At 37.0% G+C, this 57671-nt stretch carries 48 protein-coding genes (2 of these 48 running past the window's edge); 31 read left to right on the plus strand and 17 right to left on the minus strand.

Going from position 1 to position 57671, the window contains the following annotated elements:
• A protein-coding gene (locus tag EGI24_RS05165) for a vanadium-dependent haloperoxidase (protein WP_255047289.1) crosses the window boundary here: on the minus strand, positions 1–755 show its 5' portion. Its footprint begins 577 nt before the window's first position; only the first 755 of its 1332 coding nucleotides appear in the window; the start codon lies at positions 753–755; its stop codon lies off the left edge, out of view.
• 182 nt (positions 756–937) lie between these two features.
• Between EGI24_RS05165 and EGI24_RS05170 the strand changes: the two genes are divergently transcribed.
• A complete protein-coding gene (locus EGI24_RS05170; protein ID WP_255047290.1) occupies positions 938–1375 on the plus strand; it encodes a CBS domain-containing protein in 438 nt (145 codons plus the stop codon).
• Positions 1376–1450: 75 nt separating this feature from the next.
• Here EGI24_RS05170 and EGI24_RS05175 read toward each other — a convergent pair whose 3' ends face one another.
• Both EGI24_RS05175 and dnaG read right to left on the minus strand, forming a co-directional pair.
• A complete protein-coding gene (locus tag EGI24_RS05175; protein ID WP_255047291.1) occupies positions 1451–2515 on the minus strand; it encodes a TerC/Alx family metal homeostasis membrane protein in 1065 nt (354 codons plus the stop codon).
• A gap of 94 nt (positions 2516–2609) precedes the next feature.
• Positions 2610–4535, minus strand: coding sequence for a DNA primase (dnaG, locus tag EGI24_RS05180; protein ID WP_255047292.1), 1926 nt, complete (start codon positions 4533–4535; stop codon positions 2610–2612).
• Positions 4536–4769: 234 nt separating this feature from the next.
• On the opposite strand from dnaG, the gene EGI24_RS05185 reads away from it, so the two are divergent.
• The 6 genes from EGI24_RS05185 to yidD all read left to right on the plus strand — a co-directional run bounded on the left by EGI24_RS05185 (position 4770) and on the right by yidD (position 11436).
• Positions 4770–5186 (plus strand): hypothetical protein, encoded by a 417-nt coding sequence (locus tag EGI24_RS05185; RefSeq protein ID WP_255047293.1) that lies wholly within the window; start codon positions 4770–4772, stop codon positions 5184–5186.
• 144 nt (positions 5187–5330) lie between these two features.
• Positions 5331–6164 carry a ParA family protein gene (locus EGI24_RS05190; protein WP_255047294.1) on the plus strand — a complete coding sequence of 278 codons (834 nt, stop codon included), beginning with the start codon at positions 5331–5333 and terminating at the stop codon, positions 6162–6164.
• On the plus strand, positions 6151–7014 hold the full coding sequence (locus tag EGI24_RS05195; RefSeq protein ID WP_255047295.1) for a ParB/RepB/Spo0J family partition protein: 864 nt from the start codon (positions 6151–6153) through the stop codon (positions 7012–7014). The genes EGI24_RS05190 and EGI24_RS05195 overlap by 14 nt, the downstream gene beginning before the upstream one ends.
• A gap of 232 nt (positions 7015–7246) precedes the next feature.
• Complete coding sequence (gyrB, locus tag EGI24_RS05200) at positions 7247–9205, plus strand: DNA topoisomerase (ATP-hydrolyzing) subunit B (protein ID WP_255047296.1); 1959 nt, start codon at positions 7247–7249, stop codon at positions 9203–9205.
• Positions 9206–9444: 239 nt separating this feature from the next.
• A complete protein-coding gene (locus EGI24_RS05205) occupies positions 9445–11136 on the plus strand; it encodes an AMP-binding protein (RefSeq protein WP_255047297.1) in 1692 nt (563 codons plus the stop codon).
• A 54-nt stretch (positions 11137–11190) separates the two neighbouring features.
• Positions 11191–11436, plus strand: a complete 246-nt coding sequence (gene yidD, locus EGI24_RS05210; protein WP_255047298.1) for a membrane protein insertion efficiency factor YidD — start codon at positions 11191–11193, stop codon at positions 11434–11436.
• Here the strand turns inward: yidD and EGI24_RS05215 are convergent, their stop codons facing one another.
• Positions 11437–12399: a sulfite exporter TauE/SafE family protein gene (locus tag EGI24_RS05215; protein WP_255047299.1), complete on the minus strand. Its 963-nt coding sequence runs from the start codon at positions 12397–12399 to the stop codon at positions 11437–11439.
• Positions 12400–12540: 141 nt separating this feature from the next.
• Between EGI24_RS05215 and EGI24_RS05220 the strand changes: the two genes are divergently transcribed.
• Positions 12541–12948, plus strand: coding sequence for a hypothetical protein (locus EGI24_RS05220; protein ID WP_255047300.1), 408 nt, complete (start codon positions 12541–12543; stop codon positions 12946–12948).
• Between the two features lie 4 nt (positions 12949–12952).
• On the opposite strand, the gene EGI24_RS05225 is transcribed toward EGI24_RS05220, so the two are convergent.
• Positions 12953–13429: a helix-turn-helix transcriptional regulator gene (locus tag EGI24_RS05225; RefSeq protein WP_255047301.1), complete on the minus strand. Its 477-nt coding sequence runs from the start codon at positions 13427–13429 to the stop codon at positions 12953–12955.
• Positions 13430–13567: 138 nt separating this feature from the next.
• Between EGI24_RS05225 and EGI24_RS05230 the strand changes: the two genes are divergently transcribed.
• The 6 genes from EGI24_RS05230 to EGI24_RS05255 all read left to right on the plus strand — a co-directional run bounded on the left by EGI24_RS05230 (position 13568) and on the right by EGI24_RS05255 (position 21456).
• Positions 13568–14464 (plus strand): transporter, encoded by an 897-nt coding sequence (locus tag EGI24_RS05230; RefSeq protein ID WP_255047302.1) that lies wholly within the window; start codon positions 13568–13570, stop codon positions 14462–14464.
• A gap of 21 nt (positions 14465–14485) precedes the next feature.
• Positions 14486–16024: a phosphatase PAP2 family protein gene (locus tag EGI24_RS05235; RefSeq protein WP_255047303.1), complete on the plus strand. Its 1539-nt coding sequence runs from the start codon at positions 14486–14488 to the stop codon at positions 16022–16024.
• A 23-nt stretch (positions 16025–16047) separates the two neighbouring features.
• Positions 16048–17112: a hypothetical protein gene (locus EGI24_RS05240; RefSeq protein WP_255047304.1), complete on the plus strand. Its 1065-nt coding sequence runs from the start codon at positions 16048–16050 to the stop codon at positions 17110–17112.
• 124 nt (positions 17113–17236) lie between these two features.
• A complete protein-coding gene (locus EGI24_RS05245; RefSeq protein WP_255047306.1) occupies positions 17237–18592 on the plus strand; it encodes a vanadium-dependent haloperoxidase in 1356 nt (451 codons plus the stop codon).
• A gap of 128 nt (positions 18593–18720) precedes the next feature.
• Entirely contained in the window at positions 18721–19590 is an 870-nt protein-coding gene (locus EGI24_RS05250) for a DUF1080 domain-containing protein (RefSeq protein ID WP_255047307.1), read from the plus strand.
• A gap of 210 nt (positions 19591–19800) precedes the next feature.
• Positions 19801–21456, plus strand: coding sequence for a carboxylesterase/lipase family protein (locus EGI24_RS05255; RefSeq protein WP_255047308.1), 1656 nt, complete (start codon positions 19801–19803; stop codon positions 21454–21456).
• Positions 21457–21544: 88 nt separating this feature from the next.
• Here the strand turns inward: EGI24_RS05255 and EGI24_RS05260 are convergent, their stop codons facing one another.
• The 3 genes from EGI24_RS05260 to EGI24_RS05270 form a co-directional block, all read right to left on the minus strand.
• Entirely contained in the window at positions 21545–22831 is a 1287-nt protein-coding gene (locus EGI24_RS05260) for an ATP-binding protein (RefSeq protein WP_255047309.1), read from the minus strand.
• A gap of 187 nt (positions 22832–23018) precedes the next feature.
• Positions 23019–23618 carry a YigZ family protein gene (locus EGI24_RS05265; protein WP_255047310.1) on the minus strand — a complete coding sequence of 200 codons (600 nt, stop codon included), beginning with the start codon at positions 23616–23618 and terminating at the stop codon, positions 23019–23021.
• A 21-nt stretch (positions 23619–23639) separates the two neighbouring features.
• Complete coding sequence (locus EGI24_RS05270) at positions 23640–25076, minus strand: amidohydrolase family protein (protein WP_255047311.1); 1437 nt, start codon at positions 25074–25076, stop codon at positions 23640–23642.
• A gap of 48 nt (positions 25077–25124) precedes the next feature.
• Between EGI24_RS05270 and EGI24_RS05275 the strand changes: the two genes are divergently transcribed.
• Together EGI24_RS05275 and EGI24_RS05280 are read left to right on the plus strand one after the other, a co-directional pair.
• The gene (locus EGI24_RS05275) at positions 25125–25610 is read left to right on the plus strand and encodes a peptide deformylase (protein ID WP_255047312.1); all 486 of its coding nucleotides are present in this window, start codon (positions 25125–25127) and stop codon (positions 25608–25610) included.
• A 35-nt stretch (positions 25611–25645) separates the two neighbouring features.
• Complete coding sequence (locus tag EGI24_RS05280) at positions 25646–26101, plus strand: DUF1569 domain-containing protein (protein WP_255047313.1); 456 nt, start codon at positions 25646–25648, stop codon at positions 26099–26101.
• A gap of 217 nt (positions 26102–26318) precedes the next feature.
• Here the strand turns inward: EGI24_RS05280 and EGI24_RS05285 are convergent, their stop codons facing one another.
• Positions 26319–26543: a ferredoxin gene (locus EGI24_RS05285; RefSeq protein WP_255047314.1), complete on the minus strand. Its 225-nt coding sequence runs from the start codon at positions 26541–26543 to the stop codon at positions 26319–26321.
• Entirely contained in the window at positions 26536–27783 is a 1248-nt protein-coding gene (locus EGI24_RS05290) for a peptidase U32 family protein (protein ID WP_255047315.1), read from the minus strand. Before EGI24_RS05290 ends, EGI24_RS05285 begins: the two co-directional genes overlap by 8 nt.
• Before the next feature lie 132 nt (positions 27784–27915).
• Between EGI24_RS05290 and EGI24_RS05295 the strand changes: the two genes are divergently transcribed.
• The 3 genes from EGI24_RS05295 (at position 27916) to EGI24_RS05305 (ending at position 30116) form a co-directional block, all read left to right on the plus strand.
• On the plus strand, positions 27916–28371 hold the full coding sequence (locus tag EGI24_RS05295) for a GNAT family N-acetyltransferase (RefSeq protein WP_255047316.1): 456 nt from the start codon (positions 27916–27918) through the stop codon (positions 28369–28371).
• A gap of 71 nt (positions 28372–28442) precedes the next feature.
• Positions 28443–29009 (plus strand): DUF1572 family protein, encoded by a 567-nt coding sequence (locus tag EGI24_RS05300; RefSeq protein ID WP_255047317.1) that lies wholly within the window; start codon positions 28443–28445, stop codon positions 29007–29009.
• A 75-nt stretch (positions 29010–29084) separates the two neighbouring features.
• Entirely contained in the window at positions 29085–30116 is a 1032-nt protein-coding gene (locus EGI24_RS05305) for a serine hydrolase (RefSeq protein WP_255047318.1), read from the plus strand.
• Between the two features lie 53 nt (positions 30117–30169).
• Here EGI24_RS05305 and EGI24_RS05310 read toward each other — a convergent pair whose 3' ends face one another.
• Entirely contained in the window at positions 30170–31135 is a 966-nt protein-coding gene (locus tag EGI24_RS05310) for a GTP-binding protein (protein ID WP_255047319.1), read from the minus strand.
• Complete coding sequence (locus tag EGI24_RS05315) at positions 31132–32901, minus strand: ABC transporter ATP-binding protein (protein WP_255047320.1); 1770 nt, start codon at positions 32899–32901, stop codon at positions 31132–31134. The genes EGI24_RS05310 and EGI24_RS05315 overlap by 4 nt, the downstream gene beginning before the upstream one ends.
• Positions 32902–33095: 194 nt before the next feature.
• On the opposite strand from EGI24_RS05315, the gene EGI24_RS05320 reads away from it, so the two are divergent.
• The 9 genes from EGI24_RS05320 (at position 33096) to EGI24_RS05360 (ending at position 46388) form a co-directional block, all read left to right on the plus strand.
• Positions 33096–33524 carry an IS1 family transposase gene (locus tag EGI24_RS05320; protein ID WP_255047321.1) on the plus strand — a complete coding sequence of 143 codons (429 nt, stop codon included), beginning with the start codon at positions 33096–33098 and terminating at the stop codon, positions 33522–33524.
• Between the two features lie 267 nt (positions 33525–33791).
• Positions 33792–35180 carry a porin gene (locus EGI24_RS05325; protein WP_255047322.1) on the plus strand — a complete coding sequence of 463 codons (1389 nt, stop codon included), beginning with the start codon at positions 33792–33794 and terminating at the stop codon, positions 35178–35180.
• Between the two features lie 65 nt (positions 35181–35245).
• Positions 35246–36802, plus strand: a complete 1557-nt coding sequence (locus EGI24_RS05330) for an MFS transporter (RefSeq protein ID WP_255047323.1) — start codon at positions 35246–35248, stop codon at positions 36800–36802.
• Positions 36803–36832: 30 nt separating this feature from the next.
• A complete protein-coding gene (locus EGI24_RS05335) occupies positions 36833–37051 on the plus strand; it encodes a DUF6814 family protein (RefSeq protein WP_255047324.1) in 219 nt (72 codons plus the stop codon).
• 386 nt (positions 37052–37437) lie between these two features.
• Complete coding sequence (locus EGI24_RS05340) at positions 37438–40122, plus strand: sensor histidine kinase (RefSeq protein ID WP_255047325.1); 2685 nt, start codon at positions 37438–37440, stop codon at positions 40120–40122.
• 12 nt (positions 40123–40134) lie between these two features.
• The gene (locus EGI24_RS05345) at positions 40135–40521 is read left to right on the plus strand and encodes a response regulator transcription factor (protein WP_255047326.1); all 387 of its coding nucleotides are present in this window, start codon (positions 40135–40137) and stop codon (positions 40519–40521) included.
• Positions 40522–40533: 12 nt separating this feature from the next.
• Positions 40534–42441, plus strand: a complete 1908-nt coding sequence (locus tag EGI24_RS05350; protein WP_255047327.1) for a propionyl-CoA synthetase — start codon at positions 40534–40536, stop codon at positions 42439–42441.
• A gap of 14 nt (positions 42442–42455) precedes the next feature.
• The gene (gene acs, locus EGI24_RS05355; protein ID WP_255047328.1) at positions 42456–44348 is read left to right on the plus strand and encodes an acetate--CoA ligase; all 1893 of its coding nucleotides are present in this window, start codon (positions 42456–42458) and stop codon (positions 44346–44348) included.
• 555 nt (positions 44349–44903) lie between these two features.
• On the plus strand, positions 44904–46388 hold the full coding sequence (locus EGI24_RS05360; RefSeq protein WP_255047329.1) for a leucine-rich repeat domain-containing protein: 1485 nt from the start codon (positions 44904–44906) through the stop codon (positions 46386–46388).
• 191 nt (positions 46389–46579) lie between these two features.
• Here the strand turns inward: EGI24_RS05360 and EGI24_RS05365 are convergent, their stop codons facing one another.
• On the minus strand, positions 46580–48736 hold the full coding sequence (locus EGI24_RS05365) for a DPP IV N-terminal domain-containing protein (protein ID WP_255047330.1): 2157 nt from the start codon (positions 48734–48736) through the stop codon (positions 46580–46582).
• A 127-nt stretch (positions 48737–48863) separates the two neighbouring features.
• Here EGI24_RS05365 and EGI24_RS05370 point away from each other — a divergent pair, with 127 nt between their 5' ends.
• Positions 48864–49706, plus strand: a complete 843-nt coding sequence (locus tag EGI24_RS05370) for a TraB/GumN family protein (RefSeq protein WP_255047331.1) — start codon at positions 48864–48866, stop codon at positions 49704–49706.
• Between the two features lies 1 nt (position 49707).
• On the opposite strand, the gene EGI24_RS05375 is transcribed toward EGI24_RS05370, so the two are convergent.
• Together EGI24_RS05375 and EGI24_RS05380 are read right to left on the minus strand one after the other, a co-directional pair.
• Positions 49708–50649 carry an MlaD family protein gene (locus tag EGI24_RS05375; RefSeq protein WP_255047332.1) on the minus strand — a complete coding sequence of 314 codons (942 nt, stop codon included), beginning with the start codon at positions 50647–50649 and terminating at the stop codon, positions 49708–49710.
• A 51-nt stretch (positions 50650–50700) separates the two neighbouring features.
• Positions 50701–51483 (minus strand): N-acetylmuramoyl-L-alanine amidase, encoded by a 783-nt coding sequence (locus tag EGI24_RS05380; RefSeq protein ID WP_255047333.1) that lies wholly within the window; start codon positions 51481–51483, stop codon positions 50701–50703.
• Between the two features lie 202 nt (positions 51484–51685).
• On the opposite strand from EGI24_RS05380, the gene EGI24_RS05385 reads away from it, so the two are divergent.
• A complete protein-coding gene (locus EGI24_RS05385) occupies positions 51686–54736 on the plus strand; it encodes a putative LPS assembly protein LptD (protein WP_255047334.1) in 3051 nt (1016 codons plus the stop codon).
• Between the two features lie 222 nt (positions 54737–54958).
• On the opposite strand, the gene EGI24_RS05390 is transcribed toward EGI24_RS05385, so the two are convergent.
• A complete protein-coding gene (locus EGI24_RS05390) occupies positions 54959–55879 on the minus strand; it encodes a PfkB family carbohydrate kinase (RefSeq protein ID WP_255047335.1) in 921 nt (306 codons plus the stop codon).
• 196 nt (positions 55880–56075) lie between these two features.
• Here EGI24_RS05390 and EGI24_RS05395 point away from each other — a divergent pair, with 196 nt between their 5' ends.
• Positions 56076–57551, plus strand: a complete 1476-nt coding sequence (locus EGI24_RS05395) for a hypothetical protein (RefSeq protein WP_255047336.1) — start codon at positions 56076–56078, stop codon at positions 57549–57551.
• A gap of 70 nt (positions 57552–57621) precedes the next feature.
• Here EGI24_RS05395 and argH read toward each other — a convergent pair whose 3' ends face one another.
• Positions 57622–57671 carry the end of an argininosuccinate lyase gene (gene argH, locus EGI24_RS05400; protein WP_255047337.1) on the minus strand. 1303 nt of this gene lie beyond the right edge of the window, so only the last 50 of its 1353 coding nucleotides appear in the window; its start codon lies beyond the right edge, outside the window; its stop codon occupies positions 57622–57624.

Raw genomic sequence — 57671 nt, forward strand, 5'->3', positions numbered from 1 at the left:
TTGGCTTCTGAAAAAAATGATGTATTTTTTTCAAAAGAAAAAGGAATTGGACTTTTAAGTTTATCCACTTCATTTGCCTTTACCAGCGGACGGTTATTTCCCCATTCGGGCAAAAGGGGAATCAATTGAGTGCCCGTAGGTTTCCAATATCCAATCCCATTTGGGACAACATAGTTTTTAGGAAAATTAGTTAAATGTCCGCTTGATCCACCGTCTGATTTGGAGAACTCAAAAATTGATGTAGCCAACAAAGCACCATATCTTACTGACCTATCAATAACTTCGTCGGTTGAACCTGTCTTATGTTTGTTTTCGTAAACGACTCTTACGGAGTCTAATTTAAGTTTGTTTTTATCGCTTGTGGTGATGAACAGTTGCGTAAGCAAAGTATATTGGGCAACACTTGCTACCAATCCCCAGTTATAGATTTTTGTGGTGTCTATAAGCGGCAACATGGCCAAGCCATTGATTTGACCTTTAAGCGAATTGTGTCCCGGCATGCCTGCAACCACGCTTTCATAAAGTGCCAATGAGCTATATCCCAGTGATCTAGCTGCAACAGGAGGAGTAAATCCAGGAGTTGATTTTATTAAATCCAAATGGATTTTTAACCAATCCGAAGCCAACTCTCCATCAAAGGTGGAAGCCGCCGGCGAGGGGTTAGAAATTACTGGGTCTACTTTATCAGCACCTTTTTTGCAAGAAATAAATAAGGAAAATGCAAACAGTAAACTTATGATAATTTTTGTGTCCATTCAATAAGTTTTTAATACTGTTTTCTTCAAAAATCTTGCCAAATGTGTCTTTTTTGTTTTTAAATTTATTGTTAGTCGGGATAAATGCGAATAAGTAATTTGTATTATATTATTTTTTCAACATTATTGTTGATTTTTTCATTATTAAATTTTACCTTAGAAATCTAAAAAACCTAAACATCATGCCTACTTCAGTAAAAACTATTTTAAACAACAAAAAAATCAAGTCTATACTTTCGATTTTGCCGTCAGCTACTGTTTTTGAAGCTTTGGAGGTAATGAGTACCCATAATATAGGAGCCTTGTTGGTTATGGAAAATGATAAACTCGTAGGGATTTTTTCTGAAAGAGATTATGCTAGGAAGGGCATCGTTCAAGGAAGAAGTGCCAAAACTACTACCATTTCCGAGGTTATGACGCCTAACGTTTATACGGTGGAATCCAAAATGACTTCAAAAGACTGTATGGAGATTATGAATGCAAGGAAATTTAGGCACCTGCCAGTGGTTGACGATGGCCAAGTAAGTGGAGTTTTGAGTGTTGGAGATATCGTGGGAGCCATTCTTGATGAACAGAAAGAACACATCAAATACCTAGAGAGTTATATTGTTAATGGTTAACATTCGAAAAATAATTGCAATAAAAAAAAGCACTTGATTTATTTTCAAGTGCTTTTTTATGAATATTAGGCGTTCTTATTTTTCAGTTGTAATCTCTTTTGGAGGAAAAAGTAGAGATGCTCCAATACTTATACCCAAAATCATAACTATCACAATCAAAGAATGTAAGTTCGTGAAGCCCATGCCTTCTAACCAACTGTGGGCTAGCATTTTTAAACCAATGAAAGTTAAGAGTACGCCCAAACCATACTTCAAATAGGCAAACATATCTATGATATTTACCAAGAAAAAGAACATCGAACGTAAACCCATTATAGCGAATACATTGGAGAAAAACACGATGTAGGGATCCTTGGTGATACTAAAAATGGCTGGAATTGAGTCCACAGCAAAAATGACATCAGTGAATGCAATTACCACGATTACCACGAATAAAGGAGTAATAAACAGTTTGTTAGCTTTATACTTATGTCTGAAGAAGAATCTGTCTGAAACGAATTTTTCATAAACATTAAAAAACCTAGAAGTTACTTTTACTGCAGGGTGATTTTTGGTGTCTATGTTTTCTTCCTCATCTTTTGAGAACAAAATTTTAATTCCTGTGTAAACTAAAAACGCTCCAAAAATATAAAGAATCCATTCGAACTGTTGAATTAATGCCGCTCCAAGAAATATAAACACGAATCTAAGTACTATGGAACCTAAAATACCCCAAACCAATACATCTTTGTAGTTTTTCTTTCTTACTCCAAAAGAGTTGAAAATAAGTATGAAAACAAAGATATTATCCACTGATAATGAGTATTCTACTAAATATCCGGTAATGTATTCTAAAGCCATATTGTTTTGGAAAATCTTAAGATTTTCAGTATGGTCAGAACCCAATTTGAGGGTTTTGTAGTAAAGCTGCTGAACAGTCTCTAAGTGACTCGCATCGCTGATATCGTGAATAAAATAGCCGTAGTTGCGGAGGAAAAAGTAAAAACCCACTGATAGTCCCACCCAAATGGCACTCCAAAATGCTGCTTCTTTGAATTTTACGATGCCCGCTTTTTTTGGATTAAATGCTCCAAGGTCGAGGAGCATCACAAAAATGACGAACAAGGCAAATGCACTGAAAAATATAATTTCGTTAGACATATTTAAAAATTAGTAAAAACTGAATTAATTCGCAATTTGCACAAAAAAAACGTAAAAATGGCTTATTGTGGAGGATAAATACTGTTAACCCCTTCTATACAACAGAACCTAGCTCTTCTGCAATTAGTTTTATTATGCCTCTTTTTTTGCCAATGGTGTTCATTATTATTTCCAAATCCTCTTCAGAGGATTCGTCTATTTCATTAATTAAGCTTTCTATTTCTTTTTGTATTTTCTCTTTTCTTATTCTTAAAACCATTTTGTAAGAAAACTCATTTAACATCTCTTCATACTTCGGAATAAATATTTCGAATGTATTCCATTTATCACTCAGCTCATGTTTGGGACTCATCCAACTCACTGCTATGTCTTGAATCTGTGGATTGGGATTCGAAGAGAACATTTGGGTGGTAGGGTTGCTTCCATTCAGGTATTCAGTTTTGTAAAGTTGGTATATTTCATGAAAAATCGGCGTCTCTATTTTTAAATCATTGGTTTCGTGAAAAAGATAGTCGGCCAGCGTGTGATTTTGTCCAGTTTCCTCATCTTTTTCAATCACAAAATGCCCATAAAGCACCAAGTCTTTTACCAAAGATTCTTCCTGGACATTAAACTTTTTCAGAGAATCAATAATCTCCAATTCTTGATTTCTAACTGGTGGAGCTGGGCTTATTATGCCTCCATCGCTTTTTTCAAGTCTTTTGTTTTCCCCAATTTTGGTTTTTATGTACTTGTTTCCCTCATTTATCAAGATATTTTCATCAATCTGTAACATTTTGGCTACTTCCTGATAAAACACAGATCTTTTTATTGGATTCGGAATTTTGGTAATCGAAGTAACCAAATCCGCAATCAATTCAGCTTTTTTGATTGGGTCGTTGCCCACATCTGCCAAAGAGAGTTCTGTTTTGAAGTTGATAAAGTTTTTTTGGTGGTTTTTTACATATTCTGAAAACGCCGCACCACCCACTTTTCTGATATAACTGTCGGGGTCGTCTCCATCAGGAAATACCACAGACTTTACGTTCATATCTTCTTCCAAAATGATGTCGATACCTCGTAATGATGCTTTTATACCAGCCGCATCACCATCATATAGCACCGTAATATTTTCGCTAAATCTTCTGATTAGCCGCACTTGCTCAGGTGTTAGCGAAGTTCCCGACGAAGCCACCACGTTTTCTATTCCTGCTTGGTGAAGCGAAACTACATCCGTATAACCTTCCACCAAATAGCAATTGTCCGCTTGTCTTATAGCATTTTTAGCTTGATAAATGCCGTAAACAATCTGGCTTTTATGGTAAATTTCAGTTTCAGGTGAGTTAATATATTTAGGTGCTTTCGGATCAGTTTTGAGAATTCTAGCTCCAAAAGCAATTGGTTTACCAGCTACGTTGTGTATTGGAAATATTACTCGACCGCGAAACCTGTCTATTTTGACATCGCCTTCTTTTATACTTATTAATCCCGCTTTTTCAAGAATATCACTACTAAAACCGGCTTTTTCTGCCTTTTTGAAAAATTCATTACGAGAATCTAAAGCGTATCCCAGATTGAATTTTTCAATAGCATTCTTTGAAAAACCCCTTTCTATAAAATACGATTGCCCCACACTTTGGCCTTCCTCAGTTTTGGCCATGGTTTCGGCAAAATAGTTTTGGGCATACTCCAACACTATAAAAAGACTCTCTTTTTCGTTTTGATGGATGAGGTCTTGGTCAGTAAATTCCCGCTCTTTTACCTCAATATTGTATTTTTTTGCCAACCAACGTAAGGCATCAGGGTAGGAGAGGCCCTCCAAGTCCATTACAAATCTCAGAGCATCTCCGCCTTTGCCACAGCCAAAGCACTTGTAGATACCTTTGGAAGGTGAGACGTTAAAAGATGGGGTTTTTTCGTTGTGAAATGGACAACAAGCAATCATGCTAGCCCCTCTTTTTTTGAGGCTTACAAATTCGCCCACTACTTCCACAATGTCGGCGGCTTGGATGATTTGCTGAACAGTATCCTGAGGTATCATACTGTAAAATTATCTTTATTTTTCTTTCCAAAAAACTTTAAACCTAGATTAAACATATTATTTGGTAAGAAAAGACTGAACAAGTGAAACCCAATTTAAACCATAAACTGACCAAAGGCATTTTTTATATTTTGGTTTTTGTCAACTTTTGCAAAAAAAATAGCCCTTTTGGTTAAAATTAATTGTAATCAAATAGATCCTTAAATTCTTTATTATACTAAATATTTCAATCTTATGAATTTCAAAATGGTTTTGGTTGCGAATAGAGTAGCTCTTTTTGTCGTATATTTTTGGTTTGGTTTATTAAAAGTCATTGGTCTTTCTCCTGCCACTGGCTTGGTAACGGACTTGGCTCATGCGACTTTGCCATTTGTTGAGGCCGATAAATTTATTGTTCTATTTGGTATTTTTGAATGTTTGGTTGGGCTTATGTGGCTTTGGCCAAAATTAGCCAGAATGGCTTTTTGGTTTACGATCTTTCATTTAATTACCACTTTTTTGCCAACTATCTTTCTTCCAGATGCAGCGTGGAGTCAGTTTTTTACTCCAAGTTTGGTTGGGCAGTACATTATCAAAAATCTAGTAATATTAGCTTCAATATTTACATTGTATTTTGCTTCGGATCAATCGCATTTTAATTCAAGGATTTGATTTATAATTAATTGCATGATTTTGGTCTTGTATTGTGTTAAAAAACTTTTCCACAATACGCTTACTTATCTACATATTCAAATGCTGTCAGTGTAGTTTTTTTAAAATTAACTATCTTTGCACTTCTTTAACAGCAGACAAAATATGGGGAAAATAATCTCGATAGTAAATCAGAAGGGTGGCGTTGGTAAAACTACCACGGCCATCAATCTTTCGGCGAGTTTGGCGGTATTAGATTATAAAGTTTTGATTGTAGATACAGATCCGCAAGCCAACGCAGGCTCAGGAATAGGTATTGACAGTAAAGACCAAAAAAATAATATTTATTCAGCCTTGGTGGGTCATTCCAAAATCAAAGACTGTATAATCGAAACTCAGATTCCCAATTTACATTTAATTTCGAGCCATATAGATTTGGCAGGTTTTGAGTTAGAAATTGTCAATCAAGTGGCCCGAGAGTATATTTTGAAAGAAATAATTCAAGATATAAAAGAAGACTACGATTTTATCTTGATTGATTGCTCACCTTCGCTTGGTCTTATGGTAATCAATTCTATTGTGGCTTCTGACTCGGTGTTGATACCCGTTCAATGTGAATATTTTGCTCTGGAAGGTATTGCCAAACTTCAAAACACGATAGATATTATCAAAAAAAGGTTGAATCCAAGTTTGGTAATGGAAGGCTATGTGTTGACGATGTACGACGGCCGTACCAATTTGTCGAAGATGGTGGTGGACGATGTAAGGAAATATTTTGATAAGGTGTGTTTTGAAACCATCGTACCTCGAAATGTTAAACTTGCTGAAGCTCCAAGTTATGGTGTACCTGCTTTGTTAATGTTTTCGGGCGACAAAGACGGTGAGTTTGATATTAAGTTTTTGGAGAATAAGGGAGCTATTAGCTACATAGATTTGGCCAAGGAATTGTTGAAACGTAATAATTTACCAGAGATAAAAGTAGTTGATGGAACAAAATAGGAATAAAGGCTTAAACTCTCTGCTGTCAGATTCTGACTTAGTGGTTCAGCGAAAAGTGGCGGCATTTAGAGGAGTTAGCGAGGTAGAAATAGATAAATTAGAGGTTGGTTCACAGCAGCCAAGAAGCCATTTTGATTCAAAATCAATTGAAGAATTGGCCGATTCTATCCGTGTTCATGGACTTATTCAACCCATCACAGTTCGTGAAAAAGAAGGAGGTAAGTTTGAAATCATTTCTGGAGAAAGGAGGTTCAGGGCAGCTAAATTGGCTGGACTTGAAAAAATGCCTGCATTCATAAGAGACGTGGACGACCATCGATCCATTGAAATGGCTTTGATTGAGAATATTCAAAGAGAAAATCTAAATCCAATTGAAATAGCCTTGTCTTACCAAAGAATGGTTACCGAATGTCAGGTAAGTCAGGAAGAATTGGGTAAAAGGGTAGGAAAAAGCCGGTCTGCTGTTACCAACTATTTGAGATTGCTCAATCTCCCAACTGAGGTACAATCGGGACTTATATTAGGTGTAGTTTCTATGGGACAGGCTAGGCCATTGATTCCGATTCAAGACACCAATTTGCAAATAGATATTTATCAAAGAATATTAGAAAGCGACCTAAGTGCCAGAGAAATAGAGGCTTTAGTTAAAAAAGGCAATGCTTTTGAGGCAGGAGCAAATGAGCTCGATTTGCATAAAGAAGACATGCGAATTGAAGAAATAACACTTAAAGGAAAAACTTTGGTTCCTATAAAAATTCAAATTCAGGATATGAACAAAGGCAACATTGCAATCAAGTTTTCAAATGCTGAGGAATTGGCAGATATATTAGTAAAGTTGGAGGTGGGTTGATTTTGGTTTTCTGAATAGCTCGATTTTTTTCTTCGTAATTTTTTCAGTATTTCGCTTTCTCTGGGCTAAAGTTAACTAGCTCACTTGTTCGTTATTGAACAAACATTTACCTCCATTTTTTTGACAAATATTCCAACAATTTTCACTATATTTGTGGGTTAATATTCTACAATAAAAGCAATACAAAAACAGTTCTGAGTATTCGGAATTTATACTATTTGAAATAAAGTTTATGGCAGAAAAAGATTTAGAGAATAGGGCAGATTACTCCGCCAACAATATACAAGTTTTAGAAGGTTTAGAAGCAGTAAGAAAGAGGCCAGCCATGTACATTGGCGATATCGGTTTCAAAGGTCTCCACCATTTAATCTGGGAAGTAGTAGATAACTCTATCGACGAAGCAATGGCAGGTTACTGTAACACCATTGACACCATAATCAATATTGACAACTCAGTTACAGTAAAAGATAACGGAAGAGGTATTCCTACAGGATGGCATGATAAAGAGCAAAAATCTGCTCTTGAGGTTGTTATGACAGTGCTTCACGCTGGTGGAAAATTCGACAAAGACACTTACAAAGTTTCTGGAGGTTTGCACGGTGTGGGTGTGTCATGTGTTAATGCTCTTTCTACAGATCTTAGAGTAGAGGTACATAGAGAAGGTAAACTTTACGAGCAAGAATACAAGATAGGTAAGCCACAGTATCCTGTTAGAGAAATTGGAACTACAGATTTGAGAGGTACTGTAGTTACGTTCAAACCAGATGATACTATTTTTCAGGTTACTGAATACAAATATGAAACGGTCGCTAATCGACTCAGAGAGCTTTCTTTCTTGAATAAGGGAATTACACTTACTTTGACTGATATGCGTGATTTGGACGAAAATAACGCACCAAAACACGAAGTATTTCATTCAGAGGGTGGTCTTATAGAATTTGTAGAATACTTAGACCAAAGCCGTGAGCGTTTGATACCTGCTCCTATGTGGATGGAAGGTGAAAGAGACGGAGTCCCTGTGGAGGTTTCGATGATTTATAATTCGTCTTACACAGAAAATGTGTCGTCGTTTGTAAACAACATCAACACGCCCGAGGGTGGTACCCACGTTTCTGGTTTCAGAATGGCTCTTACACGTACTTTAAAAGCATACGCTGACAAATCGGGTATTTTGGTAAAAGAAAAAATCGAGATTTCGGGTGATGACTTTAGAGAAGGTCTTACCGCAGTAATTTCTGTGAAAGTTCAAGAGCCGCAGTTTGAAGGACAAACCAAGTCTAAATTAGGAAACTCAGAAGTGACAGCGGCAGTAAGTAACTGTGTTCAGTCCATGTTGGAGAACTATTTGGAGGAAAATCCGAAGGATGCTAGAACTATAGTTGATAAAGTAGTACTCGCTGCCAAAGCACGTATAGCTGCTAAAAAAGCCCGTGAAATGGTTCAGCGTAAAAATGTTTTGATAGGCTCAGGCTTACCAGGAAAGCTAGCTGACTGTGCTGAATCTGATCCAGCTCTTTGCGAAGTTTACTTGGTGGAGGGAGACTCAGCTGGTGGTTCTGCCAAACAAGGTAGAGATCGTAGTGTTCAGGCTATTTTGCCATTGAGAGGTAAAATATTGAACGTAGAAAAAGCCCAAGAATATAGAATTTACGAAAACGATGAGATTAAAAATATCTTTACGGCTTTGGGCGTACAGATGGGTAAAGATGGCGACGATAGGGCATTGAATTTAGATAAATTGCGTTATCACAAAATCATCATCATGACCGATGCTGATATTGACGGTAGCCATATTCGTACCCTTATTTTGACATTCTTTTATCGTTTTATGAAAGAAATCATCGAAAAAGGATACTTGTATATCGCTCAACCACCTTTGTATTTGATCAAAAAAGGAAAAGAAGAGGAATATTGTTGGACTGAAGAACAAAGGCAAGCTGCTGTGAAGCGTTTGGCTGGTTCAGGAAAAGAAGACAGTGTTGGTCAGCAAAGATATAAAGGTCTTGGAGAAATGAACCCAGAGCAATTGTGGACAACTACCATGAACCCTCAATTTAGAACACTTAAACAAGTTACGATTGAGTCAGCCACTGAAGCCGACTTGTTGTTCTCGATGCTGATGGGTGACGAAGTGCCACCTCGTAGAGATTTTATTGAGCGTAATGCAAAATATGCCAATGTAGATGCATAATTTAAAGTGTATAAATATAAGTGGCGAGCTGTTAGCAGTTCGCCATTTTTTTTGCCCGATTTCTGATTTGTTTATTTCAGTATACATGTAAATATTGCTAAGTGGATTAATTTACACAAAAACTATAATTGTATTTTTTAAATAATAAATAGGTGTTTTTTTTTATAAATAAGCCCTTTTATTATATTTGTAAAACACTTAATCATTCATTAATAACAACCTTAAAAACCAAATCAGATATGTCTGTTAAAGAAAATGATTTTACTTGGGTAAGTAAGTACCCTAGTGGTATATCAGCAGAACTTAATCCCGACGCCTACCCATCTCTTGTAGAGCTTATGGAGGAGGGCTTCAAAAAGTTTAGTGCTCATCCAGCCTATACTTTTATGGACAAAACCCTGACCTATGCTCAGGTAGATAAAATGTCAAGAGATTTTGCAGCTTATTTGCAGGGTTTAGGCCTCCAAAAAGGTGACAAGATAGCCATTCAAATGCCCAATTGTTCGCAATATCCAATTGCTCTTTATGGTTCTTTGAGGGCAGGTTTGGTGGTGGTAAATACCAATCCGCTTTATACGCCAAGAGAAATGAAACATCAATTTACCGACTCTGGAGCAAAGGCTATTGTGATGGTGGCCAATTTCGCATTTAATCTTGAAAAAGTCATAGAGGAGACACAAATTAAGCATGTGATAATTACAGAGTTAGGCGATTTGTTAGGTTTTCCAAAAAAACAAATCGTAAATTTTGTGGTGAAAAGCGTTAAAAAAATGGTGCCGGAATACTCGATTTCAGGTATTGTGAAGTTTGGAGCTGCTCTTTCAATGGGAGAATCTGCCAGCTACACTAGGCCAAGTTTAGCCGGAAGTGATACCGCATTTATTCAATACACAGGTGGAACCACAGGTGTTTCTAAAGGTGCAGTTTTGAGTCACCGCAATATGGTGGCCAATACCGAAGGAATTTCCGCTTGGTTTGGTCCTATGATGGATTTTACTGGCCCTCGAACCATACTTGGAGCTTTGCCATTTTATCATATTTTTGCATTAACTGTTAATGCTTTCTCTACTTTTAAGTTGGGCTTTCACAATTTGATGATTCCTAATCCAAGAGATCAAAAAGCATTGTTGAAAGACCTTAAAAAACATAAATTATTTGTTTTTCCAGGCTTAAATACGCTTTTTAATTCACTATTGAACAATCCTGAGTTTTTGGCCTTGGATTTTTCAAACTTAAAAATTACCATTTCTGGGGGCATGGCTCTGCAAAAAACAGTGGCTGAGGCTTGGGAAAAAGCAACTGGTTGCAGAGTAACAGAAGGTTATGGACTTTCAGAAACTGCTCCTGTACTTTCCTGTAATCCGGTGGATGGCACGCAACAAATTGGTACTATTGGTTTGCCATTTCCTTCTACAGAAATGAGAATCTTGAAAGAAGATGGTAGCTGGGGAGAAGTAGGCGAAGTAGGTGAGATTTGTGCATTTGGACCTCAAGTAATGTCTGGATATTATTTAAGAGCAGAAGAAACCGCGAATGTTTTTATTAATGATGAAAAAGGAAGGCAGTTCTTTAAAACGGGGGATATTGGTTTAATGCAGTCAGACGGTTTCTTTAAAATTGTGGATAGAAAAAAGGATATGATTTTGGTGTCAGGATTTAATGTTTTTCCAAATGAAATAGAAGAAGTAGTTTCGCAGTGTCCTGGTGTATTGGAAGTAGCTTGTATAGGTGTTCCAGATGACAAATCGAGTGAGGCAGTTAAGATATTTGTGGTAAAAAAAGACCAAAGTCTAACAGAAGAAGCTGTGAGGGATTTTTGTAAAGAAAACCTGACTGGCTATAAATGTCCAAAACACATTGAGTTTAGAGCAGATTTGCCGAAAACCAATGTAGGTAAAATATTACGTAGGGAGCTTAGAGATACTAAATAGAACCTAAAAAATATTTATGGTGTTTTAAAAACAGGCCGAGAGCCTGTTTTTTTTATGAAATTAATTAATAAGATTTTCGGAGGATTTCTGATTTTAATAGTAAAGATTTACCAGCTTGGCATCTCGCCTTATTTTCCTGATTCCTGCCGCTACCAACCCACTTGTTCTCAATACATGATAGACAGTATTAAAGAATGGGGGATTTTTAAAGGTACATGGTTGGGTATGAAAAGAATAGCCAAATGTAACCCTTGGGGTGGCCATGGTTGGGATCCTGTAAAAAGAAAACACGAACATTGATTAAGTTCGGGGGTTTTTGGACAAGAATAAGAAGAGTACTAAACCACTGATCAGCGTAATGCCGCAAACCATCGACTGAAAAAAATTCGGTTTGATTACCCACATGGCTCCTACAAACTGAACTAAAAGAATGATATTCAGAAAGTTAGCTATGGCGGTTCTTGGAAGTTTGGAAACAACAAAAGACCCAAGTGGGGCAAATATAACAACAAACGGAATACATGCTATCCACATTTCGAATGCCTCAGGCTGAAAATCGTTTACTACGCCAGCATGAATAAAAAAGCCCAGAATGGTTTCAATACTCATGATGATAATGGAGGAAGGAACTGCCACTTTTTCGTTTATTCCATAATAGATGGTCATTAAACAGAAGGTGAAAATATTGATGCCCGTTCCAAAAATGGATGAGATTACGCCGCCTATTAATCCAAAAACCAGTAATCTAGACATATCGGATTTCTGGAAATTTTCTATCAAATCATGCACCACCCTCGTAGGCTTAGAATTTTCACGCCAGAGAACAATGCCAAAACTTAGCCACAGGGATACAAAAAATAACTTGGCCATCGGAGGTGAAATTAGCGGAACAACATAATAAGTACCAAGAATAAGACCGGCGATGCCACCAATGGTTACATATTTTATGTAGTTCCAATCTACTTTGAGTCTTAAACCAAGTATGAGAAGTGAAGCCGCAGTCATTCCGATGCTCTGTATTGCAAATGCAAAGTTTCTGGCACCCGCGGGTTGAATGTCCAGCAATAGCGTAAATACTGGATAGGCCACAGCAGCACTACCTTCGGGGCTGGAGCCTGCAATAAATGAACCGAATATCATGGTTATTACTGCCCAAAGATGTTTCTCAATATAATAGTATAAATCATTCTGAGTTACATAAATCAGCCACGATGTAATAACTAAGAGAAAAAAAGCAATGTATAATTTAGGTAGTTTTTTCAAATACTTTAGGTCTATAGATATTTTTGGACTTCCAAATATAAATGGGAATACAGAATTTTGGAAATATATATCGGAAATATATTATTTTCGTAAAATTTATAAATTAAAACGACCGATTTCTAGAAACTCAAACAATTCTTTATGGCAAAATCAAATGATTTAATAGAAAATGTTGCAGACCAAGTTTCGGATATGACTAAACGTTTGACAGAAGTGACCTCACACATGTCAAGTATGGTTGAAAATTACGATTTTCTGTTGCAAAATCAAACACAAGTAGCTGATAATCATGACTTAGTAGTTGCAAATCAAAATACCATAATTCAGAATTTAGGAATAATTATTCACAACCAAACGGCCATAATTCATAACCAGTCTAAAATCGTTAAAAATCAGGCTTATCTCAAAACTTTTCTTTTTGCACAAGTTGAAATTCTTACCTTGTTAACCCAGAAGCCGAAGGAGGAGATTTCTAAAGAAATAAATACCTACTTCGAAAATGCCCAAATTGAGATTTCTAAGGGCTTTGAAAATCCCATTGGTGAATGAAATTCTATTTCTGAATAAGTGTTATTTTTTCTTGCAGCAAAATAATCTGACTTTTAAGAAGTTCTATTTCTGAGAGTTTGCTTGCTTTTAGTTGTTCTTGTAATCGCATTTGTAAAGTCAAAGATTCTGCCTTTTGTTTTTGCAATCTCAACTCCAACATCAATTCATTTTTTTGTTTTTCCAAAACCTCGGCATATTCTTTTGCCTCTAGAATTTGTTTAGGATGCGATTCTTTGTTTGCAAGGATTAGTTCGTTTTTCTCATTTTTTTCCAATATCTCGGAAAATTCTAAAATATCGATACTTGTTTTAAAATAGTCGGCAATCTTTCTGCATACAATCAGCGATGGGGAGAACTTCTCGTTTTCATAGTCTGAAATGGCACTTTTACTCACATTTATTGCATCTGCGAGGTCTTCCAGTGTGATTTTGTGATATTTACGCAAGTTTTTTAAATTCTCTGCAAAGTAACTTTTTATCATTCTGTAAATTTTCTTTATTCCAAAATATTGGATTTTATTTTTTACCTTTTTAATATTGTGCAAGCTAATTCATGTAAAAATACTCGTTTTTGTGTATTTGATTACAGAATTCTGGAAATTTATAAAACCTATTAATTTATGAAGTTGAAATTTTACCTCGTTTTAGTTGGTAGTTTTTTGGGTGTTCAAATAACTAAGGCACAAATGCCACACGATGCCATTTATATGCCCAAAAGCACAGCTTGTTTGGCTGTGAGCTATGGTAGCAGCAGTTGGAAAGAGTATTGGGAAAATACGCTCAAAAGAGAAAATCTAAACATTGGAACACATACTACACAAAGCGTTATGCCGATGATTGCCGCAGGAATTACGGATAAACTGAATGTTATCGTGGGTTTACCTTATGTTTCTACAAAGGCGAGTGCGGGAAATTTGATGGGTCAAAAAGGTCTCCAAGATCTTTCTCTGTGGGTCAAATATAAGATGTTCGATGATGGCGGTTTGTCCCTGCATGCCATAGGAGGTGCTTCTACTCCAGTTTCGGACTATGTTCCTGACTTTTTGCCAATGTCTATAGGTTTGAAAAGCAAAACCGCCACAGGAAGATTGTTGGCCAATTATCAACACAAGTCTGGACTGTACCTTACCGCTCACGGAAGTTATTCAGGTCGCTCAAAAATAAAAGTTGACAGAGATGCATATTTGGCGAATGGCAAGATGTATAATACAGATGAGGTAGCCCTACCCAACACAACTGACGCAGCTATTAGGATTGGCTATTTGAAAAAGGCGATTCAAGCGGAAGCATTTATTGAAAGAAATGCTTGTGTTAGCGGTGACAATATCAGAAGGAATGATATGCCATTTCCAACCAACAATATGAGAATGACTATCGTTGGAGCTTATGTCAAATTTCAGCCCAAAAATATTGGTTTGAATGCCCGAGTAAATTACGTTACGAATGGACTTAATGTTGGTCAGTCATTTGGCTACAGTGTCGGTTTATTGTTTCAGATTAACAATCTCAAGTTTTAATTTTTTAAAGAATATTCAAAAATGAAAAATATTTTAAAATCTATAGTAGGATGTATAGCTTTTTGCATAGCTTTTTCCTCATGCGACAAAACTGTGGACGAGCCCATAACAGATGCTTATATTCCAGCCTCGTTAGACTTAGGTGCGGGTTCTTGGAAAACGTATATTTTATCTTCACCTACAGAGGTGCCAATAGCTGAACCAAAAACTGCTTCCTCTGCGGAATATTTGGCCGAAATTGCTGCATTGAAGACAACAATTTCCACGATTACACCTGAGAACAAAAAAGCCATTAAATATTGGGGTGCTGGAGCCACTTACAGGTGGAATGAAATAGCACGAGAATTGTCGGCAAAGTATAATCAACCTCCAGCATCAAACTCAGAGGGTAAATATCCAGTGCCAGACGCAGCCAATCCACTTGCTGATCCTCGTTTTCCTTTTGCTAATCCGCCTTACGTTTCTCGTGCTTTGGCTTATTTGAGTGTGGCTCAATACGACGCTTTGGTAAGTGCATGGAATTATAAAACAAAGTATAATAGAAAAGCTCCTTCAAAAAATGATGCTGCGGTTTCTGTTCTTTTGCCAGTTTCGGATTTGCCATCATATCCTTCAGAAGACGCCGTTGTAGCGGCAGCTTCTTATACTATTCTTGTGGCCATGTTTCCAGGAGAAGTTCCTTATCTAGATGGTAAACTTGCCGAGGCAAAAAATACTAGATTATGGGCTGGAATGAACGTACCGAGCGATATTTCTGCTGGTGATGCTCTTGGAAAAGCGGTTGGGGCCAAAGTTATGGCTAAAGCCAAAACGGATGGTATGGCTGCATCTAACAATCAGGCTTTAACAGCTGGAATGATAGAAAACGCTAAGAAATTGGGTATAAAAACCCCATGGGCAAGTCAAGAAACGCCAGCAAGACCACCTATGTTGCCTAATTTTGGATCGGTTTCCACTTGGAATTTTGACAAAGCCGCAATGATTAAAATCAGACCATCAATACCATATTTAGAAGATACTAAGGAATTTCAAGATGATATAGCCGAACTCAATAAAATCAATAAAAACCAAACCCGAGAACAATCTAGAATTGCTAATTTTTGGGCTGACGGTCCTGGTAGTTACACGCCTCCTGGTCATTGGCATAGAACTGCTGCCAATGCAGCCTTTGATGCTAAATTCAGCGAAGTTAGAATGGCAAGAACTTTGGCTTTGGTTGGTACCGCTCTTATGGATGCTGGAATAGCTTGTTGGGATACAAAATATTACTATTATACCCCTCGCCCCCAACAGTTTGGATTAAAAACCTCTGTAGGTTTACCTAATTTCCCTTCTTATACATCAGGCCATTCTACTTTTTCTTCGGCAGCCGCTACGGTTTTAGGTTCAATATTTCCCTCAAAGTCAGCTGAGTTTGATGCTCAAGCTTTAGAAGCTTCAAATTCGAGGGTTTTTGGACTGATTCACTACAGGATAGATTGTGAGATGGGATTAGCCCATGGTAAAAAAATCGGGGACTTTGCCATTGCCAGAGGTAAAGCAGATGGGTCAGGGCTTTAACAAAAAAATTAAATAACTAAGAAATGAAAAGAATATTATTTTTAATTGGTCTCGTTTTTTCAATCACTCAAGCTTATTCCCAAGGTTGTATAGCGGTTAGGCACATGGCTTGTGCTTCAGGAAGAGTAAACAATGGGACATCGACAATGTTAGATGGTCAATGGCAATTTACCACTGGATACAGATATTTGCACTCCTATAAACATTTTGTGGGAACAGAAGAGCAACCTCAACGAGTTGCGGAAGGTACAGATGTGAGAAACTGGTCACATTCCTTCGATTTTGGTCTTTCCTATGCTGTAAATGATAGACTCAATATTGCACTCAATATGCCCTATAATGACAATGCAAGGTCTTCATTATATGAACATTATGGAAACTCCGTAGAGGTAAATCCTGAGAGGAAGAGGTTTTTTACTTATTCCAGAGGAATTGGTGATTTGAGGCTCACCTCTACTTATTGGGTTCTAGATCCTAACACCCATTTGAAAGGCAACTTTGCTATTGGTTTGGGTGTTAAGGCTCCTACTGGCGATGCCAACGTGCAGGGTGATTTTTATAAATTAGATAAAAATAAAAAAGAATATATTCTTAGCAAAGCCGTTGATCAGTCTATTCAATTGGGCGACAGTGGGTGGGGGGCTAGTATCGAAATTCAAGGATATCAATCTGTATTCAAGAATGCAACTGTCTATTATAATGGGTTTTATCTATTTAGTCCTAAAGGAGTTAATGAGCAAACGGGCCTTTCAGTACCCGATCAATTTGCTGGTAGAATTGGAATGAATTATAATATTTTGCCAAAAAAAGGTTTAGCTCTGAGCTTGGGAGGAAGAGTGGAAGGATTGCCCGCCATTGATGCAATTGGTAATAGTGAGGGTTCTCGCAGGCCTGGTTATATTGTTTCAATCGAGCCAGGTGTGGTGTGGATGAACAGCAGACATACCGTTGCGGTTTCTACTCCTTATGCCCTTATTCGTAATCGAATCAAATCGTGGAGTGATCGCCAAGATCCAGCTGGGTTAAAGCATGGAGATGCCGCTTTTGCAGATTATTTTGTTTCAGCAACTTATTCATATAGATTTTAATAGTAATTAATCGCATAATTCAGTCTTGTTAGATAGTTTTAGCAGTATTTATTGGTAAAAATTATAGAAATCAAAATTGTGGTCTCATTTTTGATTTCTTATTTACCAACATAAATAGCGTGGTATGAAAAGTAATGTTTTTATTTTGTTTCTAGTAGGTGTAGTTTCTTTTGTTGGATGCAAAGACACAACTGAGGTGCCTGTTGCTCCAGTAGAATTAGAAATTGCCAATACTGTAGCTGACAAATGGGGAGAAATGACCCTACGTCACTTGAAAGTCCAGAATTTAAAAACGCCCACCTATGTTTCCAGGTCTTTGGGCTATATCGGGCTCACCATGTATGAGACAGTGGTAAACGGAAGCATAGTTTACCAGTCAGTAGCCAAACAGTTAAATGGATTAGGTGAGTTACCAAAGCCCGAAATAGGTAAATCCTATGATTGGGAGACTTCTTTAAATGCAGGACAAGCCTATATGATTAAGCAAATGTGGCAACATGCTATGGCAGATGATAATAAAAGAATTGATTCTCTCGAAAATGCCATTTTTGCCGAAAGAAGTTTAGCAATTAAAGATACAGCCATTGTGAACCGCTCCAAAAGATATGGTTTGAGTATAGCAAAAGCAATCTACGAATGGTCTAAAACTGATGGTGGACATTTGGGTTATTTGACAAATTTTGATGCTAAGTATGCTTTTCCAAAAGGAACTAATTTTTGGACACCTCCTTTAAACGGACAATCCTCGGTTTTGATGCCTTTGCACCCGCATTGGGGCAAAAATCGCACCTTTACATCCACAAATTCCCAGCTTCCTGTGCCTCAAATTATTCCTTATTCTGACGATAAGAACTCAGCTTTTTATAAAGAATTTAAGGAAGTTTATGATATCCAGTTGGCTTTAACACAAACACAAAAAGAAATAGCCAATTGGTGGGGTGATGATCCTTCAGAAACTTATGCACCTCCTGGGCATTCATATAGTTTGGCTTTACAAATTTTGAGAGTAAAAAAACCAAACTTATTTACCGCGGCAGAGTCTTTTGCCAAAGTGGGTATGTCCGTGGCTGATGCCTTTATCAATTGTTGGAAATGTAAGTATACCTATCACTCCGTAAGACCGGCGGCTTACATTAGAAAAAACATCAAAGGTTCATTTGAGCAATTTTGGCCAGAGCCTCCTTTTCCAGCTTTTGCATCAGGACATTCCACACAAGCATCTTCTGCTGCAGAAGCTCTGATAAGTGTTTATGGCGATAACGTAGCGTTTGATGACGTTACGCACGTAGGTCGTCCTAAAGACATATTCAGAAATGTTGAATACAAGAAAAGAAGTTATACTTCAATTTCTCAAACTGCCATTGAATGCGGTATTTCGAGACTTTATGGAGGAATTCATACCCGCCAAGATAATGAAGTAGGTTTGGCAGAAGGTAAAAAGATAGGGGCAAATATCAATGCTCTTTCTTGGAAAAAGTAATTTTTTTAAAAAATATATATCGTCAATTCTGAAAAATGGCCTCTTATGAGGTCTTTTTTTTTGAATTTTATTTCCAAAGCATTTTCAGAAAAAATCTGTACATTTGAACTTCAACCATTTCTTAAAATATGAAAACTATTATCTGCTTTTTATTAGGTATTTCCTTTGCATTTGCCCAAAAAAAATCTGACTGGCAAAGTCTTTTTAATGGCAAGAATCTCGATGGCTGGGATATCAAAATCTCAGGTCGTGACGTAAACGAAAACTACAAAAATACTTTTTTGGTAGAAGATAAAATGCTCAGAGTAAGCTACAAAGAGTACGAAACTTTCGGAGACAACTATGGACATTTGTACTTTAAGACTCCTTATTCACATTATATTTTGGACTATGTTTATAGATTTACCGGTAACCAAACTCCAGGAGGAGCGTCTTGGAATGTTAGAAATAGTGGTGTGATGTTTCATTCACAATCGGCTCAAAGTTTGAGTTTTGATCAAGACTTTCCCGTGTCTTTAGAAATGCAACTATTGGGAGGCTTAGGGAATGGCCCAAGACACACAGCAAACCTTTGTACGCCTGGTACACATGTTTACATCAAAGACAAACTTAGAATGGAACATTGTATAGACTCAGATTCAAAAACGTATGACGGCGACCAATGGATAAAAGCCAGATTGATAGTTTTGGGAGATTCTATGGTGCATCAAATCATAGAAGGTGACACCGTTTTGAGTTATCAAAAAACCAAAGTAGGAGAGGGAACCACAAAGAATTTCAATTGGAAACAGTGGGGATTTAGCGAAGAAGCTGCTACTTTTTGGGAAAAGCAAAACGGACAACCACTCAAAGAAGGTTATATAGCTTTGCAAGCCGAAAGTCATCCTATTGATTTTAAAGACATTAAATTGCTGAATCTAAAAGGATGTATGGACAAAAAAGCTAAAAATTATAAAAGTTATTATTTAGAAATGGATAAGAATTCCTGCAAGTATTAATTAAAGTCATTTCTAAATCTGCTTGGCAATTTATATTTTATAAAGTATCATTTTATCTTTTATCATCTTATTTTCTTGGATGTGATTGTCGAGAAAAAACAGCATTTTGTAGTTGAAATCTCCAAGGCTATGGATTCTGTGAAGTAATATCTAAAAATATTTATATTTTTAGATGAATTATTTATTTTCAGCCTTTTATACAATACAAAAATGAAATCATCAAGACGAAATTTTATCCAATCACTCGGTGTGGTGGGAGCTGGATTAGGAATCTCTAGCGAAACACTCGCTCATGCCAAAGATATTAAAGGTACAAAGCCAAACTCCGATGACCAGCAGCTGTTTGTGGGGGACAATATTGCCATCACAAATACTGAACACGGAAAAGTGAGGGGATTTATACTTAGGGGAATAAACACTTTTCTTGGCATTCCCTACGGTGCAGATACTTCCGGTAAAAATCGTTTTATGCCACCTCAAAAGCCTTCCGCTTGGACAGAGATAAAACCTACACTCTGGTGGGGGAATTCTGCCCCTCAAATCATGGAGAAGCGTTATGCAAATACTTATGCCTCATTTGTAGATCACTGGAATTACGACGATGTTTCAGAAGATTGCCTCAAAATTAATGTTTGGACACCCGCACTAGATGCCCAAAAACGCCCAGTTTTGGTTTGGCTGCACGGCGGTGGTTTTGTAAATGGCAATGCCATTGAGCAAGATGGTTACCATGGAGAAAATATTTCTAGACTTGGTAATATCGTTTTTTGTTCATTAAATCACAGATTGGGAGCTTTAGGCTATAGCCATTTGAAAGCCGCTGGTGGTCATCCGGCCTCGGGCAATGTTGGAAATCTTGACATGGTTTTGGCTCTTGAATGGGTAAAAAACAATATCGTAAATTTCGGTGGAGACCCCAACAATGTAACCATTATGGGTCAGTCGGGTGGAGGGTCGAAAGTGACCACATTGATGAATATGCCTTCAGCAAAAGGACTTTTCCATAAAGCTGTGGTACTTAGTGGAGGTTCATTGACTGGTGTTAATAAGGAATATGCAGAGAAATTGGGCCAAAAAGTTATGGAGGAGGCCGGTTTGAAAAATGGTGAAATAGAAAAATTGCAACAGATTCCATGGAGAGAATATATAGATATTGCCGATAGGTCTGTTGTCAAAATGTCTGAAGAAGCTAAACGACTAAACATTGCCAGAGGAGGTTTTTCTCCTGTTGCTGATGGCGAATATATGAATGGAGGGGCATTCTTTGCAGATTCTAATCATTTTTCAGCTGATGTACCAGTGATTATTTGTTCCACTTTTAATGAGCAAAGTCCAAGTAGGACAGATGCCAAATTAGAGGGAATCACTTTGGCCGAAGTCGAAGAAAAAATTAAGCCAAGATTCGGTCAAAAGTCAAGTGAAATTGTGGAGGCTTACGCCAAGAATTTTCCCAAAGCCCGTCCAGTTGAGATTTGGTCAATGATTTTATCAAATCGTAAAAATGCAGTAGCTATAGCAGATGCAAAAGTTTCGCAGAAGAAAGCACCAGTTTATTTGGCTTGGTTTGGTTGGCAGCCGCCGCTTTTTGATGGCCGCATGCGTGCTTTCCATTGCGACGATATTTGCTTTTGGTTTTACAATACCGACCTTATGCTTACGCATACGGGTGGGGGCAAACGACCAAGAGCTTTGTCAGAAAAAATGTCAAAATCACTTTTAAGTTTTATAAAAACGTCTAATCCAAATGGTGGCGGATTACCAACATGGAAACCCTATACTACCCAAAACGGAGAAACGATGATTTTGGATGATAATTCAGTGTTAGCCAATAATCCTGACGGAGAAGCGAGGAAATCTTTGGCTTAGAAGTTTAAAAATTGCCACGAATTCATGATTTGTTGTGGGTTCGTGGTGATTTTTGCTAAACAATCTTGTTGTCAAGTTTTTAGGTATTTTAGACTACGGTATTTACCGCATAGAGTGCAATATTTGTTAACCACGCTTCCTTTCTAAACTTGCTCATTGAAGTTCTATAAGCATTTTTGTTATCAAATTTCTCCACAAAAACTTTCAGGCTTTTGGCTTTTAGATTTTCCTCGGCTTTCACTTCAAGCGGTATTATTTTATTTTCTCTTTGGAAAACGAATTCAACTTCAGCATTACCCAGAGGTGCAGACCAATAATAAAGATTAGTTTTTGGAAATAATTGTTGGCAAACATACTGCTCTGTCAATGCACCTTTGAATTCCGATAGTATTGTATTTTTCTCCAATAAAATTTGCTTATCTAGTCCTCCCATTGCATTCAAAAGCCCTATGTCTAAAAAGTAAAGTTTAAAATTGTCAAATTCTGCATATGCATTGAGTGGTATTTCTGGTTTGCTTAGGTTGTTTACCCTAAGAATAAGGCCCGCATCCACTAGCCAAGCGATTGCCAATTCAAATTCTTTGGCTCTGCCACCTTTTTTTATTTGCCCATAAATGAATTTCTTATTTTCTTTAGAAAGTTGACTTATTATGGAATTCCAAACCAATTTGATTTTAGGAACGATTTCATTTGGTGCATATTTCGCAAAATCGTTTGCATATCCAATCAAAATTTTGTCTTGTATTTCTCTGACAGTTTCAAGGTTTTTGTTTTTCAAGTATTCGTTTACGGCATCTGGCATACCCCCAATGTAATAATACAAGCGTAATTGCTCCACAAGTCTTTCATGAAAGCTGTTCAATAAGTCCCAATTGGAGTTTTTAATTTCAGCAGCTAAGCGTTCTTCATTATTTGACTCCAAAAACTCAATAAATGACATAGGATATAAATTCAAGAAATCAACTTTTCCAACTGGAAAAGAATGTTTTTTTTGCATTGAAACGCCTAGTAATGAGCCTGCGGCCACTATATAGTATTCTGGAGCGTTTTCATAGAAATATTTGAGTGCGGTTAATCCTTTTTCAGCTTCTTGAATTTCGTCAAAAATTAATAGCGTATTCCTTGGTTCAATTTGTTGATTAGTTTCTATTTCTATAGCCGCTATGATTCTTTGAATATTGTAATCTGGAATGAACAAATCTTTCAGTCTTGTGCTGCTTTCAAAGTTTAGATATACATATTTTTTGAAGTTTTGGTCGCCAAAATTCTTCATTAACCAAGTCTTTCCTACTTGCCTTGCTCCTTGGATTATAAGAGGCTTTCTAGTTGGAGAGTTCTTCCATTCTATTAGTTTTTGACTTAAATCTCTTTTCATGTTGATTTACAGTAATTTAATGCTGTAAATTTATGAATTATTTCATTATGATGCACTTTTTCGTATGGAAAAGTGTTATGATTTTCATTTATTCATATGAAAAAATGTTATAGAATACATTTTTTCGTACGAAAAAGTGTGAAAAATTAAATTGCTTGGAAAATTCTGCTAGCAGGATTGATAAAAATCAAAGGATTTCAATCTCCAAACTCCAATATTCTTTGAGTTCTTCTTTGATTTTTTCAATGTAGCTGTTCCTTACGTCTAAAATTATTCCGCAGCGATTTTCGTAGGTTTGTTCTTTTACGGTGAGTTCAAGTTTTCTTACCATCTGCATTAAGGCATTTGTCTGATCAAAATCATAGCTGATTTTAACTAAGCTATTTATGGTTTTTGTTTCAATTTCGGCAATCGAGAGTGCTTCCTTTGTTGCTTCCTTATAAGCATTTATTAAGCCCGGAACGCCCAAAAGTGTTCCACCGAAATATCGAATAATTATCACCAAAGTATCGGTGAGTTCAAATGAAGTAATGGTATTTAAAATAGGTTTTCCTGCCGATCCCGAAGGCTCCCCGTCGTCATTGGCTCTGAAATTGGTTTCGTCAATTCCAAGTTTATAGGCATAGCATGCATGTCGTGCTTTGGGATGTTCGGTCTTAACTGTTTCTAAATAAAAACGCACATCTTCTTCGTTTTTAATAGGAAAAGCATATGCAAAAAACTTGCTTCCTTTATCTTTGAAAAGTCCTTCGGAACTGGATTTTAGGGTTTTATATTCGTCCATCATTTGCACAAAATTAGGATAAATTTATTCTCTACTTTTATCCAATTCAGCTTTCTTTTTGGCGGCATCTTCTAACATTTGATTCAATGCCGATTTATCAAAATATTTTCCTTTGGTAAAAACCCCGGCAGTTTTGCTAACGGCGTTTATGTCAAGCAAAGGGTTTTCATCCAAAATGACCAAATCTGCCACTTTACCAACATCTAGACTTCCCATTTTATCGAATTTTCCCATAAACTTTGCTCCGTTCATCGTGGCTGATTGTAGTATATCCAAAGGTTTCATTCCACTTTTTTGAAACAATCCCAATTCTTCAATCAAACTAGCCGCAGGATACACAAATGTATTCAAAGCAGCACAGTCGCTGCCAGCAATTATCAACATACCTGCGTTTTGTACATAGGGCAATTGCTTCGCAATCAATTGGTAACGATCTTTTCTTTGTTTTTTTTGTTCTGGAGTATCATTGGCCATTCTATCTATCCGCCATTGATAATTAGACATAAATCGCTTGGTCAAATATCTCTGAAAATCATCATTTTTGTGGTTGTTCTCATCCAAATAAGCCAATTGTTTGCCTCCAATGAGAGTTGGGCAAACAGCCACATTTTTTTTGGCTAAATCACTGTATGCTTTGATAGCTTGTTCTTGTTTAAAATTCAGTAGAAAGTCTTTTTCTGCTTGAGCTTTAGTAAGTGTTCCACTCAGAATTCCTTTTTTACTAAGATTTTCATCATTTCCGAGTCTCAATAAATAGCTGGCGTGCTCTATGGCAGAAAAACCTTCATTGGCCAAATCGTTAATAGTCAAATCATAAGGCACATGCCCTGTCACCAAATAACCTCGTTTTTTAGCCTCGATTACACTTTTTAAGAACAAATCTCCTTTCAATGTATTTTCTGTAATTTTTACAAAATCCACTTGCAGTCTGTCTAAATAATTCAACATTTGGGTCAGTTGTGCTTCGTTTTCTATCTCCAAATCGCCCTTCCAAATAGAATTTAAGCCTTCAAGCTTTCTTCCAGCTGTGAAAATCGTTGGTCCTAAAATTTTGCCTTCGTTAATCTCCTCTCTCCATTTCAAAACTTGTAAACCCAAATCGCTCGCAGCATCTCTGACCGTTGTGATTCCGTGGGCAATAAAAACAGGAAACAGAGCTTTATTGTCTTCTACCAAATCTTGTCCTTCAATGTGAATATGCATATCCCAAAGACCAGGGATTACATATTTTCCTTTGGCATCTATTTTTTCGGCCGCTAGATTATTGAGTTTTTTAAACGAGCCAATATTTTTTATGGTCTGATTTTCAATTAAAATGGCTTTATTTTTGGAGATTTTTCCAGATTTTACATCAACAACATTCACATTAAATATCAAGACCGACTTGTTTTGTGAATTTGCATTCCCGAAAACCAAAAGAAAGAAAAATAGAATGAGAAATTTTATTTTTTGAGAAAACATATTGCGGCTTATTTATAGATTGCGAAAGTTTAAATTTAGCGATAAAAAATGAAAACCGTTAACGATTTATTGGTTTTAGGAAATCCAATACTTTACGAAATTTCTGATGAGGTGATGTATAATGAATTATCATCGTTAAAAAATTGGGTACAGGATTTACATGAGGTGATGGAGGACATAAGGGCCAAGTACAACTTTGGAAGAGCGATAGCAGCCCCACAGTTGGGTATAATGAAGCGACTGATATATATGAATATTGACCAACCTATGGTTTTCATAAATCCAAAAATCACCAGCAAGAGTACCGAAATGTTTGAAGTCTGGGATGATTGTATGTGTTTCCCCAATCTTTTTGTGAAAGTTCTGCGACACAAATCCATTGAGATTGAGTATTTAAATGAAAAGTGGGAAAAGCAAACCGCTCTTTTTGATAATGACCTATCTGAACTTTTTCAACACGAATTTGATCATTTGGAAGGGATTCTTTGTACCATGAGGGCCATCGATAGCAAGTCATATCGGTGGAGGATTTAGTAATTTTTCTTAACTTTATAAAAAAATAAACTCCAATGCTAAAAAACATCTTTGACAAAACTGTTACTGACGAAATTTTAAACAGAATTGACAAGCTAACACCCTCTACCCAACCACTTTGGGGCAAAATGTCTGTAGATAAAATGTTGGCTCACTGCAATGTTTCCTATGAAATGGCCTTCGAAAATCTTCATCAAAAGCCTAATGCATTTATGCGTTTTATCTTGAAAATGATGGTCAAAAATACGGTTGTAAACGATGTCCCATACAGGAAAAACTCCTCAACTGCTCCAGCATTTGTTATCAAAGACGAGAAAAATTTTGAGGCTGAAAAAGCTAGATTGAAAGCCTATATCACCAAAACCCAAGAACTCGGTGCTGAATATTTTGAAGGAAAAGAATCGCATTCTTTTGGAACCCTCACAAGCACTGAATGGAACAATATGTTTTACAAACACCTAGATCACCATTTGGGGCAGTTTGGGGTGTAGGTTTTATTTTGAAATGGGAATTCGGCTAAAACCAATGAATCTTTGAATCCATTTAAACAATCGGGCTGAAGCCCGATGCAATTCATAGTCGTTCATCTGGGGAATTTCAATTTGGAATGGGCTTTAGCCCATTCTCATTTTTGGAATTAGCGTATTTGGCTTTAGCCAAAATATTTTCACCACTAATTTTTAAAGGATTAAATAAAAATCAGACTTTTCAATCCAAAACCTGAATAACCTTCACCGGACAGGCCTCCGCTGCTCGTTTGTTTTCCTCAAGTTCGTCGTAATCAAGTTCTACCTGATAGATGCCTTTTTTGTCTTTTCCGCCAAGCAGAACAGCTTTGCCATCTTTTTTTGACATCCGCCAGCGGTTGTAGGCTATCTCTACGCAAGCATTGCAACCTATGCAGCGTTGGCGGTAATGAAACATCTTAGGCATCGGCAGCTACTATCTTGTATAGTTTGTCAGAAGCTCTTATTTTCTCACCTATTTGTAGTGAAATCGTATTTCCTTTTACTGCTTGTTGTACCGAATCACCAGAACCCAATCTGATTTCTTCTACCGTAGTTTCTATCAAGCCAGTTGTTGGGCCAGTTACTATCAGTTTATCCCCGATGTTGATATCGTGGCTTTCCATCAAAAACTCACCCACGCCTATTTTTTCAAAGTATTTTACGCCTTTCCCAATATATATTTTCTTGGTGGTAGCTACAGAACCGTGTACATTGCTCCACTCGCCCATTTTACGGCCCAAATAGTAGCCATCCCAGAATCCACGGTTATATACTGAGCTCAATTTTTCTCTCCAAACTGCTATTTTCTCTTGCGTATAAGTACCTTCTTCAAAAGCATCTACAGCTTCTCTATAACATTGGGTAGTAGTGTATACGTAGTCAGCCGCACGTCCGCGACCTTCTATTTTCAATACTTGCACACCCGCTTCGAGTATTTTGTCCAAGAAATCTATCGTACAAAGGTCTTTTGCCGACATAATATACTCATTATCAATCTTTAGTTCTATGCCTTCTTCATCAGTTACGGTATATTCTCTACGGCAGTTTTGAATACAAGCCCCACGATTGGCAGAGGCATTGTGCGAGTGTAAACTCAAATAACACTTACCAGAAACCGCCATACATAGTGCTCCATGAGCGAAGATTTCTATTTGAACCAAATTGCCTGAAGGACCAGTGATATTGTTCTTTTTGATGGCTTTTACCATGTCGCCCACTTGTTTGAGTGTAAGTTCGCGGGCCATCACGATTACGTCTGCATAGTCAGAAAAAAGCTCAACGGTCTCTAGGTTGGTTACGTTGGATTGCGTCGAAATATGCACTTCCATGCCTTTTTTGCGGCAATAGTTCATTACGGCAAGATCTGAGGCTATTACTGCAGTTATACCCGCTTCCTTGGCTTTGTCTATGATTCTCCTCATCAACGATATATCATGATCGTAAATGATGGTGTTCATCGTGATGTAACTTTTCACACCAGCTTCGCCACACACACGAGCTACTTCTGGCAAATCATCCACTAAAAAATTATTGGTTTGGCGAGCACGCATGTTCAACTGCTCTACACCAAAATATACCGAGTCAGCACCTGCTTTTATGGCAGCCATCATGGCTTCCCACGAACCCGCCGGAGCCATCACCTCAAACTTCGTATTTTTTTGCATTTCTTTATTCATCTGTTTTGAAACAGAATTTATAAGCGAATAATTTCCAATCTGTATTTAAATGCAAAATTAATGAATCATTTTTGTGTTTTATCACTTATTTTAAAGTGGAATGTACACAAAATCATAAATATGAAATTTAGAAGGGCTGAGGAAGGGGATTTAGAGAATATTTTGAGCTTGTTTAAAGCGAATGTTTTAGCAAATGAAGACTATAATGAAGAACAAAAGGAAGTTTGGGCTTCATCGACAGAAAATAGAACGATGTGGTTGAACAAAATAAAAGGGGAGTATTTTTTATTGGCTCATCAGGATACCAAATTGGTAGGCTTTAGTTCCTTAGGACCCATGGATTATGTAGATTTGATGTTTGTTCAGAAAGATGAATTTGGGAAAGGCATTGCAAAGCAAATGCTCGAAAACATAGAAACTGAGGCGAAATCTAACGATTTATCGGAATTATACGCTGACGTAAGTGTGTCAGGAAGAGGTTTCTTTGAAAAAAGTGGATATCACGTCGTAAAGACCAATAGAAATATCAGAAAAGGAATTCATTTGAAAAACTTTAGGATGAAAAAAGTCTTTTAAAAAATTTCCCTAATGAAGAATTGATAGAATTTTTATATTGTTTTGAATTTTTTAAAATAAGTAAATTATTCATGAATAACGGATTTTTAGATTCAACAAAGAAACAATTTGAGTATTATAAATTGCTCGGAGAAAAGACTTTTGAACAGATTTCTGACGATCAAATCAATTGGCAATACAATGCAGAATCAAATTCTATTTCTCTTATTGTTAAGCATTTGGCTGGAAATATGCTCTCGCGTTGGACAGATTTTTTGACTACCGACGGAGAAAAGGAATGGAGAAACAGAGAAGGTGAATTTGAAGGAGGAATAGAGTCCAAAATACAATTATTAGAAATTTGGAACAGAGGCTGGAATTGCCTTTTTGATGCAATTGATAGTGTCTCTGATGAAGATCTAGATAAAATCATTTATATCCGAAATCAAGGCCACACGGTGATGGAAGCCATCAATCGCCAACTGGCACATTATCCATATCATGTTGGCCAAATAGTTTTTATTGGCAAAATGCTTTTGGATGAAAACTGGCAAACGCTTTCAATAGCCAGAGGTAAAAGCTCCATATATAACGCTGATAAATTTTCAAAAGAAAAGCAGAAAGGTCATTTTACGGATGAGTATTTGGGTAAGAAATAATTTTCATAGAACATGAAAAAAGGGATACTTGTACTTTGGATAATTTTCAATTCTTGCTTTGCTCAGAATCAAAAAATGACTAGTAATCTGTTAGATTATGAGCGTCAGGTGGTGCCTTTGATGGATAAATACAAGATTCCAGGCATGTCTGTCGGTGTTTCTCATAATGATTCAGTTGTTTATTCCAAAGGATTCGGGTTTGCCAATATTGAAAAGAAAATTCGGCCAGATGGAAACACGCCTTATAGTATAGCTTCCATCACTAAGCCTTTTGCCACAGCCGTGATGATGCGTTTGGTAGAGGAAAATAGGCTGAATTTAGACGCAAGAATAAAGGATTTGTATCCAGGCTATGAGGAAAGATGCAAACGAATTTTAGGGTATTTTAGAGAAGAAATGCCCGAATATACCTTTATGTTAGAAAATTACCATCCTGAAAGAAACGATATTACACTAAGACATCACTTGACCCATACTTCTGAAAATACACCTGGAGACTCATATAAATACAATGGTTTTTTGTTTGGAATGCTTTCGGTAGCTGTGGAAACTGCAACAGATTCAAAATTCGATGAATTAGTGGATAGCTTGATCATCGACAAACTGAATCTGAAGAACACTGCATCGTCTCAATTGGACAAATCGAAAAATGTAATGTTAAACAAAATTGCTTTGCCGTACAATCCTACTGATTCTGGTTTTGGGAAAGCTGATTTTCCTAACCCAAAACTGAATGCAGGGGCTGGTATAATTTCATCGGTAAATGACTTGTTGATTTTTGATAAAGCCATCAATAACAACATTTTGGTTTCGGAGGAAACCAAGAATTTGCAATTTGAACCCTATAAACTGAACGACGGGAGTCTGTCACCTTATGGTTATGGTTGGTTTACACAGAAATATAAAGATCAGACCCTAATTTGGCATTATGGACACCATCCAGGTTCATTTTCTGCCTTGTATTTAAAGGTTTTAGAGAAAAATTTAACACTCATAATCCTTGCCAATAGCGACCGTCTGAGTCATGATTTTGATTTGGGTAAAGGCGATGTGGTTAAATCAGAATTTGCAAAGCGTTTTTTGGATTTGTTTGTTGGTCAATTATAAACTAATTCTTCTAACCAACTTTATCTTAAAAAACATAAATAGTGATGTAACTCTTAAACCTCATTAAGTTTTTCCGCAAAACACCCTTTCAACATTTCCTCAAAAAAAGCCTTATCCAAATCCTTCCCAATAAAGACAATTTTACTTTCTCTAATTTCATCTTCATCCCAAGCTTTTCCACCAGAAATGCTGAGACTTTGACCCACAGATTGCAAAATCAAGCGGTGATTCACATCTTTAGCATTTATGATTCCTTTGATTCTATACAAACCTTTGGCTTCAAAAACCAAATATCCAAAAAGTCTCATTTGCAATTCTTTGTCTATGAATGGCTCTGCGAATCTGAAAGTGAATGATTTTATTTTGCCATGTTTGTGTTCATGCGAATGAGTTTTTGGTTCGTTTTCTTCAATTTTGATATCAGCATCTCTAACTGTTTCGAAGATTTCTTTGACCGGAAAAGTCATTCCTTTTTCTTTACAGAACTTAATGAAAGGATTTATTGACAATAATTTACCTTTTAATTCATCGAGATAAACTTCCGATACGCTGGCAGTTTTATTTAGTAAAATAATGTCGCTAAAGGCCAATTGTTTTATGGCTTCCTCGGTTTCAATGAGCTGGTCCTCGATAAGTTCTACATCCACCAAACAGACGATTCTTTTTACCGGAAAATCTTTTTTGATTTCAGAATTAGAAAAAAAAGGACTGGCTACATTGGCAGGGTCGGCAATGCCTGTAGTTTCAATTATAAGTTCATCAAACTGCTCCGTTTTTTGGGAAAGTTCGTTTAGAATATCATAAATACCTTCGTTTAGTGAACAGCACAGACAACCATTACTCAGTTCAAATATCTCATTGTCAGGCTTTATGATAAGTTCTCCGTCAATGCCTGCTTCGCCAAATTCATTTTCAACGATGGCAAATCTGGTTTCTGGTTTTTGCTCCAAAACTTGGTTCAAAAAAGTCGTTTTTCCTGAACCCAAAAAGCCCGTGAGAATGGTTACTGGTTTGCTCATACGATTGCTGGTTGTTTTCTAAGGTCTTGTCGTTCACCTATTTGCTGACGCCACATGGCATAATAAAGGCCTTTTTCTTCAAGTAAATCGGCGTGTTTTCCCACTTCAATGATTTCACCTTTTTCCAAAACATATATCCTGTCGGCATGCATGATGGTACTCAATCGGTGAGCAATCATTACCGTTATATAGTCGCCGTTTTCAGTTACTTCCCTTACGGTTGTGGTTATTTCTTGTTCTGTTAAAGAGTCTAAGGCCGAAGTTGCTTCATCAAATACAAAAATTTTAGGGTCACGAAGCAAAGCTCTGGCAATAGAAAGCCTTTGTTTTTCGCCTCCCGAAATCTTCATTCCGCCTTCACCAATTACGGTATCAAGACCATTATCGGCTCTTTTTAAAAGGTTATGGCAAGCAGCTTTTCGCATTTTATCTAACATCAATTCGTCTGTTGCGGTAGGATTTACAAAAAGTAAATTTTCACGAATAGTGCCCGAAAACAGTTGCGTATCCTGGGTTACAAAGCCAATTTGATTCCTGAGCTCGTCAATATTGAGATGATCAGAATCTATATTGTTATAGAAAACCTTCCCGTCGTTGGGTTTATAAAGTCCAACTAAAAGCTTTACCAAAGTAGTCTTTCCAGATCCCGATGGCCCAACAAATGCTATAGTTTCACCTTTTTTAACTTCAAAATTTACGTTTTCAAGAGCATGATTTTCAGCACTTGAATGTTTGAAACTTACATCAGTAAAGGTCAATTTATTGACTATTCCAAGGGGTTTAGGATTCTCCGGATTTTTCTCAATGGGGGTGTTTAAAAGTTTCTGGAAGTTGTTTAAAGAGGCTTCGGCTTCTCTGTAGGCTAATATTACGTTACCTAGTTCTTGCAAAGGTCCAAAAATAAAGAATGAATAGAATTGTAATGTAAGTAGTTGGCCAACAGTAAGTTCATTTTTGAATATCAAAAACAAAAGTATAAAAAGAATTACTTGTCTGAGTAGATTTACAAACGTGCCTTGCACAAAGTTTATCGAACGGACACCTCTGACTTTCTTCAATTCGAGTTTAAGAATCTTAAGGGTGTTCAACTTCAGACGATTAATTTCTTGGTCGGCCAAACCGAGGCTCTTAACTAATTCTATGTTTCTCAGCGATTCGGTGGTAGTTCCTGCCAAAGCTGTAGTTTCTTTTACAATCGTTTTTTGAATTTCTTTGATTTTTTTGCTCAAAATATTGGTTAACGTGCCCAACGCAAATGCACCAATAAAATAAACTGCCACCAAAGCTGGATTAAGATTTATAGCGTAAATTATTACGAAAACTATACCTACAATAGAAGTAAACGCAACATTTATGAAAACTGTGATGAATTTCTCTGAATCAGACCTCACTTTTTGTAAAACCGAAAGTGTTTCACCGCTGCGTTGGTCTTCAAACTGTTGGAAGGGTAGTTTGAGTGTATGTTTCAAACCATCAATAAATACATCAGCACCAAATTTTTGGATTACACTGTTCATCACATAGTCTTGCAATGTTTTGGCAATTCGGCTCACCATGGCTACCCCAATTATGGCCAGAATTATAAGACCAGCTCCTTTTAAGAATTCTTCCTGACTATATTGATTGGGATTTTTTGCAAATTTATCAATCAGTTTTCCGAAAAAAAATGGATCCATTAAAGAAAATGATTGGTTGATGGCGGCCAATAGAAAAGCCAAAAAAACACCAGATTTGTATTTAGATAGATATCGGAAAAGTAGTTTCATAAGGGTTTGGAGGAAATTTTCAGATTAAGTATTACTAACACATTTTAAAATATTAAAATTCCGGAGTACTTAAATTGGATAATTTCTTAAAATTTTGACATTCATGTCCTTGACCTTTTCGCTGAAATATTATATTTTATCTGATAATAATTTAAGTTTTGCTAAAAAGATATATATTTGCTAAAAAAGTATAGATGGCCAATATATTCCCTCCTTGCCCCAAATGTGACTCAGATGATATCTCCAAAAATGGTGTGATTAAAGGCAAACAACGCTACAAATGCCGTAGTTGTTTGTACAATTTTACTGTTGAAAAAATGGGTAAAAGTATAGATAGCTACTATGTGGTGAAGGCTCTTCAGCTCTACATTGAAGGCGTAAGCTATCGAGAAATTGAGCGTCTGTTGGGTATTAGCCACGTATCGGTGATGAATTGGGTGAAAAAGTACCAAATAAAGGTACCCAAGCAAAATCTTGCCACACCAACATACAAAATACTGAATCAGAAGGAGTTAGCAGAATTCGTTTCTCGCCCACAGAATGTGGAGGGAAAGGGAATGCTCATAACTGAGCTGGGGGATAAGTTTATGGTCATTCAGTGGAACAGAATCACGTTTAATTAATCTATAGTATCCTACCAAATTGGTATATTACTTCAAAATTCTAAACTCTACAAGTTTGGTGTATTTTTAAAATAGCCAAATATTATTCTGAAATTTTCATTCGTAATAATTTAAAATCTTGCTTTCCTGTTCTAATGCTGCTATAAGTCCATTTTTGTTGTTATCTATATCAATTTACCTTAACTATATTCAAATTTCGATTTGAGCAATAGAACACTAATCTTTGTCAACGAAAAGTACAACAAAACCTCAATAAATTTAAAATCTATGAAAAAATTAATTATTCTATTTTCCGTGCTTGTCACCGCGGTGATTTCCTCCTCCGGCCAAGGTTCTTCTGACTATGGCGGTGGTATAAAACTCAACGTAAATCAGGAAGGCACCAAATATGTTAGGTTCATAACTTGGAACCAAACCTGGTTTAGGGCCTCACAAATGAATCCGGGAACAACCATAGGAGGTGAAGCCGCTACTAAAAGCTATGATGTCGGTATGAGAAGACTCAGAATGTTAGCCTATGCCCAAATAAGCAAAAGATACATGGTTTTGGCTCATTTTGGCATAAACAACCAAACTTTCTTGAACGGCGGAGCTTCTGGTTCTACAGGTACTGGTGGTTATGGAGCAGGCAAAAAACCTCAATTGTTTTTTCATGATTTTTGGAACGAATATGCAGTCATACAACCAACCAAAGAAAACAAGAACTCAAGCCTTACAGTAGGTGCAGGTTTGAATTATTTTCTTGGATTATCTAGAATGACTTACGCTTCTACTTTGAATTTCTTAACTATTGACTCGCCGATATTCTCTTGGGCAACCATTGAAAACTCTGATCAGTTTGCTCGTCAGATGGGCTTTTTTGCAAAAGGAAAACTCAATAAATTGGAGTATAGATTTGCCCTTAATAAACCTTACGCTACTAACCTTGCTCCGGGCAATGCGTCAACAGCAGACAAAGCCGTAGCGGTGGACAATAACGGAAAGAGTGCTTTTGCAAAAACAGGATACGTGGAATATCAATTTTTGGATTCTGAATCTAATTTACTCCCTTTTAAAGTCGGAACTTATTTGGGAACAAAAAAAGTGTTTAACATAGGAGCAGGATTCTATAGCCAACCTAAAGGTACCAAAAGCCAAGTAAATGGAACAGTGAGCACACACAACATCAATTTGATGGCTGTAGATGCATTTTTGGATATGACCATCGGCAAAAAAGAGAAAAATATGGCCATCACTGCATATTCAGGATTATTTAACTATAATTTCGGGCCTAATTACCTTAGAAATCTCGGAATAATGAATGTGGGAGTGGCTGATGCAAATTTCAAAGGTACAGACAAATTGATGGCCGGTGCAGGAAACGCCCAACCGATGATTGGAACAGGAACGATTTTCTATACCCAAGCGGGTTTGCTTTTGCCGAAAACCAAGGAAAAACCTAAAATGCGGGTTCAACCGTTTGCGGCGTATACCATGAAAAACTTCGAAGCATTGCCAACCTCTGTTTCTAATGTTGACCTCGGTGCAAACTGGCTCATAGATGGTCACCATGCCAAAATCACCACGCAGTATTCCATTAGACCTGGCATAGAGGCAACAACAGGCAACAAAAAGTCTATGGGCGAATTCATTATGCAATTACAAGTGTATTTATAATTATCAACCTTTAAATATTTTAAACTCTTAAACTTAATATTATGTCATCTACTAAAAAAAGTTCGATGTTCTCTATAATCGGGGCATCATCAGTAGGAACCATGATAGAATGGTACGATTTCTATATTTTTGGAAGTCTGGCCACTATTATTTCCACAAAATTTTTTCCAGCTGGAAACGAAACATTGAGCTACTTAAGTACGCTTGCAACTTTTGCCGCTGGATTTATTGTAAGGCCATTTGGTGCTTTATTCTTTGGTAGACTTGGGGATCTTATAGGCCGTAAATATACCTTTATGGTTACGCTACTTTTAATGGGTGGAGCTACATTTTTAATTGGTCTAATACCATCTTACGAAACCATAGGTATGCTGGCCCCAATAGGTGTTCTTTTATTGAGGTTGCTTCAAGGACTTGCTCTAGGTGGTGAATATGGTGGGGCGGCTACTTATGTGGCTGAACATTCCCCTGACAATGAAAGAGGCTATATGACCTCTTGGATTCAGATTACGGCCACTGCTGGTTTGATTATATCTTTAATCGTAATAGCCATCACTAAGGCTTCACTTTCTAAAGAGGCTTTTGATGATTACGGCTGGAGAATTCCTTTCTTAGCCTCTATTATAATGGTGGGTGTTTCTTATTTGATTCGTAGAAACATGCACGAGTCTCCTCTATTTGCCAAAGTCAAGTCAGAAGGCAAAACTTCTGCTAATCCATTAAAAGAATCGTTTGGAAATAAATTAAATTTCAAATTTGTACTATTGGCACTTTTGGGTGTTACGATGGGTCAAGGTGTGGTTTGGTACACCGGTCAATTTTATGCCATGTCATTCATTGAGAAAGTAATGAATGTGCCTAAAGAACAAGTAGATAGTATATTGATTTGGGGACTTTGCTTGGGTACACCTTTCTTTGTATTGTTTGGTTGGTTATCTGATAAAATCGGAAGGAAATGGATCATGATGGCAGGTATGTTGGTTGCCATTTTATCTTACCGAACCATATATTCTAACATGTATGATAGGGCAGATATCAAGCTAAAAACTGAAATTGTTGACAAAGCCACTTCGATTGCAGAAATAAAAGAAAATGCCAAAAACAAAAATGGTGGTATGGATTCAGTTTACACCGTAACCAAGGCCTTTGAAGATGGTACCACTTACAAAGAAGTTAAAACCGTAACTTTGAACAACGGGGCTGTGGATATGAAAGATGGAAAAGCTGTAATAGATGTTAAAAAGACAGTTACTATAAGCGATTCAGACAAGTGGTTTTTGGTTTTAATGGTCTTTATTCAAATGCTTTTCGTAACCATGGTTTACGGTCCTGTAGCGGCTTTTTTGGTGGAAATGTTCCCAGTTAAAATCAGATACACATCGATGTCCTTGCCTTACCATATCGGAAATGGTATATTCGGAGGATTATTGCCAGCCATTGCAACTTTCTTGGTAACCAACGCCAAAGGTCTCAACGACAAGGCTAAAGAGGCTAGACTTGAAATAATGCCAGTTGAAAAACCTTATTTGGAAGGACTTTGGTATCCTATCATTATAGCGGGTATTTGTTTCGTCATCGGAACCATCTACCTGGATAGTAAAGACAATAAAGTTAACGATTAATCATAAACCATCATTTTATTTAACATTATCATGAATATTATAAAGAAATTATTAGGTGTAGTTTGGATACTAATTGGCCTTGCTGCAGTTTATTATTTAATCATCAATCAAGCAATTCCACTTTGGAACAAAGGCGGAGAAAACAGAATACCCGCTGTCATATATACGGTTATTTTAGGGCCTATGATTGCTGGTTCTCTTGGAGCATTTGGCTTATTCTCCATCCAGGGAGAATACGACGAGAAATAGTTAAAAAATTAGCCAGAATATGCGTACTGTTCGGGCACAATAAAAAGATTATAGTTTTTTAATATTTTTTGAATTTTTACAGTCAAATATTTTATTGAAAAATTATGGTATTAGGGTTAAATATAGCAATATATGCCAATTGAGAGTAAAATCCGTTGGCATATATTCTCAAAAACCTTAAAAACATATTATCATATGGGAAACAAGACCAAAGAACAAAAGCTATTTTTACTTTTCATACTGTTATTAGTTTTATTGAATTTTCCGATAATTTCGATTATTCAAAATGACCAATATATTGTGGGTTTTCCTTTGAAAATAGTAATAGTTTTTATTATTTGGTTTACTATTATAATGTTTGCGGCGATTTTCGTGAATCGAAAAAAATGAATGGATTTTTAATCTCAGTAGTTTCTGTACTCTACTTAGGTTTCTTATTTTACTTGGCTTTTGTGGCCGAACGTTTCAAAAGTAAAAAAAAGAGCCTGATTGACAATCCCTATGTCTATGCCTTATCGCTTTCGGTGTATTGCACGGCGTGGACATTTTACGGAAGTGTGGGTAGAGTTAAGCAAACCGGTCTGGAATTTCTCTCGGTTTATATAGGTCCTACCTTGGTTATGTTGCTGGGCTGGAGTGTTTTGAGAAAAATCATCCGAATATCTCATGTTCACAGTATTACAAGCGTAGCCGACTTCATTTCTGCCAGATATGGCAAATACCGTTCTTTGGGAGTTTGGGTTACTATTATTTCGCTTTTGGCGGGAATTCCATATATCGGTTTGCAAATCAAGGCTATTTCTAAAAGTTTTGAGATATTGTCTGGTATGACACATGGCCAATATTTTTACCAAGAACCGGCATTTTATATTTCTATGCTTTTGGTGGTTTTTACCATACTTTTCGGAACTCGTAAAGTCCAAGCCAACGAAACCCACGAAGGTATGATATTCGCTATAGCTGCTGAGGGTATTTTCAAGCTTTTAGCTTTTTTGGCGGTGGGTATTTTCGTTACTTTTTGGATGAATGATGGCTTTGCTGGAGTTTTTGAGAAACATTATTATCAAAAAGAAATCCAAAAAGCTTTCGATTTTGAGAAGCAACCGGGTTACGGCAACTGGTTCATGCATATTTTGGTTTCGGCGTTTTCATTTATGTTTTTGCCCAGACAATTTCAGGTAGCGGTGGTCGAAAATCAAAATGAAAACAACCTCAAACAGGCCATTTGGTTATTACCACTTTATATGTTTTTGATCGATATTTTTGTGATACCCATCGCACTTACTGGTAGTTCAATATTCGCAGGCAATCCTAACATTCTTGCTGATAATTACGTGATTGAACTTCCACTCAGTGTGTCGGCTAATATCATTGCACTTATTGCTTACATCGGTGGTTTTTCGGCTGCTACCGGTATGATTATCGTAGAAACTATTGCTATCAGTACGATGCTAACCAACAGTTTGGTGTTGCCGGCTCTCTTGGAAAACAAAAGGTTTAAAGAAAAATACACATTCCGTATTATCAATTTTGCGGTATGGATTCGTCGTGGGGCTATTATTTTGACAGTTCTTCTCGGCTTTTTTTATTACAAAACTGTTGCCAGTTATTTCTCACTGGTCTCTATTGGTTTGATTGCCTTTGTAGCCATTGGGCAGTTCGGACCTATTATTTTGGGCGGAATTTTCTGGAAAGGAGCCACTAAAGCTGGAGCATTGCTGGGGCTTTTATCAGGTTTCACCATTTGGTTGTTTTCGCTCATTTTACCATCTCTTTTAACCGATTCGTCGGGTCAATATATCAACACTTTTGTGGCGGGTTTCTTCGAGTTTTTTGCACATTTCAAAATCCAAGGATTCGATGATATCTCAAATACTACTTTTTGGAGTTTATTGGTGAATTCTCTCCTGTATTTTGTGGTTTCTATGTGTACCGAAGTGTCGCCTTCAGAGGCAAAACAAGCCTTACTTTTTGTGGATGTTTTTAAATATTCCACCAAAGAAGGTCAGTCGGTTTTGTGGAAAGGAAAAGCCAGAAATGAGCATTTGATAGAGCTTTTGGTGAGTTTTATTGGTAGTATGCAGGCCAAAGAAGAACTGGAGGATTTCGCTCGAAAAAACAATATAGATTTGAAAGACGTCACTGCGGATCCCAAGTTGGTGAGTTATGTTGAAAACACCATCAGTAGCATTATCGGTACATCTACGGCTCGCATGTTGGTGGCTTCCATTACCAAAGAAGAAGTGGTGAGTATCGACGAAATTTTGGAGGTGTTAAAACGCTCACAAAAGATTGTGGAAGACAACCAAGAGCTTAAAAATAAGACACATCAGCTCGAAAAACTCTCGAAAGAACTTAAAACTACCAACGAGAAATTACAAAAATCAGATACTATCAAAAATGAATTTCTGACCACCGTAACACATGAAATAAGAACACCCCTAACTTCTATAAAAGCACTTTCAGAGATAATTTACGACAATGAAGATTTGGAGTTTGACCAAAAAAAGATTTTTCTAAACACCATAATCGACGAAACAGACAGGTTGAGCCGTCTGGTAAATCAGGTTTTAGATCTTGAAAAATACGAATCTGGTAAGCATAAATTGATTAAGAAAAATATAGACATTTCGCACCTGATAGACAATGTTTTTCTAAGAATGGAGGAGTTGGCCAAGGAGCGAAATGTAAAACTCAAAAGCTTTATTCACAAAGAAATAACGGGTTTCAAGGCGGATGAAGACAAACTGATTCAATTACTAATAAATTTAGTGTCCAACGCCATTAAATTCTCAAGAGCAGAAAACGGTTGGGTTTTATTGAGTGTAGATATGAGCAAGAAGAAAGTGCTTTTTACGGTTGAAGACAATGGTTTAGGTATACCGCAAGAAATGCAAAGTAGAATATTTGAAAAGTTTTATCAAGCTGATAATCAAGGTTCTATAAAAGAAAAAGGCAGCGGTTTAGGTCTTTCAATAACAAAAAAAATAGTTGAAATTCACAAAGGAAGCGTGTTCTTGGAGAGTATGCCAGATAAAGGCACCAAAGTAATAGTAAGTTTCCCCAATTAAAAAACAAAGGTCATGATTCGAAGAAATGAATTAAAAGTATTGATAGCAGACGACGAACCAAGCATCTTGATGTCTTTGGAGTTTCTTTTCAAAAAAGAAGGTTACAAAGTTCTGATAGCAAGGGACGGTCAGGAAGCCATAAATATGTTTGATTTGGAGCAACCAGCCATTATGATTTTGGACATCATGATGCCCAATGTAGATGGTTACAAGGTTTGTTCTTATGTCAAAACAAATTACAAAATAAAAGCTCCTAAAGTGGTTTTTTTAAGTGCCAAAAACAAAGAGACAGAAATAGAACACGGCTACGAGTTAGGTGCAGATTTGTATATTCCCAAGCCCTTTTCCCCACGTGAATTAATTAAAAAAGTCAATTTGATAGCAACAGACATGTTGTAAAAAATATAAAAAATGGAGTACAATCATTTTTATCAACAAAGTATTTTAGAAAAAGGTAAGTTTTGGGGAAGAAAAGCCGCGAAAATCGCATGGTACAAAGCCCCGAAAACGGTTCTGACTTTAGACAAGCATGGCTACTATAAATGGTATCCCGATGGTGAGCTGAATACCTGTTATTTGGCTGTTGATAAACATGTTAAGGATGGTAAGGGTGATGATTTAGCCATGATTTATGACTCGCCAGTAACCCATACCAAAAGGAAATATACTTATGACGAAGTCAAACGAAGAGTTTCTAAAATAGCTGGAGCTTTGCGTCATAAAGGTGTAGAAAAAGGGGATACGGTCATCATCTATATGCCTATGGTGCCTGATGCTGCCTTTTCTATGTTGGCTTGTGCTCGTTTAGGGGCAATACATTCAGTAGTTTTTGGCGGATTTGCTCCGCACGAATTGGCTATCAGAATAGACGATGCCAAGCCCAAAGTCATCATTTCGGCCAGCTGCGGTATTGAGTTTGACAAAATAATTCCTTACAAACCACTTTTAGAAAAAGCCATAGAAGAAGCTGAACATCAGCCTAGTGCTTGTCTTATTCTGCAAAGAGAAATGCACGTCTGTTCGCTTCAAGAAGGCTTCGATTTTGACTTTGATGAATCTGTCAATGCAGCTGAACCAGCAGATTGTGTTAAAGTGAAAGCAACTGATCCATTGTACATTTTATACACTTCTGGAACTACAGGTAAGCCGAAAGGCATAGTGAGAGACAATGGTGGACATGCCGTAGCCATGCAGTTTTCCATGGATTACGTTTACAATACCAAAAAAGGTGATGTTTTTTGGGCGGCTTCAGACGTGGGTTGGGTGGTGGGGCATTCCTACATTGTTTATGCACCTCTGATAGCTGGTTGCACCACTGTTTTCTTTGAAGGTAAACCAGTAAGAACGCCCGATCCGGGCACGTTTTGGAGAGTTATAGAAGAGCATAAAGTAAACATATTTTTTACTGCTCCAACGGCTTTCAGGGCCATCAGAAAAGAAGATCCCGAGTCAGAATACTTGAAAAAATACGATTTAACTAGTCTAAGATCTATTTTTGTGGCGGGTGAAAGATGTGATCCATCTACGCTAAAATGGCTTCAAGAAATTACCCAAAAACCCATCATCGACCATTGGTGGCAGACAGAAACTGGGTGGGCGATAGTGGCCAACATGATGGGTGTGGAGCAATTTCCTGTAAAAGAGGGCTCAGCCACGAAACCCGTTTGTGGTTATGAAGTTCAGATTCTTGATGAAACTGGAGAAATTTTAGGACCCAACCAAGAAGGTTTCGTGTGTATCAAAGAGCCACTTCCTCCGGGTTGTTTACCCACGCTTTGGAACGACGACGAGCGTTTTCAGGAATCGTATATGGAAAAGTTTCCTGGATACTATTTAACCGGAGACGGCGGATATATTGACCCAGACGGTTATGTTTTCATCATGGGTAGAATTGACGATGTCATCAACGTAGCAGGTCATAGACTTTCCACTGGCGAAATGGAGGAGATTGTGAGTAGCCATACCGCCGTTGCCGAATGTGCGGTCATAGGAATTGAGGACGAACTTACAGGCCAGAAACCTTTGGGCTTGGTGGTTTTGAAAGATACCTCAACAATCTCAGGAGAGGAGGTTCAAAAGGATTTGGTGGCCTTGGTTCGGGCTCAAGTGGGTGCAGTGGCAGCGTTCAGAACGGTGGTGATTGTCAAAAGGTTACCCAAGACCCGTTCAGGCAAAATCTTAAGAAAAACCATGCGTATGATAGCTGATGATAAGGTATTTACGGTGCCGTCAACGATAGACGATCCAGCCATTTTAGAAGAAATAAAAGTGATTTTACAAGTTAATAACATAGGTTTAGTTTCAAAAAAACAATTTTAAATAAAAATACATCAATGAGAATTAGAAGTTTTGAGGATTACGAGAAAGCTTACAAAGAAAGCGTAGAAGATCCCGAGAGTTTTTGGGGTGAAGTAGCCCAAGAATTTGTGTGGAAGAAACCTTGGAAAAAAGTCTTAGAGTGGGATTTTAAAAATTACGACGTCAAGTGGTTTAAAGGCGGCAAGATGAACATCACCGAGAATTGCCTCGATCGCCACGCCCAAAATAAGCCCAATCAGCCAGCCATCATTTGGGAACCAAATGATCCTGCTGAAGAGTCTATTACGCTGACTTACAGGGTCTTATTTGATAGAGTGTGTAGCTTTGCCAATGTGCTGAAAAAGAATGGTGTAGTCAAAGGTGACATTGTGTGTATCTATATGCCGATGATTCCTGAATTGACCATTGCCGTTTTGGCTTGTGCCAGAATCGGAGCCATTCACTCGGTAGTTTTTGGTGGATTTTCGGCCCAATCTATCGCTGATCGTATCAACGACAGCCAGTGTAAAATGGTCATCACAACCGATGGAGCCGTTCGTGGAGCCAAACACGTACCGATGAAAGACACCGTGGACGATGCCTTAATCGGCTGTCCGTCCGTGAAAAAGGTAATTGTAGCTACACATACCCGCACGCCCGTTTCGATGATCAAAGGCCGTGATGCTTGGTGGGAGCACGAGGTGAAACTCGTAAGTGCCGACTGCCCAGCCGAAGAAATGGACTCAGAGGATCCATTGTTCATTCTCTATACTTCGGGTTCTACAGGCAAGCCAAAAGGCGTGGTGCATACCTGTGGAGGATACATGATTTACAGTACCTACACTTTCCAGAATGTTTTCCAATACGATCCAGGTGATGTGTTTTTCTGTACAGCAGACGTGGGTTGGATTACCGGACACTCTTACATCATTTACGGCCCCTTGGCTTCAGGAGCACAGTCTCTGATGTTTGAAGGCGTACCGACTTATCCTGACGCTGGCCGTTTCTGGGACATTATCGACAAGCACAAAGTGAATATTTTCTATACTGCACCTACGGCCATCAGGTCATTAATGGGCTTTGGCGATGAGTATTTCAAAGACAAGGATTTGAGTTCACTAAAGGTGCTGGGTTCGGTAGGAGAGCCTATCAACGAGGAGGCATGGCATTGGTACAATGACAATATAGGTAAAGGCAAATGCCCGATTGTAGATACTTGGTGGCAGACAGAAACAGGCGGTATCATGATTTCGCCATTGGCCGGAATCACCAAAACCAAACCTTCATTTGCAACATTGCCCTTACCAGGGATTCAGCCGATGTTGGTAGACGAGCATGGTGTGGAAATTGAAGGAAATGGCGTAAACGGAAACTTGGTCATCAAATTCCCATGGCCATCCATTATACGCACCACTTGGGGTGACCACGAGCGTTGCAAAACGACTTATTTCTCCACTTACCCAGGCTTGTATTTTACGGGCGACGGTTGCCAAAGAGACGAAGACGGATACTACAAAATTACGGGTAGGGTAGACGACGTGATCAACGTTTCTGGCCACAGAATAGGTACAGCAGAGGTAGAAAATGCCCTGAACATGCACACCGGTGTGGTAGAATCTGCTGTGGTGGGTTATCCGCACGATATCAAGGGGCAAGGCATTTATGCCTATATCATCTGTGAGGAAACACCAGAAGATCCAGAGATGACCAAAAGAGATATCCTGATGACCGTAACACGTGTAATTGGACCCATAGCGAAGCCAGACAAAATATTGTTTGTTTCAGGCTTACCAAAAACCCGCTCAGGCAAAATCATGAGGCGTATCCTCAGAAAAATAGCCGAAGGCGACGTAAAAAACCTTGGTGATATTTCAACACTTCTCGACCCAACCGTTGTAGAAGAAATCGTAAAAGGAGCTGGGTATTAAATTATAAAGTTTTAGAGTTTTTGAAAAAATCGAAGTCTGTTTGGGCTTCGATTTTTTTTGTTTTTTGTGCGGAAATATTGTTAGATTTTTAAACAAATGATTTTTAGTGTTTTATGTTAAAATTTGTTTCATTGCATAGGCATTTTTCGAACTTTTTTGTCTCATTACATAGGCAATTTTCGAGTTTTTATGTTTCATTACATAGGTAATTTTAGTATTTTTTTGTCTCATTACATAGGTAAATTGAAGTAATAATTGAACAAAAGAATGCCAGTTGGCTATAGCTGATATTCTCGATTTAGAAAGAATATATTGGTCTAACCTATTGAAGAGTTTTTCTTGGCGACTTTAGGTGAAATAAATTATACTGTATTTCGAGCAAAACTTTAAGTCCATTACTACGAGGGTGCAAGTATCAAAAGGATAGAGGTAATGTCTTAAGGATCAATTTAGATATTTAGTTTAAAACTATAATATGAATCACCAAATATTTAAATTTTACTATATTTTTGTAAAGCGATAAATTTTATTTTTTAGGATTAAATTTTACCAAATATGAGCACAATTTTATTGACAATAGTCACCAGTCTTTTTAGTTTCAACCCAATATCCGATTCCGTAAATATCCCAGATAAAAATTTTGAATCGGCATTAATTGAAAAAAAGATTGATTCTGATAAAAAGTTGAATGGTAAAATTTCAACTGTAGATGCTTTAAATGCCGAAGAATTGAATCTTTACAACAAGTCAATTAATGACTTAAAAGGAATTGAGTATTTTATCAATCTCAAGAAATTATTTTGTTCTGAAAATAATTTGAGCAAAGTAGATTTGTCAAATTTGAAAAAATTGACATCATTACATATTGGTTCAAATAGGCTTAAAGATTTAGACATTACAGAATTAACGAGTTTAGTTAATTTGAAAATTGATGGTAATCAACTAATACAAATCGATTTGTCAAAGAATATTAATCTTAAATATTTTGATGCTGGATGGAATGGAATTAACAAAATTGATTTTTCGAATAATATAAATTTGGATGAAGTAATATTAATGCATGGGAATAAAATTGATTCCCTGAATTTTTCTAAAAATATAAATCTTCGAAAATTACTTATTGATAAAATTGAATTAAAACACCTAATCCTAAATCCAAAAATATTTTCAGTATTCGCAGAGAAAAATTTATTAACGGAAATAGATCTTAGTACATGCAGTGAGATAGAATACTTAAATCTATCTAAAAATTCAATAAATAGCATTGATTTGGAAAAAAATAAGAAACTTAAAAGTTTGGCCGCAGATTATAACCCATTAAAGAAAATAGATTTATCCAATAATAAAAAATTGCAATTTGTCTCACTAATTAGTACTCAACTGCAAGGTGTATTTAGTTTTCAATTGCCAGAATTGAGGAAAATAAATTTAGATTATAATAGTATCGTGAGTTTTGAGAGTAAACTTTATCCGAATTTGGAATATTTGAACCTTAATTTTAACAAAGTTTCATTCTTGGATTTAAGCAAGAATTTACAACTACAGGAGCTGCATCTAGAAAGTACTAACCTTGAAAAGTTGGATTTGAAGGGGAATATTAGATTAAAAGAATTACATGCATATAAAAACAAAATTTCAAAAATTTCATTGCCAGATAGTTTAAAATGGATTGGAATATCGAAAAACCCTTTAGAAGAAATAGATTTGAAAAATAAATTAATGTTACAGTCACTACATGTTGATGGTACTTTATTAAAAAAAGTAGATTGTAGTGACTGCAAGAAAATAGCTTATTTAGGATGTGATAAAATTCTAACATTGAAAGAAATTATATTGCCAACTTCTCCAACTATTTCGTTTTCTTTAAGAAAAGACTCAAATGTGCAATTATCAAATATTCCCAAAGATTTAGTCTATAAATATGATGAAGTGGATACTAGGCATATTTTTACTAAAATTCCTCCAAAAAAAGTTAAGAGCCCCTTTGATTACCCTGAAGGACCTCCCGAGGTTATTGAAACAATTCGACAAAAAAACTGAGCAAGTGTAAAAGATCTATTTTTTTTCATTTTGTCCATCCAAAGCCATCCCTTTACGGGACTCTGAATAAAGCAGCAGTGCCTATTTGTGATCTTAGGAAAAAGCAGACTCCATAATGGAGGCTTTCCTCGAACTTAAAAAAAAGCACCAGTCATTTAAAACTGGTGCTTAAATATTATTTCTATACAATATCACCTCAACAACCCGACCGGCAATTCCTTCTCCAACAGGTTTTTATAGATAAATTGGGTTTTTAGGTTATCGAAATGTAGGCCTTTGTTGCCGCCCCAGCCATGTCTTCCGCCTGGGTAAAACATCATCTCAAAGTCCTTTTTCTTTTCTTGTAAGGCATCTATGAGTTGTATGCTGTTTTGGAGGTGTACGTTGTCGTCCATGGTGCCATGTACAATCAGAAGTTTGCCTTTGTAGTTATCCACATATTTCAATATTCCGCCGTTTTCGTAGCCTTCGGCGTTTTCTTGTGGGGTATCCATAAAGCGTTCGGTGTAGGCAGAGTCGTAGAGTTTCCAGCTGGTTACACTTCCGCCCGCCATGCCGTGGGTAAATACATCAGAGCCTTTTGTAAGTGCCAAGCAGGTCATATAACCACCATAGCTAAAGCCCGTTATGGCTATTTTTGTTGGATCGGCTATGCCTTTTTTTATGAGATCTTTTATCATGGTTTTGTAGTCGTCAAGTTCCCATTTGCCGAGGTTGCGGTGCATATAAGCCACGCCTTCTTTGCCAAAATGACCACTGGCTCTGTGGTCCAAAGCCACCTGAATAATGCCTTCTCTTGACAACCACTGCGATCTGGCACTCCAGTTCCAGGAGTCATACACCGTACCGGCATCTGGGCCACCATAAATACTTACAATAACAGGGTATTTTTTACCAGCCACGTAGTTTTCTGGGTATACAATGGTCATTGGTAAATCAAACTTGCCATCGTCGCTTTTTACTCTTACCAGTTCAGGCTTGTTGATGGCATAATTGTCATATTCTGAGCCTTTTGCTGAGCCGAGGTCTTTCACTATTTTGCCGGTATTGTCTATGATGGCCAAGGCGTTTGGTGTGCTCAAGTTCGAGTAGGTTGTTACGAAATAGCTCAAATCTGGCGAGGCTTCTATTCTTCTGTGGTTGAAATCTCCGAAAGTCAGACGTTTCATGTTTTTGCCGTCTAATCCTACGCGGTAAAGGTCAAATCTGGCTGAGTTTTCCAATCCTCTTGCGTGGAAATACAAAACACGGTTTTTTTGGTCTATGCCTTTTACTTCGGTTATGGTAAATTTGCCTGAGGTAATTGGGTTCTTCAATTTGCCATCTATTCCGTGCAAATACAATTGCTTCCAACCGGTTTTATCGCTGATGATGATCATTTCTTTTCCTCCGTCCAATACGGTCAATCTTTCGGCGGCTTCGTCTATGCCTATCCAAGAGTTTTGTTTTTCGTCATACAGCTCCGTTTTTTTGCCTGTTTTGGGCGAAACATTAAAAAGCTTTAGGTTGTCGTTGCCTCTGTTGATCCACTGGACCATCAAGCCTGAGCCGTCTGACATCCACTCTGGCCAACCAAAATATTGGTCTTGGTTTTCGTCAAAATCTGCCCAAGTGGTTTTATTGCCGTCTGGATCTACAAACGCTAATTTAGCAGTTGGATTTGGGTCACCAGCTTTCGGGTAGCGAGTTTCTTCTATGAATCCATGCTGACCTTCACTGCTATAAATCGGGAACATCGGTGTCTTAGACTCATCAAATCTCATGTAAGCAATGTTTTTGCTATCAGGACTCCACCAATAGGCTCTGAAAAGTGTCGGTCTACCGAATATTTCTTCCCAATACAACCAAGTCGCAAAGCCATTCAAAGTAGTTTTTGTTCCATCAATGGTGAGTTGGGTCTCTCTTTTGGTTTTTAAGTTGTATGTGAAAAGATTGTTATTTTTGGTATAGGCGATGTAATTGCTATCGGGTGAAAACATCGGGTTTTTCTCTATAACATCTTGGTCATTGGTAATTTTTGTTTCGCCTTGAGCGGTGCTTAGATACAAATCGCCATTTTTCAAAGTTACTTTTTTTGAAGGATTCACTGCTTTACTTACATCTATATTGCTGGCGTCTTCTATTTGTCCACTTTTCAGATTCAGCACCACGTTTTTCATACTTTCTGTCGGCGAGGGCTTCATGTAAATCAACACTCTGTCGTTATCTAACCACTTATTGATGGTCGGTAGGGATTGCAAAAAGTTGTCGGGGTTTTTATTGGCAATGAGCAGACTGCTCTCTATCTTTTTTTGTTGGGCCGATAGTGTGGAAGAAACAAATAAAAAGAAAACAAATATTTTTTTCATGCGTTTGATGATTAAAGTTTAGGTAAAAATAAGTGCAAATCTTATCTTTTTCAAATGCATTGAATTGATTTTGGATTTTATTGTTTCTATTTGACTGCTAAATGAATTACACTTTATCTGATTTTATATGCATCGCCTTATTTTATTTATCTTATTTTTAATTAGTCAAACTGCTTTTTCTCAAGAAAAAGGTATTTTGTTTGAGATTTCGGGTAATAATATTCAAAAGCCTTCTTACATATTTGGCACCATGCATTTGCTGTGCGAGGGTGATTTTCAAATGAGTGAAGAGATGATTTCTAAGATAAAATCTTCGGAAATTTTGGCCATGGAAATGGATCTTGATGATCCAACGATAGCTTTTAAAATGATGGGCAAAATGAAAATGAAAGCAGACACCAGTTTGAGTGATTTGATGCCACAAACCAGATATGACTCTTTAAAATCATACCTCAAAGATTCATTGAATTTGCCTCCAATGATGTTTCAAAAGACCAAGCCATTTTTGATATATTCATTGATTTTGACCAAATTATTGCCTTGCAAAACCCTGATGCTCGAAAACGAAATCATGAAAATAGGCAAGGGTAAGAAAGTCGTAGGATTAGAAACGCTTGATTTTCAAATGGGTTTGATGGACAAAATGAGTTATCAGCTTCAAGCCGATTATTTATTGGAAACGCTAGCTGATAAAGCGAAATCAATTCGGGAATTTAATGAAATGGCTGAGGCTTACAAAAAAAGAGATCTGGAGATTTTATTGATATCCATCGATGCAGAAAAGGGCATGATGGCGGATTTTGAAAACGAAATGTTGCACAAACGGAATTTGGCTTGGATTCCTGAAATTAAGAAACTGGTTTCTGATAATTCAACCTTTTTTGCAGTAGGAGCAGGACACCTTGGAGGAGAAAAAGGTGTGTTGCAATTGCTTAAAAATGAAGGATATACACTGAAAGTAATCGAATGATTTACTTTTTAGATTTGTCTTTTCCGCCAAATAACGAGAAGTGAACGTATCTACGCGGGTTGCTCTTCATGTCCGACAAAAGCATGTTCAACGATGCGGCTGTTTTGTCTAAATTTACATACAGAGAGTCATTTCCAGCCAATTTGCCCAGGGTTCCTTTACCCTCATTTATGCCATTCACAACGCCTTGTAGATCTTTAATAGTAGCATTTAAGCTATTGACAGTCGAACCTAATTTAACTTGACTAAGTGAATCTGTGAAAGTTCCAGTTTTCTCCAAAATGGGCTTTAATTGGGCATCCAAACTTTTGGTTAGTGTATTGAGATTTTGAGTTAGCACTGCTGCATTGCCTGTTATGGCCGAAAGATTCTTTGAGTTATTGGCTATGATGCCATTAACACCAGCTGTAGAAGTTGTTGCACTGGCCAAAAGGACCTTTAAAGCTTGTCCAGTTTGAGCAAATTCGCCAACTACTTTGGTAAGTGTAACGGTCAGGGAGTCAACGTTTTTCAAAGTTGGATCAAGTTTACTTTGCATCATTTGCATCAATCCTGATTCTATTTCTCCTTTAAACTCTTGACCATCTTTTGCATTATCGCCTGGCCGAATTTTTAGTTTTAATAATTTACCTCCAATCAATCCATCATCAGCCAACAATACAGTGGTGTTGTTGGTTAGTTTCACTTCTTTTTTTATTGCTAAAGTTACTTCAACTCTGTCTTTGTCATAATCGGGTTTCATGCCCAGCACTCTACCGACTACCACACCACTATATGTGATTGGATTGGAGACTTCCAAGCCCAATACGTCTTTATAATAAACTTTGTAAGATTGTGTCGTAGAAAAGAGATCAGAACCTTTGAGGTAGCTAAACCCAAAATATAGTATTACGATTCCAATAAGACCCAACAATCCAACTTTAGCTTCTCTTTTAAAATTCATTTCTATTTTATTTTCTTTCCAGAACCTATTTGGCTCGCAATTTACAAATTATTATTTTTCAATTTGATTTTTATACTCCTCAAATGCCCTAAAAATCGCTAAGGCTACTTTTTCTCTGCCACTCGTACTAGCCAATAAGTTCGAATCTTCGCTGTTTGTAAGGTATCCCGTTTCAACCAATACGCTGGGCATGGTAGTTTCCCAGATAACAATAAATCCAGCCTGTTTTACACCTCTGCTTCTATGACCTACTTTGCTCATGTTTTTTTCAACTTTGGCTGCAAATTCCAAACTTTGATTCATGAATGCATTCTGATAGTTAGCAAGCATAATGTGTGCCAACGGAGAAGCTGGGTTATAGCCTTTATATGATTTTTTATAGTTTTCTTCGTAAAGAATTACATTATTTTCATTTTTTGCCAAGTCTAAGTTCTCCTGTGTTTTGTGAAGCCCCATTACATAAGTCTCAGTACCTCTGAGGCTTTTGGAGTGTGGGTTAGCGTTGCAATGTATAGAGATAAACAAGTCGGCTTTGCTCTTGTTGGCTATGGCGGCTCTTTCATGTAGCGGCACAAAAATATCCTTATCTCTTGTGTAGATCACTCTCACATTAGGGAAATTCTCCTCTATTTTTTCGCCCAATTTAAGTGTGATATCCAATGCATATTTTTTTTCCTTACCGTTACCAGTGCCAGGGTCTTTTCCGCCATGGCCAGCATCCAGCACAACAGTTTTTAATCCTCTTGCATAAAAATTATTTCTGGAGGTAAAGCCCAAGAAGATAGCTGCAGTGAACACCCACACCAAAGCTATTTTAAGATTTATTAACTTCATTTTTCAGGAAAACATTAAAATCTATATCTTTTTATTAAGATATAATCGTTTTTAGATACACTTTCTACTTAATTTTGTCATTACAAAATTAGTGTTTTTGTTAGAACATAAAAAAAATATAAATATTGTGCAATTTTCTATCGCAATTGGCCAAGTTACTGCCTGATTTTATTTGAAAATCAATTAGAAAAATCGAAATACTTTGAATTTAAGACTTTATTTGATTTGTTTTTTTTGTTTTTGGGCATTCAATGTAGTTGCTCAAAGGCCCACTTTACCCGCAATAGGTGGAGGTGGAGGCAGAACTTTTGGGAGTCCAACAAGTACACAAAGTCAATTTCCTAAAAACCAAAATACGCAGAATGCGAATATTAGTCGTCAGCCTTCAAAATCAGCTGCAAAAAAGAATAAAGTCGTCAGAGATTCACTTTCTATAGTTATTCCAGATTCTTTAAAAAGCTTAGAAAATCAGTTGGAAACTACTGTAGAAACTTTTTCTTCTGACTCCACCATTCTCGACATTGAAACGCAACGTTATCATTTGTACGGAAATGCTCAAGTGGTTTATGGAGAAATTGAACTCAAAGCTGATTACATCATGCTTGATTGGGGCAGGAGCGAGGTTTATGCCCACGGGATGCCAGACACCACCAAAAAATCAGGGCCTCCAGTCAAAGGTAAACCTGTTTTTACAGATGGTGGAGAAACGTTTAATTCGGATACTATTAGATATAATTTTAAATCTAAAAAGGCCTTAGTTAGTAAAATTGTTACCGTGCAAGGAGATGGTTTTGTACAAGGGCAATTGGTTAAAAAAGATGCAGATGACAATATGTATCTTTCCAAAGCCAAGTACACCACTTGTGATTTGGCTGAGCCACATTTTCATATCGCGGCTAAAAAAATTAAACTGGTCAATAAAAAATCTTTGATTTCTGGGCCTTTTAATTTCGTACTTGCGGATATTCCTTTGCCTATTGGCCTTCCTTTTGGTTTTTTTCCAATACCCAAAAAACAAGAAATAGGCACTTCAGGATTTATAATGGGTTCTTATGGAGAGCAGCGGAGAGACAATAGGGGTTTGTACTTCAAAGATTTTGGATACTATCATGCCTTTAATGAATACCTCAGTTCTACACTGAAAGGCGAAATTTACACCTATGGAAGTTTTGGGGTTGGTTTGAATACCACCTATTCTAAAAAATATAAATACAATGGTGATTTTAATGTTCAGTTTAATCGTAACATAGCCTATAGCAGTACAGGATTAGACACCACAAAATCCAATCAGTTTAATATCAGATGGTCCCATGCTCCGAGAAGTTTGCGGTCTGACAGAAGTTTCTCTTCTTCCATGGATATTGTTTCGAATGGCTTCAATAGAAATAACCGTAGCTCTGCCGATGTTCAAAATCTTACCAAGAATAATTTTGGAGGTACAGTAAACTACATGAGAAATTTCGGCAGATTTGTAACTACCAATAGCTCGTTTAGAGTAGATCAATCTTCTAATTCTTTTAGGTCTTCTTTGGGCTATAGTTTTGGTATTAAACAGTTTAATCCGTTTATTCCAGAAAAAAAACAGATTGGTCGTTGGTATGAATCTTTCAGAGTAGGGCTTGATGTTAGTGGGGGTGTTTCTGTTACCAATGCTCTTCAAAATAGATCCAATTCTTATACCGATTACAACATAGCTGGAGTGGATAACAAGCCGCTATCTACAACCCAACAAAGAAGAATTGAGGAGATTAGGAATTTGTTGGCTGATCCAAATGTTTCTACCGAATTAAAAGTTATTTATCAAAAAGAATTGTCAAAACTTGAGAGCCCAGTTTTAACCGATTGGGGCCAGATTTTGAAAAATAACGTCATAAATACTTCTTACACTGTGCCGATAGTGTTGCCCAATCTCAAAATTGCAAAATATCTAAATCTTACTCCAAGCCTTTCTTATAGAGGAGATATTTATACTAAGGAGTTGAACTATACATTTGTAAATCCGACTTCAGGCATACAAACTGTTACAAAAAGCAATGGGAAAGTGGTAAACGTTGGGGTAAACCCTGCTGCTGATTCTATCAAAAATGAGTATTTAGCCAATGGAGATTTGAATGTCACACTCAATCAAAACAGTGGTGGTGTAGTAGTGGTAGATACCATTTCTCGTCCGAGTTTTGGCCAAACCTATTCTTTTGGTACAAGTTTAAATACCCGTATGTATGGCATGTACAGGTTCAGCGGGAAAGGTAAAGTGCAAGCCATAAGACATACCATTGTGCCTTCCATAAACTTAAATTATACACCCACCAGTGAGGGACAATACGCCTCGAAAGTTCAAATACGTTCGGATGATGTATATAGATTTTTACCAAGATTTCTCAATGGCGGAGGTTCTTCAGGATCGGCTTCTGGAAATATAGGTTTTAGTCTTACCAATCAATTAGAAGCAAAAATCAAGAATAATTCGGACACTTCTGAAAACGTATTTGAGAAAATATCCCTCCTGGATAACTTGAATATTGGTGGAGGTTATAACTTATTAGCGAAGAAAGAATTGGGTGAATTTGCTTTGTCAAACATCAGCATTGGTACCAGTACTTCATTGTTTAAAAATCTGATCAGTATAAATGCCAACGGTTCGTTAGATCCATATGCCTATGAGCCCGACAAATTGGTTACTTCTAACTTGGCGGGGGCCAGAATTCCTGTTTTCAAATGGAACTATAAACCCGAAGATGGAGTGGTAAAAGCCAATTATTTGAGTTCATTCAATTTTTCACTGAATACCAACCTTTCTCCCAAAACCTTTAAGAAAGGCGAAGCAGCTAAGACTACCATAAACGGCAAACAAGATCCAGCAAAGGAGGCTATGTCTAAAATTGTCCAAGCAAATCCCCTAGAATATGTAGATTTCAGTGTTCCATGGACCATGGGAATTAGTTATGCCTTCAACTATAACAAGCAAGGACTTTCGGAGGCGAGAGTTACACAGAGTATAAGCATAAATGGAGATTTTAGTTTAACGCCCAAATTTAAATTTACCTATAATTCTGGTTGGGATTTCGAATTTAAACAAGTGACCCTAACCAATTTTGGAATTGTGAGAGAGTTACATTGCTGGAGTATGAGCATGAACTGGACTCCAATTTCTGGTAGCAATATCCGCGGAGGTGGATTCTTCTTCACTATGCAGCCTAAGTCTTCTCTTCTTAAAGACTTGAAACTTACAAAACGTAGAGCAGGTAATTTCTAAACAAAATGGAGAAAAAAAATCATTATATAGTTTTGTGATTTTATAATTAAATATTTGTATAAATAAATTATTATTGAAAAGTTAAACTAAAATGATTCGTGTTTTACAGCTTAAAAGTTGTTTCTGCTACACATTAGGTTAAGGTTTATCACGCACAAAACATAAAAAAAGAGAGACTGTCTGAGTCTCTCTCTTTAAATATTATGGATCTTTTCTAGATTATCAATCTATTATTTCGAAGCTCGCCAATTGCACAAATTCCATAACTCTATTATTGATTTCTGTTGCAGATAGGTACTGCATTCTTTCAGTTCCAAATTTCTCTACACAGAATGACGCCATGGCAGAGCCATAAATTATGGCTCTTTTCATGTTTTCAAAGCTCAAATCATTGGTTTTGGCCAAATATCCAATAAAACCACCTGCAAAAGTATCTCCGGCACCAGTTGGGTCAAATACTTCTTCTAGTGGCAAAGCTGGGCAAAAGAATATTCTATCTTCTTGAAATAATAAGGCTCCGTGTTCTCCTTTTTTGATGATTAAGGTTTTTGGTCCCATTGCCATGATGGACTTGGCAGCTCTTTTCAAAGAGTAATCTCCTGAAAGTTGTCTAGCTTCTGAGTCATTTATGGTCAAACAATCAATTTCAGCAATAACCTTTTTGAGGTCATCCATCATGATGTCCATCCAAAGGTTCATGGTATCCAGCATTACAAACTTGGGTCTGTTCCTGAGTTTTTTGAGTGTTTGGTATTGAATTTCCGGAACCATATTGCCCAACATTAGAAACTGTGTGTCTTGATATTTTTCTGGGATAAGTGGGTCCCAATTCTCAAAAACCCCCAATTGGGTGTCCAAAGTATCGCGGTTGTTCATGTCCTCATGATACTTTCCATGCCAGAAAAAAGTCTTACCGTTAGGGTCTATTACTAAACCCTCGGTATCTACACCATGCTCATTGAAAGTTTCAATCATCTCTTGTGGGAAATCTTCACCCACAATACCAACTAAATAGTTATTTTTAGTAAAATAAGAGGCTGTAAGTGTAATAAAGGTGGCTGCTCCTCCTACAATTTTATCTGTTTTGCCGAATGGTGTTTCAAGTTTGTCGAATGCTACTGATCCTACAGTTAATAAGCTCATTTAATGTTTTTTTGTGCAAAATTATGCCCAAAAAATTAAAAAATCGATTATTTTGAACGTTTCTGTAAAATAACCATGGATATATTTTTAATCTAAGGCAAAAAAAATTTACTTTGCATTGTATAATGGCATCCAGTTTGCCTATTATTACATGTTTTTTTGTTTATTATTTAAAAATTGTATAAAATTTCTCACAATGAAAAAGAGATTAAATTTTATCGTACTGAATGTTGCGATACTTTTAGCGTTAGGTATCTCATTCCAAAGTTTTTCTCAAACCCCTTGTAGTGCAGACCTTCATGCTGTGTTTGGAAACTCTTCCACTGATAAACCTGTAGTTTTGAATAGACTGGGGACAAGTCCACAGTTTGGCGAGATTCCGAAACATACTGCCCAAGCAGCTTACAACCATTTAAAAACAGTCCACAAGAAAAACGCTCACGACAGTAAGTCTGAGATAGATAATTATCTTCGTGCCTTGGGTTACACAGGTTTGTTAGATCCAGAATTTGGACCTTCTAAAATCACTCCAGAATTTTTGCCAAAAGGTAAAATTGGTTGGATGGGTGCTTATGCTAGAGGTCACAAATACAAATGGTCAATTCTTGGAAGAGAATTTGAGACATTCAGAATCGCGTCTAAAGATGGATCTTGTTATGCTTACATCATGAAAAAATGTGGAAATGCATTTTATGACCCATCTCCAAGAGAAGCTGCTCAAGCTGAGGCTGCTGCCTTAGCTTTCAAAAACAAACCGAAAGTAGTTTGTGCTACTCAAACCATAAATTTCTCGGGTAACGGTAAAATCCAAGCCACTGATGTTTTGAATACTACGAAAAATCTTCCTGTGGTTGCTTCATACAATGGTAAAAGCCTTTGTTTAGGAGACTTTACTGTCCCTGTAAGACTGACTTACGAAATGACAGCTTCTGGAGAAGTTAATTATTCGAAGGTCGTTCAAGTTTGTGATTATGGTAATGGAGTGCCTGCTACTGCCAACATTAATATGCCTCTTTTGTTAAACTATAATTTGGCAAGTTCTGATGTCAGCATCGGCGATGATGGCAAAATGACCATGGTCATTAACAACAAGCAATACAAGGCATTGAAAAAGGTGTATAAGGCTTGTCCGACAGATGTGGCTTCATCCCCTGAAAATAAAACTATGACAGCCACTAAAGTAAACACAGCATCTGTAGCTTCCCCTGCCACGGTATTATCTGCAGCTGGAGATGGCAAGAATTGTGTAAAACAAACTTTAAATGTAGCTGGTAATGCAGTAAGAGAAGACATATCTTCAAAAACTTCTACGAACGAGGTTACTATTATTGGTATGTATGCAAAAACTGGTAAGTTACAAAAAGGAGAGACTGCCAATAAATATTTGTGTTTGGGTTCGTATAATGTACCTGCTAAGTCTGCATTGCAATATGCATTAAAAGGCAATAGCAATCTAAGCCATATTTTGGAAGTTTGTGATACTGGTAATGTAAATCCAAACGAGTCTTTAAATGCGGAGATGAAATTGACCAATAACTTTACCAAACAAGAAACTATGATTGGTGATTATGGTAGAATTTATCGCACACTTTCAAAGTCAGAGTACAAAAAACTTGGCAAAGTGTTCAAACGTTGTTGTAGCGACGGTAGCTCAAAATCTAAATGTTATTGATAAATAAAAAGCCTCAGAAATGAGGCTTTTTTGTTTTTTTGAATCGATTGTTATTATTTATTAGCTGAGTTTACTCTACCTCAAAATTTAACAAATTTTCAAACGCTTGATGAACTTTTT

It is taken from the genome of Lacihabitans sp. CS3-21, assembly GCF_024343675.1.
Classification (GTDB): domain Bacteria; phylum Bacteroidota; class Bacteroidia; order Cytophagales; family Spirosomataceae; genus Leadbetterella.

Excerpts from the sequence above, each read along its gene's own strand:
- EGI24_RS05390 (WP_255047335.1), bottom strand. The coding sequence starts at position 55,879 with ATGAGCTTATTAACTGTAGGATCAGTAGCATTCGACAAACTTGAAACA.
- EGI24_RS05295 (WP_255047316.1), top strand. The coding sequence starts at position 27,916 with ATGAAATTTAGAAGGGCTGAGGAAGGGGATTTAGAGAATATTTTGAGC.
- EGI24_RS05300 (WP_255047317.1), top strand. The coding sequence starts at position 28,443 with ATGAATAACGGATTTTTAGATTCAACAAAGAAACAATTTGAGTATTAT.
- EGI24_RS05330 (WP_255047323.1), top strand. The coding sequence starts at position 35,246 with ATGTTCTCTATAATCGGGGCATCATCAGTAGGAACCATGATAGAATGG.
- EGI24_RS05270 (WP_255047311.1), bottom strand. The coding sequence starts at position 25,076 with ATGTTTTCTCAAAAAATAAAATTTCTCATTCTATTTTTCTTTCTTTTG.
- EGI24_RS05375 (WP_255047332.1), bottom strand. The coding sequence starts at position 50,649 with ATGAATTTTAAAAGAGAAGCTAAAGTTGGATTGTTGGGTCTTATTGGA.
- EGI24_RS05275 (WP_255047312.1), top strand. The coding sequence starts at position 25,125 with ATGAAAACCGTTAACGATTTATTGGTTTTAGGAAATCCAATACTTTAC.
- EGI24_RS05240 (WP_255047304.1), top strand. The coding sequence starts at position 16,048 with ATGAAAAGAATATTATTTTTAATTGGTCTCGTTTTTTCAATCACTCAA.
- EGI24_RS05340 (WP_255047325.1), top strand. The coding sequence starts at position 37,438 with ATGAATGGATTTTTAATCTCAGTAGTTTCTGTACTCTACTTAGGTTTC.
- EGI24_RS05230 (WP_255047302.1), top strand. The coding sequence starts at position 13,568 with ATGAAGTTGAAATTTTACCTCGTTTTAGTTGGTAGTTTTTTGGGTGTT.
- EGI24_RS05325 (WP_255047322.1), top strand. The coding sequence starts at position 33,792 with ATGAAAAAATTAATTATTCTATTTTCCGTGCTTGTCACCGCGGTGATT.
- yidD (WP_255047298.1), top strand. The coding sequence starts at position 11,191 with ATGAAATTAATTAATAAGATTTTCGGAGGATTTCTGATTTTAATAGTA.
- EGI24_RS05365 (WP_255047330.1), bottom strand. The coding sequence starts at position 48,736 with ATGAAAAAAATATTTGTTTTCTTTTTATTTGTTTCTTCCACACTATCG.
- EGI24_RS05255 (WP_255047308.1), top strand. The coding sequence starts at position 19,801 with ATGAAATCATCAAGACGAAATTTTATCCAATCACTCGGTGTGGTGGGA.
- EGI24_RS05280 (WP_255047313.1), top strand. The coding sequence starts at position 25,646 with ATGCTAAAAAACATCTTTGACAAAACTGTTACTGACGAAATTTTAAAC.
- EGI24_RS05305 (WP_255047318.1), top strand. The coding sequence starts at position 29,085 with ATGACTAGTAATCTGTTAGATTATGAGCGTCAGGTGGTGCCTTTGATG.
- EGI24_RS05310 (WP_255047319.1), bottom strand. The coding sequence starts at position 31,135 with ATGAGCAAACCAGTAACCATTCTCACGGGCTTTTTGGGTTCAGGAAAA.
- EGI24_RS05235 (WP_255047303.1), top strand. The coding sequence starts at position 14,486 with ATGAAAAATATTTTAAAATCTATAGTAGGATGTATAGCTTTTTGCATA.
- EGI24_RS05335 (WP_255047324.1), top strand. The coding sequence starts at position 36,833 with ATGAATATTATAAAGAAATTATTAGGTGTAGTTTGGATACTAATTGGC.
- EGI24_RS05260 (WP_255047309.1), bottom strand. The coding sequence starts at position 22,831 with ATGAAAAGAGATTTAAGTCAAAAACTAATAGAATGGAAGAACTCTCCA.
- EGI24_RS05195 (WP_255047295.1), top strand. The coding sequence starts at position 6,151 with ATGGAACAAAATAGGAATAAAGGCTTAAACTCTCTGCTGTCAGATTCT.
- EGI24_RS05380 (WP_255047333.1), bottom strand. The coding sequence starts at position 51,483 with ATGAAGTTAATAAATCTTAAAATAGCTTTGGTGTGGGTGTTCACTGCA.
- EGI24_RS05320 (WP_255047321.1), top strand. The coding sequence starts at position 33,096 with ATGGCCAATATATTCCCTCCTTGCCCCAAATGTGACTCAGATGATATC.
- EGI24_RS05185 (WP_255047293.1), top strand. The coding sequence starts at position 4,770 with ATGAATTTCAAAATGGTTTTGGTTGCGAATAGAGTAGCTCTTTTTGTC.
- EGI24_RS05395 (WP_255047336.1), top strand. The coding sequence starts at position 56,076 with ATGAAAAAGAGATTAAATTTTATCGTACTGAATGTTGCGATACTTTTA.
- EGI24_RS05250 (WP_255047307.1), top strand. The coding sequence starts at position 18,721 with ATGAAAACTATTATCTGCTTTTTATTAGGTATTTCCTTTGCATTTGCC.
- EGI24_RS05315 (WP_255047320.1), bottom strand. The coding sequence starts at position 32,901 with ATGAAACTACTTTTCCGATATCTATCTAAATACAAATCTGGTGTTTTT.
- EGI24_RS05350 (WP_255047327.1), top strand. The coding sequence starts at position 40,534 with ATGGAGTACAATCATTTTTATCAACAAAGTATTTTAGAAAAAGGTAAG.
- EGI24_RS05245 (WP_255047306.1), top strand. The coding sequence starts at position 17,237 with ATGAAAAGTAATGTTTTTATTTTGTTTCTAGTAGGTGTAGTTTCTTTT.
- EGI24_RS05220 (WP_255047300.1), top strand. The coding sequence starts at position 12,541 with ATGGCAAAATCAAATGATTTAATAGAAAATGTTGCAGACCAAGTTTCG.
- EGI24_RS05175 (WP_255047291.1), bottom strand. The coding sequence starts at position 2,515 with ATGTCTAACGAAATTATATTTTTCAGTGCATTTGCCTTGTTCGTCATT.
- gyrB (WP_255047296.1), top strand. The coding sequence starts at position 7,247 with ATGGCAGAAAAAGATTTAGAGAATAGGGCAGATTACTCCGCCAACAAT.
- EGI24_RS05345 (WP_255047326.1), top strand. The coding sequence starts at position 40,135 with ATGATTCGAAGAAATGAATTAAAAGTATTGATAGCAGACGACGAACCA.
- EGI24_RS05190 (WP_255047294.1), top strand. The coding sequence starts at position 5,331 with ATGGGGAAAATAATCTCGATAGTAAATCAGAAGGGTGGCGTTGGTAAA.
- EGI24_RS05225 (WP_255047301.1), bottom strand. The coding sequence starts at position 13,429 with ATGATAAAAAGTTACTTTGCAGAGAATTTAAAAAACTTGCGTAAATAT.
- EGI24_RS05170 (WP_255047290.1), top strand. The coding sequence starts at position 938 with ATGCCTACTTCAGTAAAAACTATTTTAAACAACAAAAAAATCAAGTCT.
- EGI24_RS05285 (WP_255047314.1), bottom strand. The coding sequence starts at position 26,543 with ATGCCTAAGATGTTTCATTACCGCCAACGCTGCATAGGTTGCAATGCT.
- EGI24_RS05205 (WP_255047297.1), top strand. The coding sequence starts at position 9,445 with ATGTCTGTTAAAGAAAATGATTTTACTTGGGTAAGTAAGTACCCTAGT.
- EGI24_RS05360 (WP_255047329.1), top strand. The coding sequence starts at position 44,904 with ATGAGCACAATTTTATTGACAATAGTCACCAGTCTTTTTAGTTTCAAC.
- EGI24_RS05265 (WP_255047310.1), bottom strand. The coding sequence starts at position 23,618 with ATGATGGACGAATATAAAACCCTAAAATCCAGTTCCGAAGGACTTTTC.
- EGI24_RS05290 (WP_255047315.1), bottom strand. The coding sequence starts at position 27,783 with ATGCAAAAAAATACGAAGTTTGAGGTGATGGCTCCGGCGGGTTCGTGG.
- acs (WP_255047328.1), top strand. The coding sequence starts at position 42,456 with ATGAGAATTAGAAGTTTTGAGGATTACGAGAAAGCTTACAAAGAAAGC.
- dnaG (WP_255047292.1), bottom strand. The coding sequence starts at position 4,535 with ATGATACCTCAGGATACTGTTCAGCAAATCATCCAAGCCGCCGACATT.
- EGI24_RS05370 (WP_255047331.1), top strand. The coding sequence starts at position 48,864 with ATGCATCGCCTTATTTTATTTATCTTATTTTTAATTAGTCAAACTGCT.